Here is a 56,658-nt window from a genome sequence, read left to right on the forward strand (position 1 = left end):
AGCCTACGGCTGAAAACAGTGACGTTTTCAATCGGTCGCCGGGGCATCTCTTCGCACATGGAAATTCGCTAAAATTTGAATCAATTTTTATACTTGTTTTATTCAATATCTATATTTATTTTACGATAAATAAAACCAAATATAACGACAATTAGTGCTTATTTATACTGTTATTATTTGCTTGATATAAAAACATAAATGGCATGATCGCTCCCACATTGACGGGGAGAGGATCAAATGAAAACCGCAACGCTTGTAAAGGCTGCTCTTGTTGGCGCGCTTTACATGTTGCCTGCAGCGGCGCAGGCCAACCCGCAGAGCATGAAGACGGCCGGCCTCACCAGCCAGCCGATCGGCCATTACAATTTCTGTCAGTCGAACCCCGCCGAGTGCAGTCAGCGTTCGGGACGCACACGGCCCATGGAACTGACCAGGAAAGCCTGGCGGCAGATTCTGGAGATCAATCACGCGGTCAACAGTCAGATCGAACCGCGTACGGATATGGAGATCTTCGGCGTCGAGGAACACTGGACCTATCCGCAGTCGGTCGGCGATTGCGAGGATTATGTGCTTCTCAAACGCAGCATGTTGATGCGGGCCGGCTTCAAACCGGCCGACCTCCTGATCACGGTCGTGCGGCAGCCCGACGGCTCCGGCCATGCGGTGCTGACGGTCAGAACCAATCTCGGCGACTACATTCTCGACAACATGCGCGACAAGGTGCTGCTGTGGTCGGATACCGAATACACATTCCTGAAGCGCCAGTCTTCGCGTCATTCCGGACGCTGGACCAAGCTGAAACACAGCCGTCCGACCACGGTCGGCAGTATTCAAAGGAACTGAACACGATCTGTCCGGTTGCCATCGCAACCACGAAATCAATGCGGGGCACGCATAGAGTTAGGCCACGGTCAGTCCCCACCCTTCCCGTCTCAGACCTTGGCCTGGGGAGCCGGCGTCAGCCGGCTCCCTTCCCTTTTCACAAGCATCTATCCATCGATCCGTTCCAGGTCGCGCGCAAAGCGCCGCGCATTCTCGACATAATGTCTCGCTGACCACCGCAGCATCTCGACAGCCTTTTCATCAAGTTCCCGCACCGGTTTCGCCGGCGAGCCAATGACGAGGCTGTTGTCGGGAATCTCCTTGCCTTCGGTGACAAGCGCTCCGGCCCCGATCAGGCAGTTGCTTCCGATCCTGGCACCGTTGAGCACCGTCGCGCCCATGCCGACGAGACTGTTGTTGCCGATGGTACAGCCGTGAAGCATGGCCTTGTGCCCGATCGTGCAGCCCTCGCCGATGGTCAGCGGGAATCCCATATCCGTGTGAAGGACACTGTTTTCCTGGATATTGCTGCCCGCTCCCACGCTGATCGGTTCGGTATCGCCCCGAAGCACGCATCCGAACCAGACACCCACATCCTCGCCAAGAATGACCTTTCCGATCAGGACTGCGGTATCGGCGATCCAGTGAAAACCGTCCGGGACCATTGGCGTGTCAGCTCCGAGCCTGTAAAGCGGCATTGTTTCCTCCGATAGGTGGCCTTATGTGCGACAAAGACAGCAATTGGCTGTTGATGGCTGCTGCCGGTTTACTGCCCCTTAACCATAATCCTGAATGATCGCCAACAGGTGCAATAAACTGCAATCCGCTCACGGCGGCCGGACCTCTATTCATGAACCAAGCAGCCCCGTCAACGTCAATCGACGATCCGAAGCCGCTCATTTCTCCGCGTCTGATACGCAAGATCATGATTTTCGTTGCCATTGCCGGGCTGGCGACGCTGGCATTGAGCATCGCCGGGCGCTGGGTCGGCGAACGCATTGTCATGGGCGGCCACAGCACCGACGATACGCCCGTGCTCTTGAACGTCGGCGAAAATGCACTTGCCCTGCCCGCCAATATGCTCCGCTTCGAAAATCAGCGCAAAAACGGCCGGTACGAGCGTATCGACGCCTATTTCACCTGGCCGGGCATGGAGGGATATTCCCGAACCAACCACCGCAGTTTCAATCAGATCGAAAATGCAGATCAACTGGTCTTTCTGACCCTGTCGGGGCAGACGATGCCGCTCGACATGTCGGCGCGTCTTCAGCCGGTGTACGGACGGCTCACGAAAAAACGTGCGCCGATGGCCGAGACCGGCCTTACGGTCTTGGAGTTCGACGCCGATTCCCGCTACGCCGGTGAACTTCTTTTTGTTGGCGAGCGCGCCGACCAGTTGCCCTTTGTCGTGCGCTGTCTGAAAGGCGATAATCTGCCCGCGGGTTCCCGTTCGTGCATGCGCGATGTCAACATTGCGCCCGGCCTTACCATGACCTACCGCTTCTCGCGCGACCTGCTTCCCGAATGGAGAAAACTTGACCGGGCCATCAATGGATTTGTCGGTCAGGCGCTGAAGGTGGGCGTAAAGCCGGTCTCATCATGAAAAAAGCCGCGTCGGCGCGGCTTTCGGATTGCATGGCTCGAAAAACCGGGGTGAACGGTTCAGTGGTCGTCGAGATCGATGTCCAGGATTGCCATCGAGAAATTGAACGACAGATCGCCATCCTCGTCGTCCCTGAAAAGAACTCCGAGAAACTCATCGCCAATATAGACCTCGGCAGAGTCGTCCTTGCGCGGCCGTGCGCGCACCGCCATGTTGGGATTGAACGTCCGTTTGAAATAGGAATCCAGCTTCCGCAGTTCTTCGGGCTTCAAGGCACTCTCCGTATGATTGTTTCTCGGCCGGCTTTCTGCATGGCAATCAGCCGGCTGTAAAGCCCCGCGGCGTCAATCCACCGAAATGACGCCGCGCAGAGGAACGCTGAAACCGCTCAGTCGTCGCCGAGAATCTGGTCCATCGAGCGGGCCGGTTCCTTGCACCCCGCCTTGCCGACGACCCGGGCAGGCACGCCGGCGACGGTGGTCGATTCTGGCACCGGTTTCAGCACCACCGATCCGGACGCGATACGCGAGCAGCAGCCGATTTCCACATTGCCGAGGATTTTCGCGCCGGCGCCGATCAGCACGCCGTGGCGGACCTTGGGATGCCGGTCGCCGGACTCCTTGCCGGTTCCGCCGAGCGTAACGCCCTGGAGGATCGATACATCGTCCTCGATAACAGCGGTTCCACCCACGACCAGACCGGTCGCATGATCGAGGAAAATGCCCTTGCCCATGCGTACGCCCGGATGGATATCCGTCTGGAAAACCTCAGACGAGCGGCTCTGCAGGTAAAGCGCATAATCTCGACGCCCCTGCTCCCACAGCCAGTGGGCAAGCCGGTGCGCCTGGATGGCATGGAAGCCCTTGAAATACAGCACCGGCTCGATGAACCGGTCGCAGGCCGGGTCACGGTCATAGACGGCCTGCACGTCGACCCGGAGCACGGAACTCCAATCGGGCCAATCCTCAAGCATCTCCTCAAAGGTCTGCCGCAGGAGATTGGTCGGCATATCCGGATGATCGAGGCGTTCGCACACACGATGGATAACCGCATCTTCCAGCGTGCGAAAATTCAGGATTGTCGAATAATGGTAAGTAGCCAGAACGGGATCGTTCTCGGCCGCCTGCAGCGCTTCGGTACGGATGGCATCCCAGATGGGGTCCATCGTTTTGACCTGCTCGGCCGTCAGGGCCTTGCCAGCAACCATGTTTTCATCCTCCGACGATGCCCCATCGGGCTCGATTGATGCCGGGCCAACCAGGCCCTGGTCAAATCTGTTGCGTACGATCTCTATCGCACCGGGAACAACATCCGGTAAAGATAGGCTAGATCGATTCAAATTCAAACGGATATCTTCCTGATGAAATCACGGCATAGTTTCGCGGACGAAACGCTCATGGCGTCAACCGACGATCACACGGGTTTCCTGAGCTTCAATCGTCCGCAACGCAAGAACGCCATCAATTTCGAGATGTGGCACGCGATTCCCAAGGCGCTGGAATGGCTGTGCGCTCAGGGTGATATACGTTGCATTGTCATGCATGGCGAAGGCGGCACGGATTTCTCGGCCGGCGCCGACATTTCGGAATTCGACCGGGTCAGGCAGGACACGGACACCGCCCGGGACTATGAACTGTCGAACGCAACCGCATTTCACGCCGTTCGCGCGTGCCCGATTCCCGTGGTGGCCATGATCAGCGGTGTCTGTTTCGGGGGAGCGTTCGGGCTTGCCACCGCTGCTGACCTGCGCGTCGCCAGCAACGACTCCATCTTTTCGATTCCTGCCGGACGCCTTGGCCTTGCCTATCCGGTCGATGCCATGGGCGATATTGTCGATGCGCTGGGGCCGCAGATGGCTCGTTCCATGCTCTATACCGGCCGGCGCATCACGGCGCGCGAGGCCCAGTCCGCCGGACTGCTTCTGACCGTGTGCGGCCTTGCCGATCTGCGTGAAACCGCATTGGAACTGGCTGAGCGGATATGCACGAACGCGCCGCTCTCCAACCGGGCATCGAAGGCTTCGATCCGCGCCGCCTTGTCCGGCCAGGAACAGGACAGGCTGCTTGCCGAGAAAATCGCAGCATCGACATTCACCAGCGCGGATTACGCGGAGGGCCGGCGCGCCTTTCGCGAAAAACGGCGGCCCGTGTTCTCGGGAAAGTGACGGCTTTTCTTAACCGGCGCCTAGGCCGTCAAGGAACTCCATGATCGCCTGCAGGAAGATGTCGTTGCGGTCTCCGGCAACCATGTGGCCGGCGCCCGAAACATCCGTCAACCTTGCGTGTGGAACCAGCTCCAGAAATTCCTCGGCATGTTCTTCCGATACCAGTTCCGACTGCCGCCCGCGAACCAGCAGCGTCGGAATGGTCAATGCCCGTGTGGCCGCGAACCGGTACTCATCGCTTCTCAGCTTGCCCGAATTGACCGGATGCGGCCCGCTGATGAAGGCCGGATCCCAGTGCCAGCGGTAGCGTCCGTCCTCGCCCAACCGCAGGTTTTTCGACAATCCATCCAGCGATTTCGGCCGGCCACGGTTGGGAAGGTATGCCGCAATCGTATCGGCCGCCTCCTGGAGCGAACCGAAGCCATCCTGCATGCGGTCGGACATGAAGCCCAGAATGCGGTCGACCCCGTCGCGTCGCATGCGCGGCGTGACATCGACCAGAATGAGCGCCGACAGGAGCGATTGCCCCGCTTCATATTGCGCGACCAGCGAAGAGATGCCGCCGAGCGACGCGCCAACGGAAACCGGGCGTTGGCCGCCGAATGTCTCCTGAACCTTCCGGGCCACGGCATCGATGTCGGCCGCATAGTCGTCGAACGCATAGCGCTGGTCGGCAACCCACTCGCTGTCCCCGTGACCGCGAAGATCGACCGCAATTGCCGTATATCCCGCGGCCTGCACGGCCCGGGCGGCATTGTCCCAGGCGTGGCGCGTCTGGCCGCCGCCATGAAAGAAGAGCACAGGTTTCGCGCCGCCGCGATAGATACTCGCATTCAGCCGGTTGCCGTGAGCACCGGAAAATTCGTGCGGCACAACGCTATCCGATGAAACCCGCATCTCGTCCATGTCGGTCGTCAATTCTCGTGCTCCTCGTAAAAACCGATGACGGCTGCCTTGTAGGTCTTGTCACCGACCGCAAGCATGTGATCCCTTCCGGCAATGTCGAAGGCGCGCCCGTCCGGAAGCAGCCGCGCCAGTTTGTCGGCCGAACCGGCAATGGCATCACTGCTGCCGACAGCAACCAGCGCCGGCATTGCAAGTGCGGCCAACTGCTCGGCAGTGACCAGGGTCCGCGATGCCTCGATACAGGCGGCCAATGCGGCCCGGTCGGATTTCGTCTGCTCGGCGAAAGCCCGGAAGGCTCTCCCCGTCTCGTCACTGACGTCATCGATCGATGGCGCGCGCAGCGCTTCGGCAATCGGCCCCCAGTCCCCAACGCCCTCTGTCATTCCGGAACCGAGGCCGCCAAAGACGAGCGTACTGACAAGCTCCGGCGCCTCCAGAGCCAGGAAGGCGCTCAGGCGCGCGCCCATCGAATAGCCCATGACATGCGCACGTTGGATGGCAAGGTGCTCAAGCAACGCCAGTGAATCGGATGCCATCAGCTCAGGCGTATAGTACCTGGGATCATGGAACTTCTCGCTGCCGCCATGGCCCCGATTGTCGAGCGCGATCACGCGATATCCCGCTTTGCTCAACGTACTCACCCAGCCGGTGAAAACCCAGTTTACATGCGCCGTGGACGCAAAACCGTGGATGAGGAGCACCGGATACCCGTCGTGCGGCCCGGCATCGAGATATGCGATGCGCGCACCCTTATTGCTGAAATCGCTCATTGGCAGGCGATCGATGTCCATATCTGCGGCTCCGGCGATGTGTCGATTCAGTGCATTAGGACAATCTTGAACATTTCTCAACATCCGGCGGAATCATTTACCGCATGAGTGCAGGTGCCTCCCCTCCGTTCGATGCTTCCCTCATGCGGTTTTATTGTCGGTTTGATAAGCAAGTACGAACTTATTAAGGTCTTCTTCAGGGAAATCTTGCGCTTGCGTACTTATTCTCTCGACACGAATGACAACCATGCGTATATGTTCCGCGTGGACTATGAGAACTTGGAGCTTTGAGATGGCCGGGCACCCCATCCCGCATTTCCAGAATGATGCCGGGCACCCCGTAATCGAGGTTGGTGTTAAGAGGTTTATGTGTGTCGGGGCTCGCGCGCCGTTCGATCATCCTCACGAATTTCTCGATATGGGCGATGATCAGGAAATAATTTGCCCCTATTGTTCAACGCTTTATCGTTACAATAGCGCACTGGACGCCCATCAGACCCAGCCGGAAGGATGCAATTTCGAGGTCGAGGTCGACTGAAGACGAAATTGACATCCGCCCCCGCGACGCTGGTGTCTTCCCTCCGCATTTGCTACGCTATGCACGCTTGATCGCGCCGAGTATGAGAGGCCACGGCGCATCTCGGACCAATGGGCGCACATAAATAATATGCAACCCAGAATTGCTATCGTCGGTGCCGGCATAGCCGGCCTTTGCGCAGCGCTTGCATTTGCACAGCGCGGCTGCCGTGTTGATGTTGCCGAATTCAGCAATTCCCTCGATGAGGTCGGCGCCGGCATGCAGCTTTCTCCCAATGTCACCCGGCTGCTTGGATCATTGGGAACCGGACGTGAGCTGTCCCGTGTCATGGTCGAGCCGTCGAACCTGTCATTGCTGTCAGGCCTCGACCTTCGCGCACTCAATGCAATTCCCGTCGAACGGATTGCCGCGGCCCGCTGGAACGGACCCTATGGCGTTGTGCACCGGGCCGATCTGCAAGGCCTGCTGGCAGATGCCGCAAAGATGCAGCCGGCGATCCGCCTGTTTCTCGGCAAGAGAATCACGGCCGAAACAGAAGACATGCTTGTCGACCAGTTGACGGAATTGACCGGTGATCCGCCGGATATGGTCATCGGCGCCGATGGTGTGTGGTCCACGATCCGCAAATTCGCACCGGGCGCCAGTCCGGCGACCTTTTCCGGGACAATCGCCTGGCGCGGGCTGCTGGAGCCCGACATATTTGCCGATATCGCCGATCAGGACAATGTCAACGCCTTTCTGGCGCCGCACACCCATCTGGTTACCTATCCGCTCGGCCACCGCGGTCACATCAACGCGGTCGCGGTGACACCCGGCAAGATCAAGGACCGCGACTGGGACAATGTCGGTGATACATCGGTCCTGCTCGACCATTTCAACGGGTGGAGCGATGCCTTGCGAAACGCACTCGCAAGCACATCCTGGCGCTACTGGCCTCTTTTCGAGGTGCGACACACGTGTTTCGTCGCTGGCCGCAGAACGGTGCTGATCGGGGACGCCGCGCATGCAATGACGCCGCACGCCGCCCAGGGCGCGGCCATGGCAATCGAGGATGCCTGCGCGCTGGCCGCCTGCTACGAGGCAGTCGGGGGAAACGCCCGCGATACAATAAGCCGGTTTGACGCGCTCAGGACGCCGCGCGTTGCGAGGGTTCGAAAACGCAGCGATTTCAATAAGTTCGCCTATCATGCAGGCGGTTTTGTCCGCCTTGCGCGAAACGCTGTCCTGGCCGTGCGGTCCGGTGAAAGCCTGGCATCGGATCTCGACTGGCTTTACGGATACGACGCCACCGACCTTTCCCATCCGACCTGAACGAAAAAGGCCGGCAATCCGCGTCTGCTAATGTAGGATCTGGCTCAGGAACAGCTTCGTGCGCTCATGCTGCGGATTGTCGAAGAATTCGCCCGGCTCGTTCTGCTCGACGATCTGCCCCTGGTCCATGAAGATGACCCGGTTGGCCACCTGGCGCGCGAAGCCCATCTCGTGGGTGACGCACAGCATCGTCATGCCTTCCTCGGCGAGACCGACCATGGTGTCGAGCACTTCCTTGATCATTTCCGGATCGAGCGCCGATGTCGGCTCATCGAACAGCATGATGCGCGGGTTCATGCACAGCGAACGCGCGATCGCCACACGCTGCTGCTGTCCGCCCGAGAGCTGTCCCGGAAACTTGTGCGCCTGTTCCGGGATCTTGACGCGCTCAAGAAAGTGCATCGCGATGTCCTCGGCTTCCTTCTTCGGCATCTTGCGCACCCAGATCGGCGCCAGCGTGCAGTTCTCGATAATCGTCAGATGCGGGAACAGGTTGAAGTGCTGGAACACCATGCCGACCTCGCGGCGCACTTCGTCGATCTTCTTCAGATCGTTGGTGAGCTCGATGCCGTCGACGACGATCGTTCCCTTCTGGTGCTCTTCGAGGCGGTTGATGCAACGGATCATCGTCGACTTGCCGGAACCCGACGGGCCGGCAATGACGATGCGCTCGCCACGCATGACCTTGAGATTGATGTCCCGCAAGACGTGGAAATCGCCGTACCACTTGTTCATGTCGGTGATTTCGACCGCGACATCCGTCTCGGAGACGGTCATCTTCGAGCGATCCACCTCGCCGACCTCGTGTACAGACTCTTCAGACATGGCTCTTCCCCTAACTTATGATTTGTGACCGGTATCGAGCCGGCGTTCCATATATGCTGAATAACGCGACATGCCGAAGCAGAAGACGAAATAGACGAATGCCGCAAACATGTAGCCGGAAACCAGTTGCACCGGCGATGCCCAGGTCGGATCGGTGAAGCTCGACTGGATCTGCCCAAGGAAATCGAACAGACCGATGATCAGCACCAGCGTCGTGTCCTTGAACAGGCCGATGAACGTGTTGACGATTCCCGGGATAACAAGGGTCAGCGCCTGCGGCAGGATGATCATGCGCATCATCTGCCCGAAGCCCAGGCCAAGCGCCATGGCGCCCTCATACTGCCCTTTGGGAATAGCCTGCAGACCGCCGCGAACGACTTCAGCCATATAGGCGGCCGAGAACATCGCCACACCGATCAGCGCGCGCAGGAGCTTGTCGAAATGCACACCTTCCGGAAGGAAGAGCGGCAACATCACCGATGACATGAAGAGCACAGTGATCAGCGGCACACCGCGCCAGAACTCGATAAAGATTACCGAGAACAGCTTGACGATCGGCATGTTCGAACGGCGCCCGAGGGCAAGCGCAATTCCAATCGGCAGCGAAACGGCGATACCCGTAATCGCAATCACCAGTGTCACCAGGAGCCCGCCCCAGCGGTCCGTTTCAACCGGTTCCAGTCCGAACGGAACGGCGAACAGGGCTAGGACAACCGCCAGGCCGCCCATGATCCAAAGCACCATCTTGACCATCGGTTCCGGATCGGAGTCCGTTCCCCGCGATACACCGTAGCCGATGGCAAGAACGACGGCCGTGATGATCGCATAATCGACCCAGAAACGGGTGGCCGATGGTTCCATGACAAAGCCCGGCAGCAGGAACCCGGTGTAGTGCAGGTTTCCGCCGGTGAGCAGGATGAAGGATGCCACCGGGAAAACGATGCTCATGAAGATGATGTTTGCCTGCTTGAACGGAACGGACGGAATGAGAAGCGGAGCCAATCCACCGAAGAACATGATGAACACTATGTTCACACGCCACTGCTCATCATCCGGATAGCGCCCATAGATGAACTGGTTGAAATAGGCGTCCACATAGGCCCAGCAACCGCCGAACCAGTCGGGCGCGCGCACGCCTCCCTGCGCCTCCGTGGTGCAGGCCGTCCGGTCCGTTCCGCTCCATATCGCATCGAAGAACGCGAAATTGAGAAGCGGAGGGATCATCAGGTACAGGCCGTACAAGATGATCAGCGTTATGACGGAATCGACCCAGTTCGAAAACAGGTTACCGCGCAGCCACGCAACGATACCGACGGCCCTCGCCGGGGCAGCCGATTGCTCAATCATTTCATTGCGGACAAAGGCGGCAGAGGGATTGTTCGATGTATCAGACATGATCCTACCTCTCCACCAGTGCCATCTTGGCGTTGTACCAGTTCATGAACGCCGCCGTCAGAAGCGACAATGCAAGATAGGTCAGCATGGTCACGCCCAGAATCTCGACTGCCTGCCCCGTCTGGTTGAGCGCCGTACCGGCAAACACCGAAACAAGGTCCGGATAAGCGATCGCCACCGCCAGGGAAGAGTTTTTCGTCAGGTTCAGATACTGACTGGTCAGAGGCGGTATGATTACCCGCATCGCCTGCGGAATAATCACGAGCCGGAGCGTCGGCCCGTGCCTGAGGCCCAGCGCGTGCGCCGCCTCGGTCTGCCCCTTGTTCACGGCCATGATGCCCGCGCGGACGATTTCCGCGATAAAGGCCGCGGTATAGGACGAAAGAGCCAGCAGCATCGCAATGAATTCGGGGATGATCGTCATGCCCCCGCTCGGCCGGAAACCGCCGGCGACGGGATAGTCGAACTCAAGCGGCGTTCCCGTTACCAGGAACACCAGAACCGGCATGCCGAGTATCAGGCCCACGCCCGTCCAGAATACCGGAAACTGCTGCCCGGTCTTGGCTTGCCGCTGACGCGACCATCGCGAAATGAAAATCGTCACGATTATGCCGATCACGAACGCGATTGCGGTGATGAAGAACAGCTCCTGCGGCAGCGGTTTCGGTGCAAACCAGCCGCGATTGTTCAACAGGCCAAGCCATCCGAGATCCCCGCTGTTGCGCGGGTGCGGCAGCAGTCGCAGCACACCGAAATACCATATGAAAATATGCAGGAGCAGCGGAATATTGCGGAAGATTTCAACATAGACCGTCGCCACACCGCGCACGATGAAATTGTGCGACAGCCGCGCGATGCCGATCAGGAAGCCCAGAACGGTGGCCAAAAGAATGCCGATGAAAGCGATCGAGACCGTGTTGAGCAGGCCGACCACATAGACCTTGCCGTAGCTCGATTCAGCTTGACTGTATTCCAGCAAGGACTGGCTGATCGCGAAACCGGCATTGCGTCCGATGAAGCCGAATCCGGAAGCGATATTTTGAGCGGCCAGGTTTGCAAACATGTTCTGAACGCCGACGACGACCAGATAGATAATGACCACCAGCAGCACGATCTGGTAGACCCAGCCGCGTATTTTCGGATCATTAAAGAGCGCAACCTTTGGCTGGCCGACGTCCTGTGAAACGTCCTGCAGAGCCATTTTGAATTCTCCTGCCCGTGTCGCGCGAGACCGACGGCGAGCGAGCTTTATGATTCCCCACGTCCGCCTTGCCGGCGGATCATTTCATTGTTTGAAAAAATCTGCCCGGCGGTTGGTATGACCGCCGGGCAGGAATGCCGTTCGCTTAGCGGATCGGCGGGCCGTACTGCAGGCCGCCCTGGTTCCACTGCGCATTCACGCCGCGCGAAATCGCCAGCGGCGTATCCGGGCCGACATTGCGGTCGAAGGTTTCGCCGTAATTGCCGACTGCCTTGATGATGTTGTAGGCCCAGTCATTGCCGAGACCGATCGCACCACCGAATTCACCCTCGGTGCCAAGCAGGCGCTTGACGGAGGGATTGTCGCTGCTCTTCATCTCGTCGACATTGGCTTGCGTCACACCGAGTTCCTCGGCGTTGAGCATGGCGAAATGCGTCCACTTGATGATGTTCAGCCACTGATCGTCGCCCTGACGGACCACCGGTCCAAGCGGCTCCTTGGAGATGATCTCCGGAAGAACGATATGCGCGCCCGGATCGGTGAGCTTCAGACGCTGTGCATAAAGGCCCGACTGGTCAGTCGTGTAGACGTCGCAGCGACCGGCGTCATAGGCGGCGACGACTTCGTCGGCCTTTTCGAATGCCACCAGCTCATATTCCATGTTGTTGGCACGGAAATAGTCGGCGACGTTCAATTCCGTCGTCGTGCCGGTGTTGGTGCAGATCGATGCGCCCGAAAGCTCAAGCGCCGAATTAACGCCGAGATCCTTGCGCACCATGAAGCCCTGACCGTCATAATAATTAACGACAGAGAAGTTCAGTCCCAGCGCGGTGTCGCGGCTCATTGTCCAAGTCGTGTTTCTGGACAGGACATCCACGTCACCGGACTGCAGCGCGGTAAAGCGTTCCTTGGCCGACAGAGGCGTGAATTTCACCTTTGAAGGATCTCCAAAGATCGCTGCTGCCACGGCGCGGCAGAAATCGACGTCGAGACCGGTCCAATTACCGTCCTGGTCCGGGTTGGAGAATCCGGGCAGACCCTGGCTAACGCCACACTGCACGGAGTCTTTCGACTTTACGTCATCCAGTGTCGCGGCTGATGCGGCTCCCGCAGCGAGGCTCAAAACCGCAGTGCCGGCGATCACCGACAGAATTCTTCTTTTCATTTTACACAAACCTTTTCTTTTGCCCTGTGTGTCGCTCCCAAAAAGCCCGGTAAGAATAAACCTACACAATACGGCGCCTTGCTACCCCAACCGCGCTTTTGACGACGCTATCACATTCCGAAATCGTCGCTGCGGTCAAGTGCCTATGTCCAGAATCCGACATTTCGTGCCCAATTTGGTTAAACCCGCCAACATGATGGCGAGGCAGAACAATTTGTCCGGATGTCAAACCTTGGTGACAATATTGCCCTTTGAAATGCCGCATCCGACGCGTTAAACGGACGTGGCGACGAGCGACAGGCAAAGGACCGATATGACCAGGAAGAAAAGTGATCGTGCAGGCTGGGGCATCAATACCAGGCTGACTCACTCGGGCAACGACCCGCACGACTATTACGGCTTCGTCAACCCGCCGGTTGTCCGAGCATCGACGGTCCTGTTTCCCGACGCCGAGACGATTGAAAATAACAATCAAAAGTACCGTTATGGGACTCATGGAACACCGACAACGGACGCCCTCGCCGACGCCGTCGACGAACTTGAGGGCTCGGCCGGAACAATCATCGTCCCGTCCGGCCTCATGGCGGTCACGGTTCCGCTTCTCGCCTTCCTCGAAGCCGGCGATCACATTTTGGTGGTCGATTCCGTCTATTTTCCCACGCGCCGGTTCTGCGACGGCATGCTGCGCAAGCTGGGCGTGGAGGTCACCTATTATGATCCTTTGATCGGTGCCGGCATCGACGCGCTGATGAAGCCGAACACGAAAGTGGTGTTCACCGAATCACCCGGATCGAACACCATGGAAATCCAGGACATTCCGGCCATAGCGGAGGTCGCGCACCGGCACGGCGCTGTGGTGATGATGGACAATACCTGGGCCACCCCGCTGTACTTCAAGCCGCTCGATTTCGGCGTCGATATCAGCATTCACGCCGCAACCAAATATCCGGCCGGGCATGCCGATGTTCTGCTTGGGCTGGTTTCGGCGAACGACAAGCATTGGAAGAAGCTGGAGGACGCCAAGACCAATCTTGGCGTTTGCGCGGGTCCCGACGACACATACTTGGTGCTGCGCGGTCTGCGCAGCATGGGCGTGCGTCTCGCGCACCACGAAAAGTCCGCTTTGGAGATCGCCCGACAGCTCGAGGGGAGCGAAGGCGTTTCGCAGGTGCTGCACCCCGCTTTGCCGAGTTCCCCGGGGCACGCGATCTGGAAGCGCGATTTCAAGGGCTCCAGTGGCCTGTTCTCGATCGTGCTCGACGGCGGGCCGTCCGGGGAAGTCCAGCGCAAGAAGGCGCACGCTTTCCTCGATGCGCTGCAGATATTCGGTCTCGGCTACTCGTGGGGCGGTTACGAAAGCCTCGCCGTCCAGGTTCGGCTGGAAGACCGAACGATTGCCAAGGGCCCGACGGCTGGCCCCCTCATCCGGCTGCAGATCGGCCTGGAAGATACCAGGGACCTGCTGGCCGATATCGAGCGCGGCCTTGAAGCGGCGAAACGTGTGGCCGGTTAGTTCTTCAAGACACCGCCCGCATCCAGCACGGCCTGCCGGGTGTCGACATCAACCAGCGCGGCGTCGCCGATATCCACATCGATGACCTCAAGCCCGGCGGAAGCGATAATCTGGCGCGCGCCGACGTCGCCCTCCAGGCGCGTGATGGCCTCGAATGTCTCACGCGGGAGAATCACCGGGTTTCCACGCACCTGACCGCTGGCCGCGCGCACCACGACGTTGCCGCCAGCCTGCCTGAAAGCGTCGATCAGCGCATCGAGATGCTGCGATGTGATCGCCGGCATGTCGGCTAGCATCACCAGCACGCCGGTTGCTTCCTGACCGACAGCCGAAACGCCCCGGCGCAGCGAGGAGGCCATGCCTTCGCCGTAGTCGGGATTGTCGATGATCGACAGATCAAGGCCGGCAAGCGCCTCGGCCATGTCAGCGCCGCGAAATCCGGTCACGACATGCACTGCGCTGGCCTTGCTTTTGATCGCGGTCTCGCAGGAGCGGCGTATGAGCGGAACGCCATCGAACTCGGCAAGCAGCTTGTGCGGCGGGGTCTGGGCCTGATCTGCTTCGGCGCCCGGCGCACCCATACGGCTCGCCTGGCCGGCGGCCAGAACGACAATTTCCAAGGGCAGCGCCTCCTCCAGCGTCGGCTTGGATGCAAGCCGTGGCTGCGGCCGGCTCGGAATTTCCTTGAGCAGTCCGCCGACGCCCAAGGCCATGATCTCGTCCGAACCGGGCCGCTCGCCGGCCAGGAGCCGCGCAAGGATCCAGTCGAAACCGTTCTCCTTGGGGCTGCGCGCGCATCCGGGCGCGCCGATCACCGGCACGTCCCCGATATGGGCGAGCACGAGCAGATTGCCCGGATCCACCGGCATGCCGACATGATCGACGACACCGCCCGCCAGCCGGATTCCCGCGGGAATGACATCGTCACCATCGACAATGGCCGACGCCCCGAATGCGATGATCATGTCCGACGCGTCTTTCAGCGTCGAAATCGCTTCACCGACCGCTTCCGGATTGTGAGGAACTCTGATCTCATCGACCAGAGCGCTGTCCGAGGCATTCAGCCGCTCCTGCAGCAGCCGCGCCGTCTTGTCCATCACCGATGTTTTCAACGACGGAAGCTCGGTGGCCAAAAGGCCCACACGCGCGCTTGAAAACGGCCGCACGGACATGGTCCCGGCCAATGCTATGGCGGACGATGCCTGCTCGAGGCTCGTGCCGTCCACTGCGAGCGGAATGATCTTTACGGTCGCCACCATGTCGCCGGCGGCGACTTGCTGATGATCGGCGATCGTTGCCAGCGTTATCGCCGGATCGATCCGGTTGAACCGGTCGACCCTGGACGCATCGGCAAGAAACAGCCCGTTGCATTCGGCAAACAGATTGACCCGGCCTGTCGCGGCGGCCCCTGCCCGCACATGATCGGCGTTGAGCGCCCCGGCAAGGCGCCCTGCCGCCTCGTCCTCGCCAATGTCGCCCGGCTCGAGTTGCGCCGCGATCACCTCTGTGACGCCGGCCGCGCGCAACGCGTCAAGATCCGCGGCGCCGAGCACGCGGCCTTTCTTCAGCCGCAAACCTCCGGCCGACAGCGAATGCGCCAGAATGGCGCCAAGAGCATCGTCCGTCCTGACCGTTCCGAACTTCAACTGGCCGCAACCTGTCGTTTGCGCAGGGCAGCGATCACCTCGGCCAGTATCGCGACGGCGATCTCCGCCGGGCTCGAAGCACCGATATCGAGACCGATCGGCGAAGCGATTCGATCGATCTGCGCCTCCTCCAGGCCAAGCGCCTTCAGCCGCTCCACCCGCTTCGCATGGGTCTTGCGGCTGCCCAACGCACCCACATAGAAACAGCCCGATTCAAGCGCGCTCTTGAGCGGGAAATCGTCAATCTTCGGATCGTGGGTGACCGCGGCAAGTGCCGTGTAGGCATCAAGCGGCGCGCGTTCCAAAGCCTCATCCGGCCACTCGGCCAGCAGTTCGACACTGCCGAACCGTTCCTCGGTGGCAAAAGCCGTGCGCGGATCGATGACCGTCATGTCGAAACCGGCAATGGCAGCCATGGGCGCCAGCGCCTGGGAAATATGCACAGCGCCGACGACGACGAGACGGGCCGGCGGCACGTGAACATTGAGAAAGAGACTGCGGCCATCCGCTTCAACAATCGTGGATTTGCCGCTCCTGAAAGCCCTCTCGGCCGCTTCTTCAAGCCCGCCACCGGCAGGCTCGCCTTCACGTAGGAGGCGACCGCCACCATTCTCAAGATCTGTGATCAGGATCGCGGCCCGCCGCGCCTGGCGCTCGACATTCAGCTGCTGCAGGAGATCTGTGTCCACGCTCTACCCCAGCTTTTCGACAAACACGCGAATGCGCCCGCCGCATGACAGCCCCACTTGCCACGCGGTCTCGTCGGCAACGCCGAATTCAAGCATGCGCGGTTTGCCTTCCGACATCACGTCGACGGCTTCGCTGACGACCGCGCCCTCGACGCAGCCGCCCGAAACCGAGCCATGAAAATTGCCTTCGCTGTCGATGACAAGATGGCTTCCCACCGGTCGCGGCGCAGAGCCCCAGGTTTCCACCACCGTGGCGATCGCCACATCGCGACCCTCGCCCGCCCAGCGCTCCGCGATCGTCAGCGGATCCAGCGGTTCTTGCAGATCATTCATTCCGTTGCTCCCAAAGCTTTAGGCTGTGGTGACCATTTAACTTGTGCGCCGGCGTGTCACACTTGGTTCCTGGCAAGGCGTGAAATGCGCCGCAGTGTGCGCCACTTCAAGCATTTCACAACGATGTCCAGGGACCAAGTGTGCCGCGTCCCAAAGGGATTTGTCCGGATTTGCCCATGACCGGCCCATTCGTCGTCGAATATGCAACAGCATGTCCTTCCTCCTCATAAACCGATCCTGAACAAATCCGGACAAACCGGCACATAAGTTAAATGGTCACCAAAGCCTAAGCTGCATGAGACAGAAAACGCCTCGGATCGGTGGACGCGTCACCCTGCCCTTCCAGGGCGTCGACCAGATCCGACAAGGCCTCTAGATTGTGCACCGGCCTGAACTCGTCAACATGCGGCAGCATAGCACGCACGCCCATGGCGCGCGCCTCGAACCCGTCGAAGCGCAGCAGCGGATTGAGCCAGATCAGCCGCCGGCAGGATTTGTGCAGACGTTCCATCTGGTACGGAAGGTCGCCGACACCTTCCCGTTCCAGCCCGTCACTGATCAGCAGGACAACCGCGCCCTGCGAAAGAACGCGGCGCGACCACAGACGATTGAACTCCGACAGCGTGTCGGCGATCCGCGTTCCTCCGGACCAGTCCTCGACGGCCGCCGCGCATTCCTCAAGCGCCTCGTCCGGATCACGGTAGCGCATCTGCCGGGTAACATTGGTCAGCCGCGTTCCGAAAAGGAAGGTGTGTACGCGCCGCCGCTTTTCGGTGAGCACATGCAAAAAATGCAGGAATATCCGTGTGTACTGGCTCATCGAACCCGAAATATCCGCCAGCACCACGAGCGGCGGGTGCACCATCCTCGGTTCGCGGAACTTCGGCAGGATAAGCGAACCGCCGGTCTTCAGCGAGGCCCGCATCGTTGCCCTCGGATCGACCTTCTGCGGCCGGTGGCTCGGTGTGTAGCGGCGCGTGCGGACCCGGTCGAACGGCAGGATCAGACCGGCCAAAGCCTGCTTTGCCGCGGCGATCTCTTCCGCGGTCATCTGCGCGAAATCCAGCTTGCGCAGAACTTCCCGTCCTGAACTTGTGAACCGCGCATCGACCTCGATTTCCGGTTCATCCTGTTCCGGCCGGCGCTCATCCTTTTGCTGCAGCGCCTGGCTTGCACGGGTTTGACCCGCGCGCTGCTTTTCTTTCTCGCGGCGTTCCAGCGCCACCGGCGAGAACATCGCGATCATCTTTTCGATCAGATGGCGCGAGCGCCAGAAAAGACGAAAAGCCTCATCAAAGACCGCATGGTCCTCATGCCGGTTAACGAAGACCGAATGAAGCGTCCAGTAGAAATCCTCGCGCGAACCGATACCGGTGATCCTGACAGCCTCCACCGCCTCCGTCACGGCGGCCGGGCCGACACGCATGCCGGCGCGCCGCAAGGCCCGGGCAAAATAGACGATATTGTCCGCCAGCCTTCCGTCCGGTTTCGCTTTGCCTGTTTCGCTCATGCTGCTCAGCCGGCCCTCCGTTACACCATAGCCTAGACGGCGGCGAGTTCGGACTTGACTTCCTCCAGCAGTTTCCTGCCTTCGCCTTCCTCGATGCGCGCGATGTCGTCCTGATATTTCAACAGCGTGCCGATCGTGTCGGAAACCATTTCGGGATCGAGCCCCACACTGTCCAATTCCGTCAGCGCTGTTGCCCAGTCGATGGTCTCGGCAATACCGGGATTCTTGAAAAGGTCGAGCCTGCGCAGCTTTTGCACATAACCGACAAGTTCTTCAGACAAGGCGGCATTGCAGCCAGGCACCTTGCGCCGCACGATCTCGAGCTCGGCCTCGGCCGTCGGGTAATCGACCCAGTGATAGAGGCACCGGCGCTTCAGCGCGTCGTGAATCTCGCGGGTCCGGTTTGTCGTGATGATCACGATGGGCGGTTCGTCGGCCTTGACCACCCCGATCTCCGGGATCGATACCTGATACTCGGACAAAAGCTCCAGCAGATAGGCTTCGAATGCCTCGTCCGTACGGTCGAGTTCGTCGATTAGGAAAATCGGCGCGCCGCCCTCCTTTGCCGACAGTGCCTGCAGAACCGGGCGGCGAATCAGGTAGTCATCGGAAAAGATATTGCGCTCGATGGCCGACCGTTCGGTCTCGCCGGTTGCTTCCGACAGACGGATTTCCAGCATTTGCGCCGGATAATTCCACTCGTAGACGGCAGTCGAAATGTCGAGCCCTTCGTAACATTGAAGCCGGATCAGCGGCCGGTTCAGCCCCTGCGCCAGGACCTTGGCGATCTCGGTCTTGCCGACGCCCGCCTCTCCCTCAAGCAGGAGTGGCCGTTGCATCCTCAGACTGAGGAAAAGCACGGTCGCAAGGGCACGGCTGGCAACATAGTTCTGGCGGTCCATCAGTTCGAGCATTTCATCGATGGAGCCTGGAACGGGTTTCGGCTTTTTGGTCAAGACATAATCCTCGATGTCACTACCGGATCCGGGCTTGCATAAGCCTCACAGCCTCCGCCATTGCCGGTCCAGAAAAAGGAGCGAAGACTGCAGTTCGCCGAGACGCAATCCGACAACCTCGCCGAACAGCACCATATGGGTCGCCATGATCTTGTGATCGGAAAGATTGCAGTCAAACACCGCCATGGCATCGGTCAATGTCGGACTTCCGGTCGATATCGTGTCCCATTGCGCCATCGCGAAGCGTTCGTCGGCGTTTTTATGATCAAAACCGGCAAAGGCCGCTGCCATTGGCTGATGCTGCGCGGCGAGCGTATTGAGAGCAAAACGCTTGCTTTCCAGGAAGATTGCATTGTTCGGATTGGACTTGTTGAGGCAAACGAGCACAATGGGCGGATCATCCGATACCGAACAGGCGGCCGTCACCGTGACACCGCGCCGCACGCCGCCATGCTCCGTGGTGACCAGCTGCACATGCCCCGCGTAGTGGGCCATGGCATTTCTATAATCCTCGGACAGGACCGTCCTTCGTTCCAGCACGCATTGTCTCCAGTGGTATCTGCGCATCGACCGGCGTGATCGCAATACATAGACACATCTGTGTATATTGGAACCATTTTGCGGAATTTCTCCCAAATTTCACCGGGTTCCGCTTCGCCGGCGGGTCCGGTGCCCACCGGAGCGGCAAAACTGCAATCTTCGACTTGGTCGCAGTTTCCTGATCTGGTATCGCTGTGACAATGCCCGACTTCGATCAAGCGAAAGGAATCCGATGAGGCTGGCTCGACTGCCCTTACTTGCCGCGCTCTTCATCGCGGGTTTCCATTCCAGTGTTGCCGGCGCAATTGCCGAGGAAGCGGACAACAGCCTGCGGGTCGGCGTTTTCGTGCCGACGGAAGGCAATTTCGCCATACTCGGTGAGCAAATCATCAACGGAATCAAAGTCCTGAAGGAAAATTCGGGGCTCGCAATCGCTGAAGTCCTGGAGGAGCCGGACACCTGCGATGTCGAAGGCGGCCAGGATGCGGCAAGCGCCTTTGCCGAAGCCGGGGTGGATGCGGTCATCGGGTTCCTTTGCATGGAAAGCCTTGCCGCAGCGCTGCCCATCCTGTCAGCGTCCGATATTCCGTCGATTTCACTTGGTGTGCGTTCTGCCATCATCGCCGAAGACGCCAATCGCAGTGACTGGCTCTTCTACCGGCTGGCGCCGCGCGATGACGACGAAGCCAAGATGATCACCCGTGTGATATCGACGGATTGGCTCGGCAAACCGCTGGCGCTGGTCGAAGATGGAACCATCTATGGCCGGGAGTTAATGGAATCCGTTCGACTGATGCTTGAAGAAATCGGCATAAGCCCAATTTTTGTAGATAATTTCAGGCCTTCGCAGGATCGGCAATTCGGGCTGGTGCGGCGATTGCAGAAATCCGGCGCAACCCACATATTCATAGGCGGAGACCGTCAGGACGCGGCGACGATCGCCCGCGACAGCGCCGAGGCCGGCCTCGGCCTGGTTTTCCTGGGCGGCGATGCGCTGAACGCGGCCGAGGGAGAGCCGCCGCTGGCAGACGGTTTCCTGGCAGTCACATTGCCGGAACCGCGGTTCCTGCCGAGCGCGACGCGAGCCGTCAAGCAGTTCGACGATGCCGAGATCAGCATCAGCGGCTACAGCATCCCGGCCTATGCGGCCGGCCAGATCCTGCTCGCGGCGAAACGGGCGGCAGCGGCAACGCAAGCACCTCTCGCGGATTATCTCACCGGACGGGAATTCTTCACGGCGCTCGGATCGATCCAGTTCGACGATTTCGGCGAGCGCAGGGACAACCCCTTCGAACTGATGGTCTGGCATGAGGGTACGTTCGCTCCCGCCGATCTTTCCAGCGAGGTCCGTTCCGGTAATGGCGAGGAAACCACGCAATGACAAAGACCGGCCCGCGCAACCTCATCACGGACGTCGGTGGGCTTCTTGTCGGCAACGCGCAGGATGCCAGACTCAAATCCGGTGTCACGGCAATCGTCTGCCAGGATGACGCCGTTGCCTCGGTTCAGGTTCTGGGCGGTGCGCCCGGCACACGCGATACCGACCTGCTGGAGCCGCACAACACGGTCGAGCGTGTCAATGCGATCGCGCTGTCGGGTGGCTCGGCTTTCGGTCTCGACGCGGCGTCCGGGGTACAGGCCGCACTGCGCGAGAAAGGCGTCGGTTTTCAGATAGGCGACGCCGTGATCCCGATCGTGCCCGGCGCCATCCTGTTCGACATGATCAATGGCGGCGACAAGAACTGGGGTCTCTATCCTCCCTACCGGGAACTCGGATATGAGGCGACCCTTGCGGCCGGTCCGGATTTCGACACAGGCACGGCCGGCGCCGGCGCCGGGGCGACCACCGCCGAACTGAAAGGCGGCCTTGGTTCAGCTTCCACGGTCCTCGACAACGGCGTGACCGTCGGGGCACTGGTCGCCGTCAATTCCGTCGGAACCGTCAATATGGCCGGTGGCGCCCATTTCTGGGCGGCGCCCTTTGAAATCGCCGATGAGTTCGGCGGCCTCGGACTGCCCTCGCCTCTGCCCGAAAGCACCGCTGATCTGCGCATCAAGTTCCGCGAACGGCAAACGCTCGAGGGCGCCAACACCACCATCTCCGTGATCGCCACGGATGCGGTTCTGACCAAGGCGGAAGCCAAACGCCTCGCCGTGGCCGCGCATGACGGATACGCCCGGGCGATCTGGCCGGCCCACACGCCCTATGACGGCGATCTGATCTTCTGCCTCGCCACCGGGACCAGCGGCAAGAAGCTCGATGTCGACGGGTTTCTCGATCTGTGCGCAATGGCGGCCGCCACCATGTCCCGGGCCATTGCGCGGGGCATCTATGATGCGAGCCCGGAACCGGGCGATCTTTGGCCGACCTGGCGGGAAAAACACGGGAATCGCGACTGATACCCACAACTGTGCGAAACAGTTCACGCCAGATTGTCCGGAACCGCCGAAAATGGTAACTGCGCAGCAATTGCATGACCACCGGAGCCGTCAATGAGCCGCCCGATCACCATCGCACCGTCCATTCTCGCCGCAGACTTTTCCAAACTCGGCCAGGAGGTGCGCGAGGTTACGGAAGCCGGCGCCGACTGGATCCATCTGGATGTCATGGACGGCCATTTCGTGCCGAATATCTCCTATGGTCCGGACGTCATAAAATCGCTCAGAAAACACTGCGACCTGATCTTCGACTGCCACTTGATGATTGCGCCCTGCGATCCCTATGTCGAAGCGTTTGCGAAGGCCGGTTGTGACATCATCACGGTCCATGCGGAAGCCGGACCGCATCTGCACCGGTCGCTTCAGGCCATAAAGGCGCTCGGAAAAAAAGCCGGCGTTTCGCTGAACCCGGCCACGCCGGAAGATGTTATCGAATATGTTCTCGACGAACTCGACCTCATACTGATCATGAGCGTCAATCCCGGTTTCGGCGGCCAGAAATTCATTCCGGCCGTCCTGGAGAAGGCCCGCCGCATCAAACAAATGATCGGCGACCGGCCAATCGACCTCGAAATCGACGGCGGGGTAACAGCCGAAACCGCGCCCGCGGCGGCGGCGGCCGGCATCAACGTACTGGTGGCTGGGTCCGCGGTATTCAAAGGCGGCACGCCGCAGGCCTACGCAACCAACATCACGACCATCCGCAACGCCGCGCAATCCGCACAATAAGGGCGTGGCATCCGTCATCGCGACCTGCACCCACAACACCAGCCGATGACAGCAAACGCGAACACACGCACCGGACACAGTCTTTTCCAACCGCATCGCCTGCTGGCAGGGTCCGTATTGTGGGGCGCCGCCATGGCCCTTTCGCTCTATGGCGGGCTTGAGCTGTCGATCGAACGGCTCACCGCCAACCGAAACGCGCTGATATCGCTTTACTTCGCCGGCGGGCTGATCGCCTTTGCCCCCGCCGTCCGGACGGCGCGCCTGATTGCCGGGAAGCGGCCGCCCGAGGCGCGTTTCTCAGCGGCCTTTCTTTGCCTCGGCATCGCCACCATCGCCGTGACCGCGGGCCTCTATGCCGTCATCTACAGGCTCTTCTTCGCGCAATGGGTGGGTGAATTCCCGTCAACGTTCTGGGCCTACCAGTTCGCATTCACCTTTGCCACAGGGCTCTATCAGTTTGCCGTCATCGGTCTGAGGAACTATTTTCCGCTCGGCCCGCTCGTCCTCGTCGCCGCGAGCCTCTGGCTCGCCAAAAGCATGCGTTGAGATCGCTGAATTTATCTGCTAGCAGGCTGCCAGGCAGCGCCCTCCCCGGACCCAACCACTTTGTGAGTAGCATTCATGATCCCTCGATATTCCAGACCTGAAATGACATCCATCTGGTCGCCGGAATCGAAATTTCGTATCTGGTTCGAGATCGAGGCGCATGCATGCGATGCGCTAGCGGAGCTGGGCGTCATCCCGAAATCCGCTGCCGAGACGATCTGGGAAAAGGGCGGAAAGGCGGAATTCGATGTGTCGCGTATCGATGAAATCGAAGCGGTCACCAAGCATGACGTGATCGCCTTCCTGACACATCTTGCCGAGATCGTCGGTCCCGATGCACGCTTCGTCCATCAGGGCATGACCTCCTCGGACGTGCTCGACACATGTTTCAACGTCCAACTCGTCAAGGCGACGGACATCCTGCTCGCCGACATGGACAAGCTGCTGGAAGCGTTGAAGAAACGTGCGATCGAACACAAGGACACGATCACCATCGGCCGCAGCCACGGCATCCACGCCGAACCAACGACATTCGGCGCCAAGCTGGCCCTTGCCTACGCTGAATTCGAACGCTGCCGCGACCGTTTGAAGGCGGCCCGCTCTGAAATCGCAACCTGCGCGATCTCCGGCGCGGTGGGAACATTCGCCAATATCGATCCGCGCGTGGAAGAACATGTCGCCAAATCGATGGGGCTGACGGCCGAACCCGTTTCGACGCAGGTCATACCGCGCGACCGGCACGCCATGTATTTCGCGACCCTTGCGGTGATCGCCTCCTCGGTCGAGCGGTTGGCCGTCGAAATCCGTCACCTGCAACGCACGGAGGTCCTGGAGGCCGAGGAGTATTTCTCGCCCGGCCAGAAGGGTTCGTCCGCCATGCCGCACAAGCGCAACCCGGTTCTGACCGAGAACCTGACGGGCCTCGCCCGCATGGTTCGCTCCTATGCCATGCCGGCGATGGAAAATGTCGCCCTTTGGCATGAGCGCGACATTTCCCACTCATCTGTCGAACGCATGATCGGGCCGGACGCCACCGTCACGCTCGACTTCGCGTTGGCGCGGCTGACCGGCGTTGTCGAAAAACTCGTCGTCTATCCCGAAAACATGATGGCAAACCTGAACAAATTCAGGGGCCTGGTTCATTCGCAAAGGGTGCTGCTTGCCCTCACCCAGGCCGGTGTCAGCCGCGAAGACGCCTATCGCCTCGTCCAGCGCAACGCGATGAAAGTGTGGGAGGACGGGAAGGATTTCCTGGAAGAACTGCTTGCCGACGATGAGGTCCGCAATGCGCTTTCGGAGGAGGAAATCCGGGAAAAATTCGACCTCGGCTACCATACCAAACATATCGACACCATATTCGCCCGTGTCTTCGGCACCGAAGACTGAAAACCCTTTTTCCTTTCATGGGTGAAGAATGAAAGCCTCCGACGCCGACATACTGATCGTTCCCGGCTACAAGAATTCGGGCCCGGATCACTGGCAGAGCCGCTGGCAGGCCAAACTGTCGACGGCGCGCCGGGTCGAGCAGCAGTCCTGGGCGAAACCCGAACGCACGGAATGGACGGCAAATATCGCGGCAGCGGTCAATGAAGCGACCAAGCCGGTTGTCATCGTCGCACACTCGCTGGGTTCGGCGGCGACGGTTCAGGCAGTATCCGAATTCGACAGGGCCGTCGCCGGCGCGTTGTTGGTTGCCCCGCCGGATGTCGCCAATCCGAAGATCCGCCCGAAACATCTGATGACCTTCGGCCCCTATTCGCGCGATCCGCTGCCCTTCCCGTCCCTTGTCATCGCCAGCCGCGACGATCCCTATAGCAGCTACGAGAGCGCGGACGATATCGCCCACGCCTGGGGTGCGCTGTTCATGGATGCCGGCAAGGCCGGCCATATCAATGCAGAATCGGGATTTGGTCCGTGGCCGGAGGGCCTGATGGTATTTGCCCGCTTCCTGAGCAAACTCGAACCTTAAAGGACGTTCGGCCCCGCCCTTTAACAGGCGGAGCCGGGATAGCCTACTCGGTAAGGACCTGCTGCATGGCCTCCTGCATGAACTCGTCCATGCGGCGGCGAAGCTGGTGGTCCGATTGCTCAACGCCGGCCTCGTCGAAGTCGCGGCGCACCTTGCGGAAGACATCATCGTCGCCGGCCTCTTCGAAATCGGCGACAATGACTTCCTTGGCATAGGCTTCGGCATCCTCGCCTTCCTTGCCAAGAAGCTCCGCGGCCCACAGGCCCAGCATCTTGTTACGGCGTGCTTCCGCCTTGAAGCGCAGTTGCTCGTCGTGTGCGAATTTGTTTTCGTAGGCTTCGCTGCGATCGTCCATGCCGCTCATGTTCAGTTCTCCTGGACATCAAGTTACTCGGTGCTGGTTTCCTTATACCAAAGGAACCATGTCTCTAATATGTGTAAACCAAAAGCCCGGGAAAAGATCAATCGCCGCACGTCAATGAACTGTAATATCATGGGCTTCGCGTAGCGATACGCCCGGACGGCGGCCAATGCCCTGTATAAGCCTAAGAATCCGCCGTCAGGGCAATTGTGATATGCCCGAGATTCAGATAGAGGATAGCCGAATTTCACGCTAATTGTCGCAGCTTGCAAAAAACTGCTGCAGGAACAGAGAAAACCATGAACCGTCGTCGCCGAATCTATGAAGGCAAGGCCAAAATCCTTTACGAGGGCCCGGAGCCGGGCACGCTGATCCAGTTCTTCAAGGATGATGCCACCGCGTTCAACAGCAAGAAACACGATGTTGTCGAGGGCAAGGGCGTTCTCAACAACCGGATTTCGGAGTTTCTGTTCGAGCACCTCAACCGCATCGGCATCCCGACGCATTTCATCCGCCGGGTGAACATGCGCGAGCAACTGATCAAGGAAGTGGAGATCATCCCCCTGGAGGTCGTGGTTCGCAATGTGGCGGCCGGCTCGCTTTCCAAACGTCTCGGTCTCGACGAAGGCACTGTGCTGCCGCGTTCCATCATCGAGTTCTACTACAAGGCCGATGCGCTGGACGATCCGATGGTCTCCGAGGAACACATCACAGCCTTCGGCTGGGCGAGCCCCCAGGAGATCGATGACATCATGGCGCTGGCCATTCGCGTCAACGACTTCCTGTCCGGCCTGTTTCTGGGCGTCGGCATTCAACTCGTCGATTTCAAGATCGAGTGCGGACGCCTGTTCGAAGGCGACATGATGCGCATTGTCGTCGCGGATGAAATCTCGCCCGACAGTTGCCGTCTTTGGGACGTCGAGACTAAGGACAAGCTGGACAAGGACCGTTACCGGCGCGATCTCGGCGGCCTTGTCGAGGCCTATCAGGAAGTCGCCCGGCGGCTCGGCATCGTCAACAAGAACGAGCCGCCCCGGGGGACCGGGCCGGTGCTCGTCAAATAGCAGCCGCAGCAATACGAGGAAGATGCCGTGATCAAGGCGCGTGTCACCGTCACACTGAAAAACGGGGTGCTCGACCCGCAGGGCAAGGCCATCGAGGGCGCGCTCGGATCGCTTGGCTTTGAAGATGTCGGCCAAGTGCGGCAGGGAAAGGTGTTCGATCTCGAACTGGACTCAGCCGATCCCGGCACGGCGAAACAGCAGATCACCGCGATGTGCGAGAAGCTGCTCGCCAATACCGTGATCGAAGACTACGCGGTAGAACTTCTCTAAAGGTCTGTCCTGACAGCCCACAATTCCGGGAAGAACGTGCGGTCAAGCGCGGTTTTCAGGAAACCGACGCCTGAAGAACCGCCGGTTCCCTTCTTGTAGCCGATAATGCGCTCCACCGTTTTCATGTGCCGGAAACGCCACTGCTGGAAACGGTCCTCCACATCGACCAGTTCCTCGGCAAGCTCGTACAATTCGAAATGGCGCTCCGGCTCGCGGTAAACGGTGAGCCAGATCTCGCGCAGTGCCTCATTGTGCTGGTGGGTCTTGGAAAAATCGCGTTCAAGAAGCTCTTTCGGCACATCGAATCCGGCGCGGGCAACCAGTGCGATCGCCTCGTCATAAATGCTCGGGCCGTCAAACGCTTCGCGCAGCCGCGCATGGATCTCCGGACGGTGCTTGTGCGGCACCAGCATGCGCTCGTCCTTGGCGCCGAGCAGGATCTCGACCAGGCGATACTGGTAGGACTGGAATCCGGAGGCCTGCCCCAACTGGTCGCGGAAGGTCATGTAATCCGACGGTGTCATCGTCGAGAGCACGTCCCACGCCGTCACCAACTGCTCCTGGATGGCAGAGACCCGCGCCAGCGCCTTGAAGGCGATACCAGCCTTGTCCTCGCGCAGGTTTCGCATGGCGAATTCCAGTTCGTGGATGATGAGGCGCAGCCACAATTCCTGAACGTGGTGGAGGATGATGAAGAGTGTCTCGTCCTGCTTGTCGCTGAGCGGTTTCTGCGCCGACAACAGCGTATCGAGTTGCAGATAATCGCCATAGGACATGCGTCCCTCGAAATCGAGGGAAATGCCGCTTTCGACACGACTCTTGTGGTCCGCCAATTCGCCCTCCATGGGTGGTCGGCATGATCCCGGCGAACCGGCAACGATGCCTTCAGGAAAATATTTTAAGCCTAAAATATTTATACGACACGCGGCACTGGATAGCAAGGCATCGGCTATCGCAATTTGAGGGCATATGCGCTACAAGGCGGGCCATATTCGACACACACCGCACCCTGTCCTGCCATCACCGTACTGGAAACATGAAATCAGCAGTTCTCCTCCTCCCCGGCCTTAACCGCGACCGGGACATGATTGCGGCTTTGACAAAGATTTCGGGCGAACCGCCGGTGACCGTCTGGCAGACGGAAACGGAGATTCCCGATGTCGACCTGATCGTCATTCCGGGCGGGTTTTCCTATGGCGACTATCTGCGGTGCGGTGCGATTGCGGCGCGCATGCCGGTCATGGAAGCGGTACGCCGGAAGGCACAGGCCGGCACACGAATCCTTGGCGTCTGCAATGGCTTCCAGATTCTCGTCGAGGCCGGCCTCCTGCCGGGCGCCCTGATGCGCAACGCCTCGCTCAAATTCGTCTGCCGCGAGGTGCGCCTGGAAGTCGTGAACGCGAACACCGTTTTCACCGGCCGCTACCGCCAGGGCGATATCATCCGCTGTCCGGTCGCCCATCACGACGGAAACTATTTTGCGGCGCGAGACGACCTCGCAAAGCTTGAAGACAACGGCCAGGTGGTTTTCCGCTATGCGGAAGGCACCAACCCGAACGGCTCGATCAACGACATCGCCGGCATCATCAATGAGGCGGGCAATGTCCTTGGAATGATGCCCCATCCCGAGAATCTCATCGAGGCCGCCCATGGCGGCACGGACGGCGAGGCCCTTTTTGCCGCCGCGCTCGAGATCGCCGCATGAGTTCCTTGAGGTCAGCCGCCGCATTGCCCGTGCTCGCAGCGCTTCTGACGGCCTGCCAGACCAGTGGCCCCGGAAACCTGACGGTCAAATCCCCGGACGCCGCCTTGCCAGCCATGGAACGCATTGCCGTTGCCGCCAGCAATTGCTGGTTCAAATCGCGAGACCGCGGGTTTCGGGGATATCGCCTGGCGCCGGAACTCAATTCCTTTTCCGGCCGCCCGCGCATTCTCATCGTTCCCGCCAGCCGGCCGCAGGACCGGCCGCTCGCCGTTGTCGAGGGCCAGGGCAGCCCCGCGACGATCAGCGCCTACGGACCGCTTATGTCCGACCCCGTCGGCAGCCGCATCGCCGCCGATGTACGGCGCTGGAGCGGTGGCAACAACGCCTGCACCTCCTGATGTCGAATCGATAACGCCAGTCAAAATGACCATCCCCAACGAAATACAGATCACCCCGGACCTCATCGAAGCGCATGGTCTCAAACCGGACGAGTATGAGCGCATTCTGGAGCTGATCGGCCGCGAGCCGACCTTTACCGAACTCGGCATATTTTCCGCCATGTGGAACGAGCATTGCTCGTACAAATCCTCGAAGAAATGGCTGCGCACCCTGCCGACGGACGGCCCGCAGGTCATCCAGGGTCCGGGCGAGAACGCCGGTGTTGTCGATATCGGCGATGGTCAGTGCGTGGTCTTCAAGATGGAGAGCCACAACCACCCCTCCTATATCGAACCCTATCAGGGCGCGGCGACCGGCGTCGGCGGCATCCTGCGCGACGTCTTCACCATGGGTGCGCGGCCGATCGCCACCATGAACGCTCTGCGTTTCGGCGAGCCGGATCACCCCAAGACCCATCATCTGGTGGCCGGCGTCGTCGCCGGCGTCGGCGGCTACGGAAACTCCTTCGGCGTGCCGACGGTCGGCGGCGAAGTCGAGTTCGACGCACGCTACAATGGCAACTGTCTCGTCAACGCCTTTGCCGCGGGCCTCGCGGATACCGATGCGATCTTCTACTCAGAGGCCAAGGGCGTCGGGCTGCCGGTCGTCTATCTCGGCGCCAAGACCGGCCGTGACGGTGTGGGCGGCGCGACCATGGCGTCGGCGGAGTTCGACGAATCGATCGAAGAGAAGCGCCCGACCGTCCAGGTCGGCGATCCGTTCACCGAAAAATGCCTGCTGGAAGCATGCCTGGAACTGATGCAGACCGGCGCCGTCATCGCCATCCAGGATATGGGCGCAGCGGGCCTGACCTGTTCGGCCGTGGAAATGGGCGCAAAGGGCAGCCTCGGCGTTGAACTCGACCTCGACAAGGTGCCGGTTCGCGAAGAGAACATGAGCGCCTACGAAATGATGCTGTCGGAAAGCCAGGAGCGCATGCTCATGGTCCTGCGTCCCGAAAAGGAAGCCGAGGCCGAGGCCATCTTCCACAAATGGGGGCTGGATTTCGCCATTGTCGGCAAGACGACGGACGATCTGCGCTTCCGCATCGTCCATCAGGGCGATGAGGTCGCCAATCTTCCGATCAAGGAACTCGGCGACGAGGCACCCGAATATGACCGCCCCTGGCGCGAAACCGGGCTCTATTCGCCGCTTCCGGCCGATCAGATCGACGAACCGGAGGACTACGGTGCAGCCCTGCTGTCGCTCGTCGGCTCGGCCAACAATGCGTCGCGGCGCTGGGTCTTTGAGCAATACGATACGCTGATCCAGGGCAACAGCCTGCAAATCCCCGGCGGCGACGCCGGTGTCGTGCGCGTCGACGGTCATCCGTCCAAGGCGCTCGCCTTTTCCTCCGATGTGACACCGCGCTATTGCGAGGCCGATCCATTCGAGGGCGGAAAACAGGCCGTGGCCGAGTGCTGGCGCAACCTGACCGCCACCGGCGCGGAACCGCTGGCTGCCACCGACAACCTCAATTTCGGCAATCCCGAGCGCCCGGAAATCATGGGCCAGCTCGTCAAGGCCATCGAAGGCATCGGCGAGGCCTGCTCGATGCTCGGCTTTCCGATCGTCTCGGGCAATGTGTCGCTCTACAACGAGACCAATGGCGAAGCGATCCTGCCGACCCCGACCATCGCCGGTGTCGGGCTCATCTCGGACTGGTCGAAAATGGCGACGATTGGCGGCGCGAATGACGGCGATGTCGTCATCCTGCTGGGCGGTGACGGAACGCATCTCGGACAATCGGCCTATATGCGCGATTGCCTTGGCCAGGCTGATGGCCCGCCGCCGGCGGTCGATCTCTACGTGGAGCGGCGCAACGGCAAGGTCGTGCGATCGGCTATCCGCAACGGTCAGTTCACCGCCTGCCATGACATTTCCGACGGCGGCCTGGCGCTCTGCCTGGCCGAAATGGCGATTGCCAGCGGCAAAGGCATGAAACTGGATATCGACAGCGAGATCGGGCCGGCACACGCACAGCTCTTCGGTGAAGACCAGGCCCGTTACGTGGTGACGGTTTCGTCCGAACTTGCCAATTTCATCTGCATCAACGCCGAGGGCGCCGGAGTTCCGTTCCGCCGGCTGGGCACTGTCGGCGGCGACCGATTGACGATGGGCGACCTGCTTTCCATATCAGTAGAGGAATTGCGCACCGCCCATGAATCGTGGTTTCCTGACTATATGGACGGAACGGCCGCGCAGGCAGGTGAAGGCTGACCGAGCGAAGCGAGAAAACAACAAATACGGGGAGAATGCCATGCCGATGAGCGCCGGAGATATCGAAGAGATGATCAAGACCGCCATTCCGGATGCGCAGGTGACGATCCGTGACCTTGCCGGAGACGGCGACCACTATGCCGCCGAGGTGGTGTCCGAGAGCTTTCGCGGCAAGACCAGGGTGCAACAGCACCAGATGGTCTACAAGGCACTGCAGGGCAATATGGGCGATGCCCTGCACGCCCTCGCACTGCAGACCAGCGCGCCCGAGTGAGCCGGTGAACGCCTCCTGAACAACCCGTTCGAATTTGGTTCAGGCGGTCTTTCCTAGTGTGGCGACGCTCCCGTTGAAGGGGGCGACAACACCAAGGAGAGACAAAATGAAATTCGCCAATCCGACCGTCCTTGCAATCGCAGCCGCCGTCTCCGTCGCTTCGCTTTCCGCCGCCAATGCCGACGGTCCCCGCCGCGCCGGCATGGCCGCCGCCGGCCCGATGAAGATCCAGTCGAACGCGCAGCCCGCCGCCAAGCCGTTCGACAACACGGCCTATGCCTGGACGGCCGCCTGCTACGCGGAATTCGGCCCTGATGCCAAATATCCGGATGCCGCCCTGCTGGACAAATGTCTGAACTTCTGAGTTCGGCAAGATATCCTTCAAAGAACCGCGGCATGTCCGCGGTTTTTTGTTGTTCTCAGGTATGATCGCCCGCTGTCACCGATTTACCTGGGCTCGATCCGCCCGGGGGCTGGAAATCCGCCGCTGTCGGAGTTATTTACGGGCCTAGGCAACCTCCGGGCCTTTTCCCCGGTAGAGACAAGGAACAACCCATGACAGCCATCAACGAATTCATCGACAACGAGGTCAAGAACGCCGACGTCGTGCTTTTCATGAAAGGCACGCCTGCCTTTCCGCAGTGCGGTTTCTCGGGCCAGGTGGTCCAGATCCTCGATTACCTCGGTGTCGAATACAAGGGCATCAACGTGCTCGCCGATGACGATCTTCGCCAGGGCATCAAGGATTATTCCAACTGGCCGACCATCCCGCAGCTCTATGTCAAGGGCGAGTTCGTCGGCGGCTGCGACATCATCCGCGAAATGTTCCAGGCCGAAGAGCTTCAGGGGCACCTGACCGAGAAGGGTATCACGGTCAAAGGCGCCGCCTGATGCGCAACTGGAACGTTTATCTTTCCGGCGAGATCCATACCGACTGGCGCGAACAAATCGAGGCCGGCGTAAAATCGGCTGGCCTGCCGGTCAGCTTCAGCGCGCCGGTGACGCACCATGAAGCCTCCGACGATTGCGGCGTCACGATCCTCGGCGAGGAACCGGACAAGTTCTGGCACGACTACAAGGGCGCCAGCGTCAACGCGATCCGGACACGCACGCTGATCGGCGACGCCGATGTCGTTGTTGTCCGCTTCGGCGACAAATACAAACAGTGGAACGCTGCCTTCGATGCCGGCTACGCCGCAGCGCTGGGCAAACCGCTGATCGTCATGCATGGTCCCGACCATCAGCATGCGCTGAAGGAAGTCGACGCGGCGGCATTCGCCGTGGTCGAAACGCCCGATCAGATCGTCCACATCCTCGACTACGTGATCAACGGCAACCTCGCCGGCTATACCGGCTAGCACCGCTTCCTTTAAGGCCGCCGGCAGATCGCGTTCGTCGGCGGCGCTGTATTTCTACCGTATTGCCAATCGCACGAATTCACGATAGGCCAGATACGCGGGCCGTCAGGATTTCAGCCCTGAATTGCATTTACCGCCTGGCCGACCCGAGCAAACGACATCCGTTTGACCACCAGGCGGATAGCACCGGCCCTCCCGCGGCCATAAGACGTGCAGAACCAAAGGCAGCAAGATGGACACGAGAAGCGAGCCCCAACCGGGCCGACAATCGTCTGATGCGACATTCGGCATGGAACGGGTCGAGCGGGCCGGCGTCGGCTTTCTCGAATTCATTGTCCTGCTCGCCGCGCTCAGTTCGATTGTTGCCCTGTCGATCGATATCATGCTGCCGGCACTGCCGCTGATCGGCGAAAGTTTCGCAATTACCGACGAAAATGACAGGCAGGCGGTGATAACCGTCTTCATGCTCGGATTCGGTGTCGCTCAAATCCTCTTCGGACCGGTTTCCGACCGTTTCGGGCGCAAGATCGTCCTGATTCCGGCAATCCTGCTTTATGCCGTCGCGGCCGTTGCCGACGCGTTTGCCGGCAGTTTCACGACACTGCTGCTGCTTAGGCTGGCGCAGGGCATCTGCGCGGCAGCCGTGCGCATCATCGTCAACGCCATGGTGCGGGACTGCTTCGGCGGGCGCGACATGGCGCGGGTCATGTCCTACACCTTCACCGTTTTCATGATCGTGCCGATCGTCGCGCCGGCCATCGGTCAGGCCATTGTCGGCGTCGCATCCTGGCAGTGGATCTTCGTCTTTCTGGGCGTTGCCGGCCTGGGCCTTGCGGTCTGGAGCGGCCTGCGCATCCGCGAAACGCTTCCGGAGGAAGAGCGCCTGCCGCTGTCCTTCGCGGCGATCGGCAATGCTTTCCGCGAGGTGATCTCCAACCGGCTCGCCATGGGCTACACGCTGGCCTCGACGCTCTGTTTCGGCGGGCTGTTCGCTTTCGTCGTCTCGGCGCAGCAAATCTTTCAGTCGGTCTACGACCTCGGCCATTGGTTTGCCTTCGCTTTCGCTCTGAACGCCGGCATCATGGCCGTGCTGAATTTCACCAACGGCTCCCTGGTGCGCCGGGTCGGCATGCGGCTGATCTCGCACAGCGCCCTCATCGCGTTTGCTGCGCTCGGCACGCTCCTGCTCATCATATGCCTTTTCGGAACGCCACCCTTCCTGCTGGCCTATCTGATACTTGCCGCGATCGCCGGCGCATTCGGACTGGTGCCACCCAATTTCAACGCGCTCGCCATGGAGCCGCTTGGCCATATCGCCGGAACGGCATCGTCGGTGATGGGCGTGATCAGCTTCACCGGCGGCGCGGTGCTCGGCGCTCTCGTCGGACAGGCATTCGACGGCACGCTCATACCGCTCGCGGCAGGCTATGCGGTGTTTGGCTGGACGGCTTTCGGTATCATCGTATGGACCGAAAAGGGCCGGCTTTTCGTCCGCGCTGAAGCCTCAGCTTAGACTACATCCCGAATATCTCACGGCGGATCAGCGCCCAGCTCTCCGGGTCAGTTGTGGTGATCAGGCCACCATCGGTCTTGCCCGGCCGGTAAGGCGACCCATCGAGACACGCCGTATACCCGCCCGCCTCGGCATGGATCAGCACGCCGGCGAGGTGATCCCAAGGCATCAGGTTCTGGGCACTGATGAAGTGCACCCTGCCCGTCGCGGCGAGCCGGTACTCCCAGGCCGAGCAGCGAAAGGCGAAGGACATGCCGATTTTCGACATCGCTCCGGCGACGCGGCCGCGGAGCGGCTCGTCCAGGAAACCCCAGGACACCGTACCCACCATCTGGTCGAGCGGAACGGGCTCCGACACGCGCGCGACCTGCTCGGCCCCGTTTTCGCCGACAATGCGGCTGCCTGCGCCGGCAACGCCGATCGTCGTCTCGCCGCTTACCGGATAGTGGATCATGCCGGCAATGCACGCACCGCCGGCCACAACCGCAAGGATGGTTCCGAAAGCCGGCATGCCGGACGCGAAATTGAACGTCCCGTCGATCGGGTCGATGACAAATGCCAGTTCCGCATCCGCCAGTCCGTTCATGATGGCGGGGTTGTCGGCCACCGCCTCCTCACCGACGATCAGGGCACCCGGATAGCGCTCCGACAGTGCGGCCGCTATGTGAACCTCCGCCGCCGTATCCGCCTCGGTCACCACATCCCATGGCGCCTGTTTCTGCTTGATCTCGGCACCGCCGATACCGGCAAAGCGCGGCATGATCTCTTCTTCGCCGGCCCGCCTCAAGAGAGCGGTCAGCGCTGGAATGTCCGAGTCCGAAAATGTCATTTGGTCTTTTCAGCCTGTTCGTCGAGACCGAGAAAATCGAAGATCTTCCGGTCGAGCAGATGTGACGGGCGCACATTTGTGAGTGCGCGGATCATCGTCTCCTTGCGTCCCGGCATGCGCCGCTCGATATCGGCGATCATCACCTTCATGGCATTGCGCTGCAGGCCGTCCTGCGATCCGCAAAGGTCGCAGGGGATGATCGGGAACGCCATGGAATCGGCGAATTTCGCCAGGTCATCCTCGGCGCAATAGGCGAGCGGTCGCAGCACCAACACATCGCCCTCGTCATTGAGCAGCTTCGGCGGCATGGCCGCCAGGCGTCCGCCATGAAAAAGGTTCATGAAGAACGTCTCGAGGATATCCTCGCGGTGATGGCCGAGGACCAGCGCATCGCAATCTTCCTCGCGCGCAATGCGGTAAAGATGACCGCGCCGCAGCCGCGAGCACAGCGAACAATAGGTGCTGTTCTCCGAAAGCTTGTCGGTAACGATCGAATAGGTGTCCTGATATTCGATCCGGTGGGCAACGCCGTTACGCTCCAGGAATTCCGGCAGGATATGTTTGGGGAAATTCGGCTGCCCCTGGTCGAGATTGCAGGCGATGAGGTCGACCGGCAGGAGGCCGCGCCACTTCAGGTCGAGCAAAAGCGCCAGCAGCCCGTAGGAATCCTTGCCGCCCGACAGCGCCACCAGCCAGCGTTGCGTCCGGCCGGATGCAACCATGCCGAAATCATCGATGGCCTGGCGCATCTGCCGCAGCAGGCGCTTGCGCAACTTGTTGAAGCCCACCGTGGACGGAACGTCCCGGAACATCGGATGGCAGGCATCGCCGGGCTGTTCTTCAGCCGCATCCGTGCGATCGGACCTCTTCAGACTTGTATCGTGGACATTCATGTCGGCTTTCCGGTGATGTGCTGCATTCCTAACCCGATACAAGGATCATGAAAACAAAAAAGCCGCCGGTTTGCGCCGGCGGCTTCCTGTCTGAACAACGCGCTTGCGTTTAGCGCGAATAGAATTCGACGACGAGGTTCGGTTCCATGTGCACCGGATAAGGCACATCCGACAGCGTCGGGATGCGCACATAGGTCGCGACCATCTTGTTGTGATCGGCTTCGATATATTCCGGAACGTCGCGCTCGGCGAGCTGCGTGGCTTCCAGGACCAGCACCATCTGCTTGGATTTTTCGCGCACCTCGATCACATCGCCCGGCTTGCAGCGATAGGACGGGATATTGGTGCGGACGCCGTTCACCATGACATGGCCGTGGTTGACGAACTGGCGTGCCGCGAAGATCGTCGGCACGAACTTGGCGCGGTAGACGACCGCGTCGAGGCGCGATTCCAGAAGACCGATCAGGTTCTCCGGCGTATCGCCCTTGCGGCGGTTGGCTTCCTCGTAGATCTTGCGGAACTGTTTTTCACGGATATCGCCGTAGTAGCCTTTCAGCTTCTGCTTTGCGCGCAGCTGCACGCCGAAGTCGGAAAGCTTGCCCTTGCGGCGCTGGCCGTGCTGGCCGGGGCCGTATTCGCGGCGGTTGACCGGGGACTTCGGGCGGCCCCAGATGTTTTCGCCCATACGGCGGTCGAGTTTGTACTTGGAAGATTCGCGCTTGCTCATCGCATTCCCTTTCAATCGGTTTCGCCGGTTTGTTCCCAAACCGGTGGAAGGAAACGCGCCCTCCTCTGCCGGCTGTTTTTGCCGACTGACAGAATGGCCTGCTTGGCATGCGGCCATTCACGGGACACGTATTGAAAACCAGGCGTTTCCGCCCGGCGACGGCGCGGATGTATGACAATAGGATCGCCTTGTCAATGGCGCATCGGCGCAAGCGTCAGCCCGAAGCCGTTCAACAGCCGCCTGACGGCGAAATCGGGCTCGTCGGATGTGAAGACCGCAACATCCGGCTCGTCCGAAACGACATGCTGCGGCGCCAGCAGCGAATGCGCCCGCTTGGCGATTGCCTCGGCCGGATCCAGCCAGTCCACCGGCCACGGCGCCAGGCGTCGGAACTGGTTGGCGAGAAACGGATAATGGGTGCAGGCAAGCACAACAATGTCGGTCTTGCGCGCCTCCTGCTCGACAAAACAGGGTTCGATCTCGGCATGGATGAGATCCTGCTTGACCGGATCGCCGCGAATATAGGCCTCGGCGAGCCCCGCCAGATATTCAGAGCCCACCAGGCGCACATGGCATTGCGCGGCGAAGGACTGGATGAGATCGCGCGTATAGGCCCGCCGAACTGTTCCGGGGGTCGCCAGCACGCTCACCAGCCCCGACCGTGTTCGCTCCGCCGCCGGTTTGATGGCCGGCACGGTGCCGACAAAAGGCATGTCCGGATAGGCGGCCCGCAGCGCTTCAAGCACCAGTGTCGACGCGGTATTGCAGGCAATGACGCACAGCTGCGGCTGATGTTCCGAAAGCAATGTCCCGAACAGGTTTACGATACGGTCCGTGAGATCGCCCTCGCCCCATACGCCATAGGGAAACCCGTCATCGTCCGCGACATAGACGAAACGCCGCTCCGGCATCAGCACCCGCGCTTCCCTCAGGACAGTCAGCCCCCCGATCCCGGAATCGAACAGCAGGACCGGCCCGCGGCTCAACGCTCCAGCTCCTCGCCTGCACCGGCATCACAACTGTCCCGATCAACCGACCTGCTGCCTTTGGGCGCCTGTCGGCTGAAACGGTCCAGCGAGCGAATGACGCCGCGCAGCAATCGGATTTCGGGCTTGAAAAAGCCCTGCCTGCTCAGCACGGCACGCAGATTGTCGACCATCTTCGGCTTCTTGTCCGGCGGACGGAAATAACCCCGCGCCTCCAGCGCATCTTCAAGGTGATCGAACAGGCCCTGAAGATCGGCCTTGTTGGCCGGCTGCATTTCCGAGTGGGTGAACGGTGTCTGCGGGCCGTCTTCCAGCCCGGTCTTCATCCATTCATAGGACATCAGCAGGACGGCCTGGGCAATATTCAGCGACGCGAATGCCGGATTGACGGGATAGGTGACGATCTCGTCGGCCAGACCGACTTCCTCATTGTTCAGGCCCCAGCGCTCGCGGCCGAACAGGACGCCGCATTTCTCGCCGATACCGATGCGGCGGTGCAAGGTCGCGGCGGCCTCGACCGGCCCGCGCACCGGCTTGAACCCGTCGCGCGCGCGCGCCGTCGTCGCAAAGACAAAATTGAGATCCGCGATCGCCTCTTCCAGCGTTGCGAACACCGCCGCGCCGTCGATCACGTGATCCGCCTTGCTGGCGGCGGCGCGCGCCGTCTCGCTCGGCCAGCCGTCGCGCGGATTGACCAGGCGCAGCTCCGAAAGGCCGAAATTCGCCATCGCCCGCGCTACCATGCCGATATTCTCGCCGAGTTGCGGCTCGACAAGAATCACGGCCGGTCCGCCGGTCATCAGTTCCCTTTGTCTGTCCGTTCCTGCCATCAACCGTTCCGGCTTGTTCTGTTGTGTTTCGCGTAACTGACATATCCCGATGGCGCAAGAAAGGCCTTATCGGCGCAATCACGGCCTCCGTTCGAGCCGGGCAAGCCACTGCCCGGCGATTTGCGAAACCTGCTGCGGGCGCTCATGCAGGATCCAGTGTCCGGTACCGGGAACCTTCTCGATGGTCAGATCGGCCGCAAAGCGGTCGAGACCTTCAAGGCAGCTCGGCCGCAGCGCCTCGTCCGCATCGCCCCAAACAACCAGATGCGGGACCTCCACGCGCAACGCTTCCGCCGGAATAGCATAGACCGGAACACGCCCTTCCAGTTCGGAGACAGGCTGTTCGACTGGCGGCACCAGCACCGGCGAGGACCGGTACCAGTTGAGCATTGCCCGCATCGTTCCCTCGCCGCTCCAGGCAGCACGGTAATCGGCCTTGACTGCCTCACTCATCCAGCCGGCGGCGGAAAAGCCGGAAATCATGTTCATGGTCCGCGCGAAATCGTTCTCGCACATGACCGCCTCGGCGCGGTCGCTGCGCAGGAAGGTCATGTACTGGCTGGCCGCCCGCTGCTGCGGATCCTCGATGATCGCTTTCTGAAAACAATGGGGATGCACGCCGTTCGCAACGATCAACGCGCTCAGGCGTTCCGGGCGGCTGAAGGCAAAGGAATAGGCCACCGCCGATCCCCAGTCATGGCCGAAAAGAGCGAATGGTGTATCGGGCGACAGATGATCGGCGAGCGCCGCCATGTCGGCGACCAGGTGGCGCGTCTGGTAAGCGTCCTCACCTTCGGGTTTGAACGATTTGCCGAAACCGCGCTGGTCCGGTGCCACCACATGGTGTGTTTGCGCCAGGAACGGCATGATGTCGCGCCAGCCGCCCCAATATTCCGGAAAGCCGTGCAGGCACAGCATCAGCGGTTTTGACGCATCACCGGCCGATACATAATGGATGTGCCGGATGTCATCCTCGAACGTGGCCGACCTGAACTCCATATGCGCTTCTCCCGCTTTTCCAGCGCACTGATAGCACAATCGGCACCGCCGGGTAGCTCCTAATACAAATTGAGGAGCGACCGCGCCTTTGCCTTCCGGCACCACAATGGTATAGGAGCCGCGAACAACACGGTTTTCCCGTGGTCGGGGTCTTTATTTCTTCAGTAACGAGGCTTTTCTAATGGCAAAAATCAAGGTCGAAAACCCGGTCGTCGAGCTCGACGGCGACGAGATGACCAGGATCATCTGGCAGTTCATCAAGGACAAGCTGATCCATCCCTATCTGGACATCGACCTGAAATATTACGACCTCGGTATCGAAAGCCGCGACGCGACCGATGACCAGATCACCGTCGACGCGGCCAACGCCATCAAGCAATACGGCGTCGGCGTCAAATGCGCGACCATCACGCCGGACGAGGCCCGCGTCGAGGAATTCAACCTCAAGAGCATGTGGCGCTCGCCCAACGGAACGATCCGCAACATTCTCGGCGGCGTCATCTTCCGCGAACCGATCATCTGCAAGAACGTGCCGCGCCTCGTGCCCGGCTGGACGCGGCCCGTCATCGTCGGCCGTCATGCCTTCGGCGACCAGTACCGCGCCACCGATTTCAAGTTCCCCGGCAAGGGCAAGCTGTTCATGAAGTTCGTCGGCGAAGACGGCAAGGAACAGGAATACGAGATTTTCGACGCGCCCGGCGCCGGCATCGCGATGGGCATGTACAACCTCGACAAGTCCATCGAGGATTTCGCCCGCGCGTCCCTGAATTACGGCCTGCAACGCAAGGTGCCGGTCTATCTTTCCACCAAGAACACGATCCTCAAGGTCTATGACGGCCGCTTCAAGGACATCTTCCAGGCTATCTACGAGGCCGAGTTCGAAGACGCCTTCAAGGAAGCGGGCATCACCTATGAGCACCGCCTGATCGACGACATGGTCGCGGCCAACCTGAAATGGTCAGGCGGCTATGTCTGGGCCTGTAAGAATTATGACGGCGACGTCCAGTCCGACACCGTGGCACAGGGTTTCGGCTCGCTCGGCCTGATGACCTCGGTGCTGATGACGCCGGACGGCAAGACCGTCGAGGCCGAAGCCGCGCACGGCACGGTGACCCGTCACTACCGCCAGCATCAGAAGGGCGAGGAAACATCGACCAACTCGATCGCCTCGATCTTCGCCTGGACGCGTGGCCTCAGCCACCGGGCCAAGCTTGACGACAATGCCGAGCTTGCCCGCTTTGCCAGGACGCTCGAAGAGGTCTGCGTCGCCACCGTCGAGGGCGGTCACATGACCAAGGACCTGGCGCTGCTCATCGGCCCGGACCAGCCCTGGCTGTCCACCATCGGCTTCCTCGACAAGGTCGACGAGAACCTGCAGAAGGCCATGTCTGCCTGACGGCCGGACCGGATCGGAAAACGGGATTGACCCCGCCGCTTGCGGCGGGGTTTTGTTTGCCGGTTGCTACCGGTTCGCCTCGACGCTGACGCCCAGAAGATCGGGCACCATCTGCGGCGCAGTCATGACGCTCGCGGCGACCTGCGATACGGGAATGGAACGTCCCGGCGCGATAGACAGGCTCAGATTGCGTGGATCGTCGAAGAACGCTTCCGCGGCTTCCATCACCATGTTGCTGAAGTCTTCATTGTCGATGATCGCCAGACCCTGCCTGAGCTGCTCCAGAAGCAGTTCTGTCATCAGTTCCTCACTGACATCCGATTCTTCGGCCATCAGGGCAAGCGCGGTCTCGACGCCACCTTCATTGACGAGCTCCAGCTCGAACGACTTGATGTTCAAGGTCGCGATCAGCGCCTGATACTGCTCCGGATTTTCCAGAACAGTCCGCGTCAGCCCGCCGAGCCGGGCGCTGGCGCGCACCTTTCCGACCTGGCCCAGTTCGACCACGAGGTTTTCGATGATCAGGTCTTCCGTGTCTTCATCCCAGCGCATCCTGATCTTTTCGGTCAGGCGCAACACGTCGATGCCGGCCGCCTCCAGGACATCGATGGCCTCCTGGTCATCGAGGGCGGCAACGGGCAGTTCCAGGCCTTCGGTCGACAGTTCGACCGATGTCGGGATCGGCGGCACGACGGTCTTCAAATCCACGTGGAAACGGTCGAGACTGACATCGCCCTCAGGAACGACGCCGCTGAGCGCGAAGCCGGCGATTTCAGCGGCGATCGAGCGCGGCATGAAGATGCGCGATACCACGAGCGGATCGGGTTCATCCATATTGTCGAGTTCGGATGCGAATTCCTTCATCGGCCCGTATGGCGCGAACTCGATATCGCCGAAGAAGAACCTGCCGAGCGAGAAAGCCCCTTCGGTTCCGAGGTCGAGATCGACCGAGGAAATTGAGAACTCCTCAAGCCCGTCCGAACTCAGATTCGCGATGACAACCTCGCCTATACCGCCGGACCCCGTGATTCCGGGATCGACATCGAACCCGAATGTGATCCCATCGGCGAAGGCGCGCCCCAGCGAAAACGACCGGTAGAGATCGATCACGGCGAGAACGATGGTCGATGCTTCCGGTTCCTCTCCGGACGTGGCGAGACGGTCCAGCAGCGCCAGAATGTCGGTTTCCGGCACCCTCAATTTGACATTCTCATAGCCACTCAAATCGACGGCTGCGTCATAATACGGGCTTTCGACCCGGTAGCCATTGTTCGACATTGAATCGATGAAGGGCTGATAGCCGTCCGCTCCCCGTGACTGAGGATCGAAAAGCGCAAGCAAAGCCGTGTAGTCCAGCCCGGTCATCGACGTGCTCGCAATCGTCGTAGTCTCGGTGTAGGTCTCGCCGTCTTCGCTCGGAACCGTCGTTTCCTGGCTGACCTGACCGGTGCTGTATTCCGCCATCCGGCCGTCACGCATGCCTCTGACGACCAGATCCTCCACGACCGACGACACTTTCGCGCCGTCCATGCTGTCGCCGCCGCTGAAGTCGAAGGTCAGCCGGCCGACCCGCTCTTCGGCAAAGGATGTTTCCTTGATCGTTCGAAGCAGCGGGAGCCAGCGGCTGAACGGCCGCTGCGGGTCGTCGGCCAGTTTCGGCAGCGCCGGCCATGTGCCTTCAATCAATTCAAACCCGTCCATGCGCGACTCCAGGACGATGTCGTCGTCTTCATCCTCGGGATCGAGACGCACGGTAAAGAGGCTGCCATCGGCAATCGTCATCTTGTCGACGCTGAACAGATTGCCTTCGGCAGTCATGTTCGTGCTGACGACTTCCGAACTTTTCCAGGAAAAATCGATCTGCAAGGACGCATCGTCGCCATCGTCATCGGAATCGGGAAACGACAATGCCGTCTGAAAGGTGATGTCCAGACCGTTGACCGTCAGCGTATCGCCGCTGGTATGTGCCGTATCATAGGTGACGGTCGCGCCGAGGTCGCGATAGTTCTGCAGCCAGGCGTCGAAGGCCGCCTGGCCGGATTGCTGGGCAAAGGACGGTGTCGCCGTCGCAATCAGAATGCCGATGGACCAAGCCACTTTGTTGTTCATGATATGCCGCTCCCTGGTGGTTACATCCAAAATCTACAGGCATCACATGTGACACCACAACCGCACCGTTTTTTGACGGCGCGAAGATACGCTTCATCGCGATACGCGACGATGAGTAAATAACTGATTCAATTGAATAATACGCCGCTAGCCGGCAATGGCCCCGGCGACCGCCTCAACCGCCGCTTCGGCCTTGCCCGCATCGGGCCCGCCGGCCTGCGCCATATCCGGCCGGCCGCCGCCGCCCTTGCCGCCGAGCGCGGCGGAAGCCACACGCACCAGATCGACCGCGCTGTAGCGTTCGGTCAGATCATTCGTGACACCGACCACGGCGCTGGCCTTGCCGTCTTCCGACACGCCTATGAGCGTGACGACGCCCGAGCCGATGCTGTTCTTGGCTTCATCGACAAGACCCTTGAGGTCGCGCGGCGCCACACCCGTGACCGTTTTGCCGAGAAACCTGATGCCGCCGATCTCGCGTGTTTCATCGGCTTCCTTTGCGCTTCCGCCGCCAAGCGCCAGCTGCTTCTTGAGGTCGGAAATCTCGCGTTCGAGCTTGCGGCGCTCGTCAACGAGCGCCTCGACCCGTGAAACGACCTCGGAAGGCTGGACGCGCAGCGATGACGCCAGCGACCGGACCCGTCCGTCCTGTTCCGTCAGGAACTTGCGCGCGGCCTCGCCGGTCAAAGCCTCGAGACGCCGGACGCCCGCCGCGACGGCACTCTCGCCAACCACGCGCACCAGGCCGATGTCGCCGGTGGCGCCGACATGGGTGCCGCCGCAGAGCTCGACCGAATAGGTCTTGTCCGTCTTGTCGCCATGCAGGCCGGTGCCCATGGAAACAACCCGGACTTCGTCGCCATATTTCTCGCCGAACAGCGCCATGGCGCCTTCGGCAATCGCATCGTCCACCGCCATCAACCGCGTCGACACGGGGCTGTTCTGCAGCACGATCTCATTGGCCATGTCCTCTACGGCGGTGATCTCCGCTTCGCTCATCGGCTTCGGATGCGAGATATCGAAGCGCAGCCGGTCGGGCGCGACAAGCGATCCCTTCTGGGTGACATGGGTGCCCAGAACCTCACGCAGCGCCTCGTGCAGCAGGTGCGTCGCCGAATGGTTGGCCCGCAAATGGCTGCGCCGTTCGTGATCGACGCTCAGCACCACCTCGGCACCCTTCTTCAGCGTTCCTTCCTCGACGACAGCCTGGTGCACGAAGAGCCCATCGGCTTTCTTCTGGGTATCCGTTACCCGCAGCGAAACACCATCGGCGGAAATGATCCCCGTATCGCCGACCTGGCCGCCGGACTCTCCGTAAAACGGTGTCTGGTTGACGATCACCTGAACCGTGTCGCCCTTGGAAGCCTCACCAACCTCCGCGCCGTCGCGCACGATGGCCTCGACGACGCCTTCGGCCTGTTCCGTGTCGTAACCAAGGAAATCGGTTGCGCCGAGCCGGTCGCGCAGCTCCAGCCAAATGGTCTCTGTCGCCGCCTCGCCTGAGCCGGCCCAGTTGGCCCGCGCCTCGGCCTTCTGCCGCTCCATGGCGGAATTGAAACCCGCATCGTCAACCGTGATGCCACGCTGGCGCAGCGCATCCTGCGTCAGATCCAGCGGAAATCCATAGGTGTCGTAGAGTTTGAACGCGGTTTCACCGCTCAGCTCGTCGCCTTCGCCGAGATCGGCGCTGGCTTCCGCGAGCAGGTTGAGGCCGCGCTCCAGCGTCTTGCGGAAACGCGTCTCCTCCAGTTTCAAAGTCTCCGAGATCAGGGCCTCGGCCCGAACCAGTTCCGGATAGGCATGGCCCATCTGCCCGACCAGCGCCGGAAGCAGCTTCCACATCAGCGGCTCGCGCGCGCCAAGAAGCTCCGCGTGACGCATGGCGCGGCGCATGATGCGCCGAAGCACATAGCCCCTGCCCTCATTGGACGGCAGCACGCCGTCGGCGATCAGGAAAGCCGATGAGCGCAGATGGTCGGCGATCACCCGGTGGCTCGCCTGCGCCTTGCCCTCCGCGGCGACACCGGTCAGTTCGACGGACGCGCCGATCAGCGCCTGGAAGAGATCGATGTCGTAATTGTCATGCTTGCCCTGCAGGACAGCCGCGATGCGCTCCAGCCCCATGCCGGTATCGATCGAGGGCCGTGGCAGGTCGATGCGCTCGTCCCTGGTCACCTGCTCATATTGCATGAAGACGAGATTCCAGATCTCGATGAAACGGTCGCCATCCTCGTCCGGCGATCCGGGCGGGCCGCCCGGAATATGATCGCCGTGATCGTAGAAAATCTCCGAGCACGGGCCGCACGGACCGGTGTCGCCCATCGCCCAGAAATTGTCATGGGTCGGGATGCGGATGATGCGGTCCTCCGGCAGGCCGGCGATCTTCTTCCAAAGATCGAAGGCCTCGTCATCGGTATGGTAGACCGTCACCAGCAGGCGGTTCTTGTCGAGCCCGAACTCATCGGTGATCAGCTTCCAGGCAAGCTCGATGGCAAGATCCTTGAAATAGTCGCCGAAGGAGAAATTGCCGAGCATCTCGAAAAAGGTGTGATGGCGGGCCGTATAGCCGACATTGTCGAGATCGTTGTGCTTGCCGCCGGCGCGCACGCATTTCTGCGCCGTCACGGCGCGCGTATAGGGCCGGTGTTCAAGGCCGGTGAAGACGTTCTTGAACTGCACCATGCCGGCATTGACAAACATCAGCGTCGGATCGTTGCGCGGCACCAGCGGGCTCGAGGAAACGATCTCGTGCCCGTTCGTGCCGAAATAGTCGAGAAATGCCGAACGGATCTCGTTTACGCCATTCATGGAACGCCCTTTGACAACAACTTCATGCGGGGCCCGCGGCAAAGGCGGGCAATCCGTTCGGCTTTTATCCGCCCGGTGCGGGACTGTCCAGCCGAAGCATGGGTCGTTCGCCAATTCCGTCTTCGCAAAGAAAACGGCCGGCGGCACCATCCGTGCCGCCGGCCGTCTCAAGCCACTTTTACGGAAGTCTAGCCTTCTGCTGCATCCGGTTCACCGTCGTCCTCGGGTTCCGGATGGCCTTCCTCCAGCAACTGCTCGGCGATGAGCCCGGCATTCTGGCGCAGCGCCAATTCGATTTCCTGCGCGGCCTGCGGATTTTCCTTCAGGAAAAGCTTGGCGTTCTCGCGGCCCTGCCCGAGGCGCTGGCTGTTATAGGAGAACCACGCGCCGGACTTCTCGACAATGCCAGCCTTGACGCCGAGATCGATCAGTTCGCCGGTCTTGGAAACGCCCTCGCCATACATGATGTCGAATTCCACCTGTTTGAAGGGCGGCGCCATCTTGTTCTTGACCACCTTGATGCGGGTCTGGTTGCCAACCACCTCGTCGCGGTCCTTGACCGAACCGATGCGGCGGATGTCGAGACGCACGGAGGAATAGAACTTCAGCGCATTGCCGCCGGTCGTCGTTTCGGGCGAGCCGAACATGACGCCGATCTTCATGCGGATCTGGTTGATGAAGATGACCATGCAGTTGGAGCGCGAGATCGACGCCGTCAGCTTGCGCAGCGCCTGGCTCATCAGCCGCGCCTGCATGCCGGGCAGCGAATCGCCCATCTCGCCCTCGATTTCCGCGCGCGGCGTCAACGCCGCGACCGAGTCGATCACCAGAACGTCGATGGCGCCGGAGCGTACCAGCGTGTCGGTGATCTCAAGCGCCTGCTCGCCGGTGTCGGGCTGCGAAATCAGAAGGTTTTCCAGATCGACACCCAGCTTGCGCGCATAGACCGGATCGAGCGCGTGCTCGGCGTCGATGAAGCCGCAGATGCCGCCCTTCTTCTGGGCCTCAGCGACCGTGTGGAGCGCCATGGTGGTCTTGCCGGAGCTTTCCGGCCCGTAAATCTCGATGATGCGTCCCTTCGGCAGGCCGCCGACGCCAAGCGCGATGTCCAGCCCCAGCGATCCGGTCGGAACGGTCTCGATCTCGACGACCTGGTCCTTGGAGCCGAGCTTCATGATTGAGCCCTTGCCGAAGGCCCGCTCGATCTGAGAGAGCGCCGCGTCGAGTGCCTTGCTTTTGTCCACCGAATTTTCCTCTACAAGCCGCAAAGAGTTCTGAGCCATTCCGTCCACCTTTAGGTTATATACGCATCACTGGCAATGAAAGCCGCACTGAAAAAATGTACTGCATTTGTTCTCATTTTGCAACAGCGATCTAAGCAATTGAATATTATATATTATTATAAGAGTGTTCTCACTTTGTCTTGAATGAATGGGTTCGTACATATCCCCTTGAAACATGTAGCTGTGATTCCCATATTGGGAGTATGAGCAACAATCCCAAACTCCCGACGATTCGCCAGTTCCTCGAACGGTTCCCCGATGATGACGCGTGCTTGGAACATCTCATGCGGACCCGCTACGGAGAGCGCTTAACTTGCGCCAAGTGCGGCAAGGATGCTCGCTATTACCGCGTGAAGTCACGCCGCTCCTATGAATGTGAGCACTGCGGCAATCAGGTCTACCCGACAGCCGGAACGCCTTTCGAGAACACCCGCACGTCCCTGCGCGACTGGTTCCATGTCATGTTCTTGTTCTGCGCGTCCCGCAACGGCGTATCCGCCAAGGAAGTGCAGCGGACAATCGGCGTCACCTACAAGACCGCATGGCGCATGTGCAACCTCATCCGCCAGTACATGGGCTATGTCGATGGCGACAACATCCTTGGCGGTCCTGACGGCGGTGTCGTTGAAGCCGACAAGGCTTTCTATGGTGGCCGTGACAAGCGCGGTCACGACGACAAGAGCGTTGCTCTCGGTGCCACCGAACGCGGCGGCGAAACCGTCACGCGAGTTATTCCCTCACGTCGTTCAAAGCACGTCATGCCTGCACTGCTGAACTGGGTTAAGCCCGGATCGCGCATTGCAACCGACGAAGCGCCTGTCTTTAAGGAACTGGCAGAACACGGCCATATGCACGGCACAGTGAACCATCGCGATGGCGAATATGTTCGCGGCAACGTTCACACAAATACGATTGAAGCCTTTTGGGGCCACGTTAAGCACTCAATGAAAGGCACTTATGTCAGCGTTTCTCCGAAGTGGTTGCAGACTTACCTTTGGGAGTTCGAGTTCCGGCAGAACCTTCGGAAGAACCCGCACTTGATGCTTGAGCTTCTTTTGCAGGCTTTTCCAAGGCCGGTTTCGAAACCATCGCCTCAAGAAGACGGTCAAAGCGTTGCTTAGAGTCCGGCATCCCTAGTTTGCCGGCCCCACCACGATGTGCCACAAACTTTTATCTCCCTGTTTAAATTCAGAAATACGAATATCGTTTGTTGGGGGATTAAAAAAGGAGTGCCAGGTAGGTGAGCTTGGGTCCATTTCATAGCCGTTTCCCGCAAGAAAGTCGTGAATTTCGCGGGCAAAATTGTTGGATTCCGTATCTCCATTCATTCCTAAAACCCGAATAGGTCGATCTTTCGGGAGTTCTCGCAATAGGCCATCCTTCATGGCTTGAGGCATTACCCGCTGACGCTTCTCGTTTATGTTTACCGTATGTGCGGTGATACCACCGCTTTGGTGATGGCTTGTGACATTTTGATTGATTATTTGGCCCCTACGCTCTTCTGGCATTAGCCTGACCTTCCTCGATTCGGATGCAAAGTATCTTGATTTGATCCGAGGATACCAACCATATGCCAATATCGCGAGTCCAACGATTGCCAGCACCAAATAAGGATTGATGCCGCCAAATACCTCAATCCATTCGTTGAGATTCTTTATTGCGTCATTTGGGGAATTTTCAGCCAAGAAAACCATCCCCGCCATAAGGACGCTTAAAATAGTTGTTGCTAGCTCCCGTAAGCTCATATGACTTCTTTACCACGATATCCGGGCAATACGATTCGTGGTTGAATCTAGCAGAATGCATGTTACATGTCTTTAGGGGATACATCCGAACGGGTTATGGCCGCCACCTGCAAAACACGTCTGATGATGCCGAAAATCTTTCCGGCCGGATTCGATTCGCGTTCGGCCCGCCGCTACCGGCAGCGGTGGAAATGAGCGGCGTTTTTATGTCAGACTGTGCCAAGGGTGATCTTTGCATTGAGCGGAGGGGTTCAAGCCGATGCGCACGCATGTCCTGGTGATTCTTGCCGCTTGCCTGACGATACTTCTCGGGCAAGGTTCCGCGAGCGCGCAGGAGCCCTCGGAGGAGCTGCTGAATGAGTTGCGGACCATGTCGCTGCAGATGCAGGAGGTGAGTGCGCGCTACAGCCGCAAGCTCGTTCAGGTCGGCGGCGCGTCCGCCACGATCAATGCAGGCCGCACGGGCAGCCTGAACCTCGGCGAGCTTGCACCCGGCCACTACCAGTTGGCAGTCGCCTGCGCCAAGTGCGGCGGCCTGTCGGCGGAACTCGTTGATGCAGATGGCACAATCATCGAGGCGAAACCCAACGACTTTGCGGCGACCTTCTTCATCTTTGACCTGCAGGCAAAGGGGCAGAGAATCATTCGCATAACGCCAAGGGACTGCGCGGCATTGTCCTGCGAATACGGCGCCGTGCTCTATCGTGACACACCCGCAAATTAGAGGCCCGTTTTCGCGTTTGAATTGCCCGGCGCCTTGCGTTAAGCCATCGGCCTGAGGTGCGGCAAAACCGCCGGCACATAAAGGCAATGCAAATGGCTCGGATCATCGTCCTCGGTGGGGCGCATATCGACCGCCGCGCGACCATCGATGGCGCGACGGTTCCCGGCGCAAGCAATCCGGGCCGCTGGCGCGAGGAGCCCGGCGGCGGCGGCTTCAACGCGGCACGCAGCCTGGCGCGCCTCGGTCACGAGGTGGCGATGGTTTCGGTGCGTGGCGGAGACCGCGCCGGCGAGGCCGTCGGCACGGCCATGGAAACCGTCGGCGTGGAGGACATGGCCCAGGTCTTCCTCGACCGGGCGACGCCGAGCTACACGGCCATTCTGGAAAATGACGGCAACCTCCTCGTCGCCGTCGCCGACATGGATCTCTACGACCGTTTCGTCTACCGGCAGCTATCGCGCAAATCGATCAGGCAGGCGATCGCCGACGCGAACCTCGTCCTGTGCGACGCGAACCTTCCGGCCGGCACGATCGGGGCGCTGGCGCAGATGACCGGGATGAACGGAAAGCCGCTTTGCGCAATCGCCATTTCGCCGCCCAAGGTCGAACGCCTGGAGCCGGCATTCGGCGGCCTTTCAATGATTTTCATGAACGCTGCGGAGGCCGCGGTTTTGTGCGGCCAAGACACACCGCCGGACAAATGGCCCGGCAAACTGCGTGAACGCGGCATAGCGCGCGGCGCGATTTCGCGCGGTGAAGGTCCGGTGCTCGGTTTCGACGGAACGGATGTCTTTCAGATCACGCCGCCCCGGATCGAAAGCGTCGTGGATGTGACCGGCGCCGGAGACACGCTGGCCGCCGCCGCCATCCATGCGACCTTGAATGGCAACGCTTTCCGCGCTGCCCTGCGCTACGGTGTGGCCGCCGCCGGATTGGCCGTTCAGTCGGCCGATGCCGCACCGCCTGAACTCAACATCGAGACGGTCGAGGCGGCGCTGAAGCACGTGCCGCAGGCCGAGCCGTTTCCATAGGGCGCCAATACCGGTAAGGACGATTGATGAACAAGCCCCCCTTCCCTCTGAGTTATTCCGACGAGGTTCGTGCAGCCCTCGACGCCGGCAAGCCTGTGGTCGCGCTGGAATCGACGATCATAACCCACGGCATGCCCTGGCCCGGCAATCTGGAAATGGCGCGCGGCGTCGAAGATGTCGTGCGCTCGCAGGGCACTGTTCCCGCGACAATCGCGGTCATCGACGGCACCCTCAATATCGGCCTTGAGGACGCGGCGCTGGAAGCCCTCGCCCGAACACCGGACGCACTCAAGGTGTCGCGCGCCGATCTCGCCTTTGCGGTCGCCATGGGCAGAACGGGTGCGACGACCGTCGCCGCAACGATGATCGCGGCGCAGATCGCCGGCATAAGGGTGTTTGCGACCGGCGGCATCGGCGGCGTTCATCATGGCGCTGAAACGGACTTCGACATTTCCGCCGACCTCGACGAACTGGCAAGGACATCGGTTATCGTCGTTTGCGCCGGCGCCAAGGCGATCCTCGACATCCCGAAAACGCTGGAGGTTCTGGAAACCAAGGGCGTTCCGGTCGTCACATTCGGTGCCGACGAGCTGCCGGCCTTCTGGTCGCGGCGCTCCGGTCTGGAAAGCCCGCTGCGCCTCGACGATCCGGCGGACATAGCCAGGTTCCAGAACACCCGCGCCGCCATGGACATTTCCGGCGGCATGCTGGTTGCCAATCCCGTTCCGCAGGAAGACGAGATCCCGCGCGAGGAAATGGACATCTACATCCGCCGTGCACTGGACAAGGCGGCCGATGACGGCATTTCCGGCAAATCGGTCACGCCATTCCTGCTTGCGGAAATCCTGGCAATGACCGATGGCCGCAGCCTTGAAACCAATATTGCGCTGGTGCGCAACAACGCCCTGATGGCGGCCCGTATCGCCGCCGCGCTCAATGAAAAAGGCGCCGGATGATCCGGCGCCTCCAGTTCTTTCGCATATTGCGCCTTAGCTGAGCGGAACGATCTGGATTTCCACGCGGCGGTTCTGCGCGCGCCCGGCCTCCGTCGCATTGCTTGCAATCGGGCGCTCTTCGCCGAAGCCGACGACATACATGCGCCGCTGATCGATGCCCTGAGCCGACAGGTAGGACGAGACCGATTGCGCCCGGCGCTGCGACAGATCCAGATTGTACTGGGCCGTGCCGGTCGAATCCGTATAGCCGTAAACGTCGATAAGCGTCTGATTGTATTTCGACAGGACGATCGCAACGGAATTCAGCGTCTGGAAGAAGCTCGGATCGATCTGTGCCTGATTGAGCGCGAATGTGACGTTCGAGGGCATGTTGAGCACAAGGTTGTTGCCGTTGCGGCTGACCGAGACACCGGTGCCCTGGAGCTGCGCGCGCAGCTCGGCTTCCTGGCGATCCATGTAATTGCCGATCGCACCGCCAGCGAGCAGTCCGATGCCGGCACCCACAAGCGCGTTGCGCCGGTCATTGCCGCCAGCCAGCAAGCCGAGGCCTGCGCCGGCCGCCGCGCCGAGCGCCGCACCCGTCGCCGTCCGCGTCGGGCGCGGATCGCCTGTATATGGATCGGTCGTCATGCAACCCGCCAAAAAGACGCCTGCCACCGTTGCGGCTGCGATTTTCTTGTACATTTAGCTTCCCCCGTTGAAGGTGAATGAGAATTTGCAGTGGCTTCAATATCAATATTGCGGCGCCATTGTGTTCGATGCGATTGCCGATAGATGGGTACGCCCGAGCGTATGTTCCATGGCGGCCCCGGCGGAAATCGAATCATTATCCGACAGTTAGCCGTATTTTATGCGGACCGCCAATATCGGCATGGGGACAACGTAGCCCGCTCTTCCCGCCAAGTGTGCCTAGCTGTCGATGACCTCCTTGACCGCCGTCGCGAGCTGTTTCAGCGAGAACGGCTTCGGCAGGAAGCCGAATTGCGCGTTTTCCGGCAGGTTCTTGGCAAAGGCGTCCTCGGCATATCCGGAGACGAAGATGAACTTCATGTCGGGATATTCCTTGCGCAATTCGCGCAGCAGCGTCGGGCCGTCCATCTCCGGCATGACGACATCCGAGACGACGATGTCGACATCGCCGTCGAGTTCCTTGATGACGTCCAGCGCCTCGACGCCGGACCCGGCCTCGTGCACCGTATAGCCGCGCGTTTCCAGCATGCGCTTGCCGCCGCGCCGCACGGCCTCCTCGTCCTCGACCAGGAGAACCGTTGCCGAACCGGTCAGATCGGTCGGCTCCTTCTGGCCGCCCGACCCGTTGGCACCGCCCGCGCCCGCTTCCTGCTTGTCCTCGGCGGAATCGGATGCCGCCTCTTCTTCCGTCTCGATGTGGCGCGGCAGGTAGATGCGGAATGTCGAGCCCTTGCCGACCTCGGATTCGGGATAAATATAGCCGCCGGACTGCTTGATGATCCCGTAAACCATCGACAATCCAAGACCGGTTCCCTTGCCCACATCCTTCGTCGTGAAAAACGGTTCGAAAATCTTGTCGAGCAGATCCGGCGCGATGCCGGTTCCCTCGTCCTCGATGGCGATCATCACATAGTCGCCGACTTCCATGCCGCGATTGTTGAGCGCCGCGACTTCGCCGCTCTCGACATTGGCCGTGCCGATCCTGATCGTGCCGCCTTCCGGCATGGCGTCGCGTGCATTCACGGCAAGATTGATGATCACCTGCTCGAACTGCCCGAGATCCGTTTTGACCGGCCACAGATCCTTGCCGTAGTCGATGTCGAGTTTCACATGCGTGCCGGTCAGCCTGTCGACAAGCATGCGCAGGTCGCCGATGACGTCTGTCATCGACAGGACGGTCGGGCGCATCGTCTGCTTGCGCGAGAAGGCCAGCAACTGGCGCACCAGGACCGCGGCGCGGTTGGCGTTGCGCTTGATCTCCATGAGATCGGCAAAGCTGGAGTCCGACGGACGCAGCGACAAGAGCAGGTGGTCGGCCGAAAGCAGGATGGCCGTCAGCACATTGTTGAAGTCGTGCGCGATGCCGCCGGCCAGCGTTCCCACGGCATTCATCTTTTGCGTTTCGGCCATCTGCGCTTCGAGCGCTTTTTGTTCCGTCGTCTCCACCGCATAGACGATAGCGGTTTCCTTGCTGTCTCCGTCATCGATCACGGCGGTCACGTAAAAACGGATGAACCGTTCCCCGTCGGCGGCATGGCGCGTATCGACTGGCTGGATATCGCCCTTGCCCTCGGCCGCCGCCTCGAGCGCCGAGGCAAACAGCTTCCTGTCCGCCTCGTGCACAACGGTCTCGAACCGCGTGCCTTTTTCGAGATCGTCACGCGACACCGCGCCGGAGAACATTTTCAGGAAAGGCGCATTGGTGCGAACGATCTTGCCGCCGCCATCCACAGAGGCGATGGCCATCGGCGTGTTGTTGAAGAAGCGCGTGAAGCGCATTTCCGCCGCCGCTTCGCTCGGGCCGCTGGCCTCCCCGCCCCGCAGCAGAACGATCGTGCGGCTTTCGCCGGGCGCTCCGTCGCGCGGCGCGCTGACCCGGTGTACGAGCCGCACCGGCATGCTCTTGCCGTCGCGGCGCAGCATGTCCAGATCCAGCGTCGCCGTGCGATCGAGACCGGGCGCCGCCTCGACCGATTCGATCAGCGCCATGCCCTCGCCGGCGATGAGATCGTTGAGCGCGATGGAGCCCGGCGTGAACTGAGTAAGGTCCAGGCCGATCCAGTCGGCGAGCGTAGCGTTGATATAGACGATCGCGCCATCGTGGCCCGTCGACATGAAACCGGCCGGCGCGTGATCCAGATAATCGATCGCGTGCTGCAGCTCTCGGAAGAATTTCTCCTGGTCCTCGCGCTCCGCCGAAATGTCGGATAGCTGCCAGGCGTGAAGCTGTTCGCCGGCATCGCCGATGTCGAGAAGCCGCGCGCGCAGCCGGTACCAGCGTGGTCCCTCGGCTTGGGCCTTTGTTCCACCAAGGCCTTTCAGCAGGCGAAACTCCTCCTGACCCTCCTTGCCTTCGCGCACCTGGTTGGTCAGCCGGTAGACGGCCTCGGCCGCCTGGTTGTCGCTGGACATGATGGCTTCGATGGAATGCACATCGGCGGGGCTGTTTGCACCGATCAGATCGGCATAGGTCCGGTTGGCATAGACCACCCGGCCCTTCTTGTCCGTGACGACGGTGCCTTCGGGGTGGCCGTCGATGAATATGCGCGACAGCACGTCGCCGCCGCCGCGCGGCATGATCTGCACGAAACCGATCACCGTCGAGACCAGATAGAAAATGCCGATCATGGCCAGCATGCCGAGCAGCCCGAGACCGAGATTGGTGTTGACGCGTCCCTCCAGATAGATGAACGCCACCGCTGCACCGACGAGAACAATGGCGAGAACGGTCAGGCGAACCACGGTTCCGGGCTTGGAATGCCGGTCTATGATCGGCGTCGGGTAGTCTCCCGACTGGCTGTCTCGCGCCATTACCGTCCTCTTGAAGCGAGCCTGATTCCCTTGGGCTACATTAGCCCGTTTGGACCACATTCGTTAACACATTGAAAGAGCAAGCGGGTTTTGCGCCCTGCCTATGCACTGCAAAAAACGCCTTGGCCCCGGATAAATCGCGCAATGCGGGCAAAACCATCGCAAAAACGGTGTGCAAACTGTGTGTTGTTTGAATTTCGCCGGCCCTGAGCTTGCAAGCGCCACAATCGGTCTCTACGCTTCATGCCAGTTGGGTATTCCGACTCGTACAAGTGATGCGAGTGGATAGGGCATTGAAATAAAGTAGAATTATCATGGGCGATGCGCTTTTCAGCACGGACGGCATGTCCCTTTACTCCATGCTTGCGGTGGGCTTGGTTATCCTTGTCGCCATCGGTCTTCTCGTCTGGAACCTGCGACGGCGCGGACATATGGCCTTCATTCGCGGCGGGAATTCCCGTCAGCCGCGGCTTGCGGTGCTTGACGCAACGGCGGTGGATGCGCGCCGCAGGCTCGTTCTGGTGCGCCGCGACAATGTCGAACACCTGATCATGATCGGCGGACCGAGCGATATCGTGGTCGAGCGCGGCATCAACCGTGCTGCCATGCGCGCTGCCCAGCAGGACGCGACGGCGCAGCAACCGGCCAAGCCGGCGCAACGCCCGCAACAGCAAAAGGCGCCGCCTCCGCAAAAACCGGCTGAGCCTATTGCCACCGAACCGTTGAACATCCCGGCGGCAAAGCCGACTGACAAGCCGCAGGAACAGCCAAAGGCTGAGACCGCGGCGGCGAAAAGCGCTCCGGAGCCGGAAACACAGAAGAAACCGGAGCAGAAAACCGAACAAAAAGCCGAAATCTCAGCAAAGCCATTGGTTGAACCAAAGCCGGCAGCAGAGGCGAAGCCCGTGGCACCCGAAAAGCCGGCACCGGAACTCGCAGCGGTCGCCGTTTCGGCGGCGGTTGCGGATGCCGCCGCAAACCCGGCGGACAAGGCGGACACAAAACCCGATATGTCGGCCGCGCCCGACATCAGGGAAGAACCGAAACCTCTGATCAAAGCGGAAAAAC

At 60.6% G+C, this 56,658-nt stretch carries 57 protein-coding genes (1 of these 57 only partly in view); 28 read left to right on the forward strand and 29 right to left on the reverse strand.

Annotation, left to right across the window (positions count from 1 at the left end; genetic code table 11):
• The first annotated feature begins 237 nt into the window (after nt 1–237).
• Nucleotides 238–843: a transglutaminase-like cysteine peptidase gene (locus OOZ53_RS22715; RefSeq protein WP_271092048.1), complete on the forward strand. Its 606-nt coding sequence runs from the start codon at nt 238–240 to the stop codon at nt 841–843.
• 146 nt (nt 844–989) lie between these two features.
• Here OOZ53_RS22715 and OOZ53_RS22720 read toward each other — a convergent pair whose 3' ends face one another.
• Nucleotides 990–1,520, reverse strand: a complete 531-nt coding sequence (locus tag OOZ53_RS22720; RefSeq protein WP_271092049.1) for a gamma carbonic anhydrase family protein — start codon at nt 1,518–1,520, stop codon at nt 990–992.
• A 152-nt stretch (nt 1,521–1,672) separates the two neighbouring features.
• Between OOZ53_RS22720 and OOZ53_RS22725 the strand changes: the two genes are divergently transcribed.
• Entirely contained in the window at nt 1,673–2,425 is a 753-nt protein-coding gene (locus OOZ53_RS22725; RefSeq protein WP_271092050.1) for a hypothetical protein, read from the forward strand.
• 59 nt (nt 2,426–2,484) lie between these two features.
• Here OOZ53_RS22725 and OOZ53_RS22730 read toward each other — a convergent pair whose 3' ends face one another.
• Both OOZ53_RS22730 and cysE read right to left on the reverse strand, forming a co-directional pair.
• A complete protein-coding gene (locus OOZ53_RS22730; protein WP_271092051.1) occupies nt 2,485–2,697 on the reverse strand; it encodes a DUF3126 family protein in 213 nt (70 codons plus the stop codon).
• A gap of 116 nt (nt 2,698–2,813) precedes the next feature.
• Nucleotides 2,814–3,632, reverse strand: a complete 819-nt coding sequence (cysE, locus tag OOZ53_RS22735) for a serine O-acetyltransferase (protein WP_271092052.1) — start codon at nt 3,630–3,632, stop codon at nt 2,814–2,816.
• 153 nt (nt 3,633–3,785) lie between these two features.
• Here cysE and OOZ53_RS22740 point away from each other — a divergent pair, with 153 nt between their 5' ends.
• Nucleotides 3,786–4,589: an enoyl-CoA hydratase-related protein gene (locus tag OOZ53_RS22740; protein ID WP_271092053.1), complete on the forward strand. Its 804-nt coding sequence runs from the start codon at nt 3,786–3,788 to the stop codon at nt 4,587–4,589.
• 9 nt (nt 4,590–4,598) lie between these two features.
• On the opposite strand, the gene OOZ53_RS22745 is transcribed toward OOZ53_RS22740, so the two are convergent.
• The gene (locus tag OOZ53_RS22745; RefSeq protein WP_271092054.1) at nt 4,599–5,507 is read right to left on the reverse strand and encodes an alpha/beta fold hydrolase; all 909 of its coding nucleotides are present in this window, start codon (nt 5,505–5,507) and stop codon (nt 4,599–4,601) included.
• Entirely contained in the window at nt 5,504–6,286 is a 783-nt protein-coding gene (locus tag OOZ53_RS22750) for an alpha/beta fold hydrolase (RefSeq protein ID WP_271092055.1), read from the reverse strand. Before OOZ53_RS22750 ends, OOZ53_RS22745 begins: the two co-directional genes overlap by 4 nt.
• Before the next feature lie 271 nt (nt 6,287–6,557).
• On the opposite strand from OOZ53_RS22750, the gene OOZ53_RS22755 reads away from it, so the two are divergent.
• Nucleotides 6,558–6,803, forward strand: a complete 246-nt coding sequence (locus tag OOZ53_RS22755) for a zinc-finger domain-containing protein (protein WP_271092056.1) — start codon at nt 6,558–6,560, stop codon at nt 6,801–6,803.
• A 129-nt stretch (nt 6,804–6,932) separates the two neighbouring features.
• The gene (locus OOZ53_RS22760) at nt 6,933–8,114 is read left to right on the forward strand and encodes an FAD-dependent monooxygenase (RefSeq protein ID WP_271092057.1); all 1,182 of its coding nucleotides are present in this window, start codon (nt 6,933–6,935) and stop codon (nt 8,112–8,114) included.
• 27 nt (nt 8,115–8,141) lie between these two features.
• Here the strand turns inward: OOZ53_RS22760 and OOZ53_RS22765 are convergent, their stop codons facing one another.
• From OOZ53_RS22765 to OOZ53_RS22780, 4 genes are all read right to left on the reverse strand, one after another.
• Nucleotides 8,142–8,939 carry an amino acid ABC transporter ATP-binding protein gene (locus tag OOZ53_RS22765; RefSeq protein WP_271092058.1) on the reverse strand — a complete coding sequence of 266 codons (798 nt, stop codon included), beginning with the start codon at nt 8,937–8,939 and terminating at the stop codon, nt 8,142–8,144.
• Between the two features lie 15 nt (nt 8,940–8,954).
• Nucleotides 8,955–10,334, reverse strand: a complete 1,380-nt coding sequence (locus tag OOZ53_RS22770; protein ID WP_271092059.1) for an amino acid ABC transporter permease — start codon at nt 10,332–10,334, stop codon at nt 8,955–8,957.
• A 4-nt stretch (nt 10,335–10,338) separates the two neighbouring features.
• A complete protein-coding gene (locus OOZ53_RS22775; RefSeq protein ID WP_271092060.1) occupies nt 10,339–11,535 on the reverse strand; it encodes an amino acid ABC transporter permease in 1,197 nt (398 codons plus the stop codon).
• Nucleotides 11,536–11,680: 145 nt separating this feature from the next.
• Nucleotides 11,681–12,700: an amino acid ABC transporter substrate-binding protein gene (locus tag OOZ53_RS22780; RefSeq protein WP_271092061.1), complete on the reverse strand. Its 1,020-nt coding sequence runs from the start codon at nt 12,698–12,700 to the stop codon at nt 11,681–11,683.
• A gap of 313 nt (nt 12,701–13,013) precedes the next feature.
• Between OOZ53_RS22780 and OOZ53_RS22785 the strand changes: the two genes are divergently transcribed.
• On the forward strand, nt 13,014–14,213 hold the full coding sequence (locus OOZ53_RS22785) for a cystathionine beta-lyase (protein ID WP_271092062.1): 1,200 nt from the start codon (nt 13,014–13,016) through the stop codon (nt 14,211–14,213).
• Here OOZ53_RS22785 and OOZ53_RS22790 read toward each other — a convergent pair.
• The 6 genes from OOZ53_RS22790 to OOZ53_RS22815 form a co-directional block, all read right to left on the reverse strand.
• The gene (locus OOZ53_RS22790) at nt 14,210–15,859 is read right to left on the reverse strand and encodes a molybdopterin-binding/glycosyltransferase family 2 protein (RefSeq protein ID WP_271092063.1); all 1,650 of its coding nucleotides are present in this window, start codon (nt 15,857–15,859) and stop codon (nt 14,210–14,212) included. The two genes, OOZ53_RS22785 and OOZ53_RS22790, sit on opposite strands and share 4 nt — an antisense overlap.
• On the reverse strand, nt 15,856–16,548 hold the full coding sequence (locus OOZ53_RS22795; protein WP_271092064.1) for an XdhC family protein: 693 nt from the start codon (nt 16,546–16,548) through the stop codon (nt 15,856–15,858). Before OOZ53_RS22795 ends, OOZ53_RS22790 begins: the two co-directional genes overlap by 4 nt.
• Nucleotides 16,549–16,551: 3 nt before the next feature.
• The gene (locus OOZ53_RS22800; RefSeq protein WP_271092065.1) at nt 16,552–16,881 is read right to left on the reverse strand and encodes an XdhC family protein; all 330 of its coding nucleotides are present in this window, start codon (nt 16,879–16,881) and stop codon (nt 16,552–16,554) included.
• Nucleotides 16,882–17,167: 286 nt separating this feature from the next.
• Nucleotides 17,168–18,391, reverse strand: coding sequence for a vWA domain-containing protein (locus OOZ53_RS22805; protein WP_271092066.1), 1,224 nt, complete (start codon nt 18,389–18,391; stop codon nt 17,168–17,170).
• 32 nt (nt 18,392–18,423) lie between these two features.
• Nucleotides 18,424–19,305 (reverse strand): AAA family ATPase, encoded by an 882-nt coding sequence (locus tag OOZ53_RS22810; protein ID WP_271092129.1) that lies wholly within the window; start codon nt 19,303–19,305, stop codon nt 18,424–18,426.
• Between the two features lie 87 nt (nt 19,306–19,392).
• Nucleotides 19,393–19,887, reverse strand: a complete 495-nt coding sequence (locus OOZ53_RS22815; protein ID WP_333780607.1) for a flavin reductase — start codon at nt 19,885–19,887, stop codon at nt 19,393–19,395.
• 232 nt (nt 19,888–20,119) lie between these two features.
• Between OOZ53_RS22815 and OOZ53_RS22820 the strand changes: the two genes are divergently transcribed.
• From OOZ53_RS22820 to OOZ53_RS22845, 6 genes are all read left to right on the forward strand, one after another.
• Complete coding sequence (locus tag OOZ53_RS22820; RefSeq protein WP_271092067.1) at nt 20,120–21,268, forward strand: branched-chain amino acid ABC transporter substrate-binding protein; 1,149 nt, start codon at nt 20,120–20,122, stop codon at nt 21,266–21,268.
• Nucleotides 21,265–22,287, forward strand: a complete 1,023-nt coding sequence (locus tag OOZ53_RS22825; protein WP_271092068.1) for a P1 family peptidase — start codon at nt 21,265–21,267, stop codon at nt 22,285–22,287. The genes OOZ53_RS22820 and OOZ53_RS22825 overlap by 4 nt, the downstream gene beginning before the upstream one ends.
• A gap of 93 nt (nt 22,288–22,380) precedes the next feature.
• Nucleotides 22,381–23,055 (forward strand): ribulose-phosphate 3-epimerase, encoded by a 675-nt coding sequence (gene rpe, locus OOZ53_RS22830; protein WP_271092069.1) that lies wholly within the window; start codon nt 22,381–22,383, stop codon nt 23,053–23,055.
• 45 nt (nt 23,056–23,100) lie between these two features.
• Complete coding sequence (locus OOZ53_RS22835) at nt 23,101–23,601, forward strand: hypothetical protein (protein ID WP_271092070.1); 501 nt, start codon at nt 23,101–23,103, stop codon at nt 23,599–23,601.
• Between the two features lie 75 nt (nt 23,602–23,676).
• Nucleotides 23,677–24,987: an adenylosuccinate lyase gene (gene purB / locus OOZ53_RS22840; RefSeq protein ID WP_271092071.1), complete on the forward strand. Its 1,311-nt coding sequence runs from the start codon at nt 23,677–23,679 to the stop codon at nt 24,985–24,987.
• A 28-nt stretch (nt 24,988–25,015) separates the two neighbouring features.
• Complete coding sequence (locus tag OOZ53_RS22845) at nt 25,016–25,570, forward strand: RBBP9/YdeN family alpha/beta hydrolase (RefSeq protein WP_271092072.1); 555 nt, start codon at nt 25,016–25,018, stop codon at nt 25,568–25,570.
• Nucleotides 25,571–25,613: 43 nt separating this feature from the next.
• Here OOZ53_RS22845 and OOZ53_RS22850 read toward each other — a convergent pair whose 3' ends face one another.
• Complete coding sequence (locus tag OOZ53_RS22850; RefSeq protein ID WP_271092073.1) at nt 25,614–25,934, reverse strand: DUF1476 domain-containing protein; 321 nt, start codon at nt 25,932–25,934, stop codon at nt 25,614–25,616.
• A 296-nt stretch (nt 25,935–26,230) separates the two neighbouring features.
• Between OOZ53_RS22850 and purC the strand changes: the two genes are divergently transcribed.
• Both purC and purS read left to right on the forward strand, forming a co-directional pair.
• On the forward strand, nt 26,231–26,995 hold the full coding sequence (gene purC / locus OOZ53_RS22855) for a phosphoribosylaminoimidazolesuccinocarboxamide synthase (protein ID WP_271092074.1): 765 nt from the start codon (nt 26,231–26,233) through the stop codon (nt 26,993–26,995).
• A gap of 27 nt (nt 26,996–27,022) precedes the next feature.
• Nucleotides 27,023–27,265 carry a phosphoribosylformylglycinamidine synthase subunit PurS gene (gene purS, locus OOZ53_RS22860; RefSeq protein ID WP_271092075.1) on the forward strand — a complete coding sequence of 81 codons (243 nt, stop codon included), beginning with the start codon at nt 27,023–27,025 and terminating at the stop codon, nt 27,263–27,265.
• Here the strand turns inward: purS and kynA are convergent.
• Nucleotides 27,262–28,098, reverse strand: coding sequence for a tryptophan 2,3-dioxygenase (gene kynA / locus OOZ53_RS22865; RefSeq protein ID WP_271092076.1), 837 nt, complete (start codon nt 28,096–28,098; stop codon nt 27,262–27,264). The two genes, purS and kynA, sit on opposite strands and share 4 nt — an antisense overlap.
• A gap of 203 nt (nt 28,099–28,301) precedes the next feature.
• On the opposite strand from kynA, the gene purQ reads away from it, so the two are divergent.
• The 8 genes from purQ (at nt 28,302) to OOZ53_RS22905 (ending at nt 34,773) form a co-directional block, all read left to right on the forward strand.
• Nucleotides 28,302–28,970 (forward strand): phosphoribosylformylglycinamidine synthase subunit PurQ, encoded by a 669-nt coding sequence (gene purQ / locus OOZ53_RS22870; protein ID WP_271092078.1) that lies wholly within the window; start codon nt 28,302–28,304, stop codon nt 28,968–28,970.
• Nucleotides 28,967–29,368 (forward strand): hypothetical protein, encoded by a 402-nt coding sequence (locus OOZ53_RS22875; protein ID WP_271092079.1) that lies wholly within the window; start codon nt 28,967–28,969, stop codon nt 29,366–29,368. Before purQ ends, OOZ53_RS22875 begins: the two co-directional genes overlap by 4 nt.
• Before the next feature lie 25 nt (nt 29,369–29,393).
• Nucleotides 29,394–31,628 carry a phosphoribosylformylglycinamidine synthase subunit PurL gene (gene purL, locus OOZ53_RS22880; protein ID WP_271092080.1) on the forward strand — a complete coding sequence of 745 codons (2,235 nt, stop codon included), beginning with the start codon at nt 29,394–29,396 and terminating at the stop codon, nt 31,626–31,628.
• Between the two features lie 40 nt (nt 31,629–31,668).
• Entirely contained in the window at nt 31,669–31,902 is a 234-nt protein-coding gene (locus OOZ53_RS22885) for a BolA family protein (protein ID WP_271092081.1), read from the forward strand.
• Between the two features lie 106 nt (nt 31,903–32,008).
• Entirely contained in the window at nt 32,009–32,266 is a 258-nt protein-coding gene (locus tag OOZ53_RS22890; RefSeq protein ID WP_271092082.1) for a hypothetical protein, read from the forward strand.
• A 191-nt stretch (nt 32,267–32,457) separates the two neighbouring features.
• A complete protein-coding gene (grxD, locus tag OOZ53_RS22895; RefSeq protein WP_271092083.1) occupies nt 32,458–32,793 on the forward strand; it encodes a Grx4 family monothiol glutaredoxin in 336 nt (111 codons plus the stop codon).
• Nucleotides 32,793–33,260 (forward strand): YtoQ family protein, encoded by a 468-nt coding sequence (locus OOZ53_RS22900; RefSeq protein ID WP_271092084.1) that lies wholly within the window; start codon nt 32,793–32,795, stop codon nt 33,258–33,260. The genes grxD and OOZ53_RS22900 overlap by 1 nt, the downstream gene beginning before the upstream one ends.
• 289 nt (nt 33,261–33,549) lie before the next feature.
• Complete coding sequence (locus OOZ53_RS22905; RefSeq protein WP_425499221.1) at nt 33,550–34,773, forward strand: multidrug effflux MFS transporter; 1,224 nt, start codon at nt 33,550–33,552, stop codon at nt 34,771–34,773.
• A gap of 1 nt (nt 34,774) precedes the next feature.
• Here OOZ53_RS22905 and OOZ53_RS22910 read toward each other — a convergent pair whose 3' ends face one another.
• From OOZ53_RS22910 to OOZ53_RS22935, 6 genes are all read right to left on the reverse strand, one after another.
• The gene (locus tag OOZ53_RS22910; RefSeq protein ID WP_271092086.1) at nt 34,775–35,602 is read right to left on the reverse strand and encodes an inositol monophosphatase family protein; all 828 of its coding nucleotides are present in this window, start codon (nt 35,600–35,602) and stop codon (nt 34,775–34,777) included.
• Nucleotides 35,599–36,414 (reverse strand): tRNA 2-thiocytidine(32) synthetase TtcA, encoded by an 816-nt coding sequence (gene ttcA, locus OOZ53_RS22915; protein WP_271092132.1) that lies wholly within the window; start codon nt 36,412–36,414, stop codon nt 35,599–35,601. Before ttcA ends, OOZ53_RS22910 begins: the two co-directional genes overlap by 4 nt.
• Nucleotides 36,415–36,604: 190 nt before the next feature.
• Nucleotides 36,605–37,222, reverse strand: coding sequence for a 30S ribosomal protein S4 (rpsD, locus tag OOZ53_RS22920; RefSeq protein ID WP_271092087.1), 618 nt, complete (start codon nt 37,220–37,222; stop codon nt 36,605–36,607).
• Nucleotides 37,223–37,413: 191 nt separating this feature from the next.
• Entirely contained in the window at nt 37,414–38,208 is a 795-nt protein-coding gene (murI, locus tag OOZ53_RS22925; RefSeq protein WP_271092088.1) for a glutamate racemase, read from the reverse strand.
• Complete coding sequence (locus OOZ53_RS22930) at nt 38,205–39,038, reverse strand: RNA methyltransferase (RefSeq protein ID WP_271092089.1); 834 nt, start codon at nt 39,036–39,038, stop codon at nt 38,205–38,207. The genes murI and OOZ53_RS22930 overlap by 4 nt, the downstream gene beginning before the upstream one ends.
• Before the next feature lie 78 nt (nt 39,039–39,116).
• Entirely contained in the window at nt 39,117–40,037 is a 921-nt protein-coding gene (locus tag OOZ53_RS22935; RefSeq protein ID WP_271092090.1) for an alpha/beta fold hydrolase, read from the reverse strand.
• 181 nt (nt 40,038–40,218) lie between these two features.
• Here OOZ53_RS22935 and OOZ53_RS22940 point away from each other — a divergent pair, with 181 nt between their 5' ends.
• Nucleotides 40,219–41,433, forward strand: a complete 1,215-nt coding sequence (locus tag OOZ53_RS22940; RefSeq protein WP_271092091.1) for an NADP-dependent isocitrate dehydrogenase — start codon at nt 40,219–40,221, stop codon at nt 41,431–41,433.
• A 66-nt stretch (nt 41,434–41,499) separates the two neighbouring features.
• On the opposite strand, the gene OOZ53_RS22945 is transcribed toward OOZ53_RS22940, so the two are convergent.
• The 3 genes from OOZ53_RS22945 to recA all read right to left on the reverse strand — a co-directional run bounded on the left by OOZ53_RS22945 (nt 41,500) and on the right by recA (nt 47,633).
• The gene (locus tag OOZ53_RS22945; protein ID WP_271092092.1) at nt 41,500–43,542 is read right to left on the reverse strand and encodes a hypothetical protein; all 2,043 of its coding nucleotides are present in this window, start codon (nt 43,540–43,542) and stop codon (nt 41,500–41,502) included.
• Between the two features lie 147 nt (nt 43,543–43,689).
• Nucleotides 43,690–46,350 carry an alanine--tRNA ligase gene (gene alaS / locus OOZ53_RS22950; RefSeq protein ID WP_271092093.1) on the reverse strand — a complete coding sequence of 887 codons (2,661 nt, stop codon included), beginning with the start codon at nt 46,348–46,350 and terminating at the stop codon, nt 43,690–43,692.
• A gap of 188 nt (nt 46,351–46,538) precedes the next feature.
• Nucleotides 46,539–47,633: a recombinase RecA gene (gene recA / locus OOZ53_RS22955; RefSeq protein ID WP_271092094.1), complete on the reverse strand. Its 1,095-nt coding sequence runs from the start codon at nt 47,631–47,633 to the stop codon at nt 46,539–46,541.
• A gap of 203 nt (nt 47,634–47,836) precedes the next feature.
• On the opposite strand from recA, the gene OOZ53_RS22960 reads away from it, so the two are divergent.
• Entirely contained in the window at nt 47,837–48,754 is a 918-nt protein-coding gene (locus OOZ53_RS22960) for an IS1595 family transposase (protein ID WP_271092095.1), read from the forward strand.
• A 12-nt stretch (nt 48,755–48,766) separates the two neighbouring features.
• Here OOZ53_RS22960 and OOZ53_RS22965 read toward each other — a convergent pair whose 3' ends face one another.
• A complete protein-coding gene (locus tag OOZ53_RS22965; protein ID WP_271092096.1) occupies nt 48,767–49,318 on the reverse strand; it encodes a hypothetical protein in 552 nt (183 codons plus the stop codon).
• A 319-nt stretch (nt 49,319–49,637) separates the two neighbouring features.
• Between OOZ53_RS22965 and OOZ53_RS22970 the strand changes: the two genes are divergently transcribed.
• The 3 genes from OOZ53_RS22970 (at nt 49,638) to OOZ53_RS22980 (ending at nt 52,089) form a co-directional block, all read left to right on the forward strand.
• Nucleotides 49,638–50,102: a hypothetical protein gene (locus OOZ53_RS22970; protein ID WP_271092097.1), complete on the forward strand. Its 465-nt coding sequence runs from the start codon at nt 49,638–49,640 to the stop codon at nt 50,100–50,102.
• 92 nt (nt 50,103–50,194) lie between these two features.
• The gene (locus OOZ53_RS22975) at nt 50,195–51,133 is read left to right on the forward strand and encodes a carbohydrate kinase family protein (RefSeq protein ID WP_271092098.1); all 939 of its coding nucleotides are present in this window, start codon (nt 50,195–50,197) and stop codon (nt 51,131–51,133) included.
• A gap of 26 nt (nt 51,134–51,159) precedes the next feature.
• Nucleotides 51,160–52,089 carry a pseudouridine-5'-phosphate glycosidase gene (locus OOZ53_RS22980; protein WP_271092099.1) on the forward strand — a complete coding sequence of 310 codons (930 nt, stop codon included), beginning with the start codon at nt 51,160–51,162 and terminating at the stop codon, nt 52,087–52,089.
• 33 nt (nt 52,090–52,122) lie between these two features.
• Here OOZ53_RS22980 and OOZ53_RS22985 read toward each other — a convergent pair whose 3' ends face one another.
• Both OOZ53_RS22985 and cckA read right to left on the reverse strand, forming a co-directional pair.
• A complete protein-coding gene (locus OOZ53_RS22985; protein ID WP_271092100.1) occupies nt 52,123–52,773 on the reverse strand; it encodes a YiaD family glycine zipper/OmpA-like lipoprotein in 651 nt (216 codons plus the stop codon).
• Nucleotides 52,774–52,998: 225 nt separating this feature from the next.
• Nucleotides 52,999–55,590: a cell cycle histidine kinase CckA gene (gene cckA / locus OOZ53_RS22990; RefSeq protein WP_271092101.1), complete on the reverse strand. Its 2,592-nt coding sequence runs from the start codon at nt 55,588–55,590 to the stop codon at nt 52,999–53,001.
• 314 nt (nt 55,591–55,904) lie between these two features.
• Between cckA and OOZ53_RS22995 the strand changes: the two genes are divergently transcribed.
• Nucleotides 55,905–56,658 carry the 5' portion of a flagellar biosynthetic protein FliO gene (locus OOZ53_RS22995; RefSeq protein ID WP_271092102.1) on the forward strand. It continues 437 nt past the right edge of the window, so only the first 754 of its 1,191 coding nucleotides appear in the window; its start codon is at nt 55,905–55,907; the stop codon falls past the right edge of the window.

It is taken from the genome of Allohoeflea poritis, assembly GCF_027889715.1.
GTDB classification, from domain to species: Bacteria; Pseudomonadota; Alphaproteobacteria; order Rhizobiales; family Rhizobiaceae; genus Hoeflea_A; species Hoeflea_A poritis.

Coding starts and splice junctions, on each gene's coding strand:
- OOZ53_RS22715 (WP_271092048.1), top strand. CDS start 238: ATGAAAACCGCAACGCTTGTAAAGGCTGCTCTTGTTGGCGCGCTTTAC.
- OOZ53_RS22720 (WP_271092049.1), bottom strand. CDS start 1,520: ATGCCGCTTTACAGGCTCGGAGCTGACACGCCAATGGTCCCGGACGGT.
- OOZ53_RS22725 (WP_271092050.1), top strand. CDS start 1,673: ATGAACCAAGCAGCCCCGTCAACGTCAATCGACGATCCGAAGCCGCTC.
- cysE (WP_271092052.1), bottom strand. CDS start 3,632: ATGGTTGCTGGCAAGGCCCTGACGGCCGAGCAGGTCAAAACGATGGAC.
- OOZ53_RS22740 (WP_271092053.1), top strand. CDS start 3,786: ATGAAATCACGGCATAGTTTCGCGGACGAAACGCTCATGGCGTCAACC.
- OOZ53_RS22750 (WP_271092055.1), bottom strand. CDS start 6,286: ATGGACATCGATCGCCTGCCAATGAGCGATTTCAGCAATAAGGGTGCG.
- OOZ53_RS22755 (WP_271092056.1), top strand. CDS start 6,558: ATGGCCGGGCACCCCATCCCGCATTTCCAGAATGATGCCGGGCACCCC.
- OOZ53_RS22760 (WP_271092057.1), top strand. CDS start 6,933: ATGCAACCCAGAATTGCTATCGTCGGTGCCGGCATAGCCGGCCTTTGC.
- OOZ53_RS22765 (WP_271092058.1), bottom strand. CDS start 8,939: ATGTCTGAAGAGTCTGTACACGAGGTCGGCGAGGTGGATCGCTCGAAG.
- OOZ53_RS22770 (WP_271092059.1), bottom strand. CDS start 10,334: ATGTCTGATACATCGAACAATCCCTCTGCCGCCTTTGTCCGCAATGAA.
- OOZ53_RS22775 (WP_271092060.1), bottom strand. CDS start 11,535: ATGGCTCTGCAGGACGTTTCACAGGACGTCGGCCAGCCAAAGGTTGCG.
- OOZ53_RS22780 (WP_271092061.1), bottom strand. CDS start 12,700: ATGAAAAGAAGAATTCTGTCGGTGATCGCCGGCACTGCGGTTTTGAGC.
- OOZ53_RS22785 (WP_271092062.1), top strand. CDS start 13,014: ATGACCAGGAAGAAAAGTGATCGTGCAGGCTGGGGCATCAATACCAGG.
- OOZ53_RS22800 (WP_271092065.1), bottom strand. CDS start 16,881: ATGAATGATCTGCAAGAACCGCTGGATCCGCTGACGATCGCGGAGCGC.
- OOZ53_RS22805 (WP_271092066.1), bottom strand. CDS start 18,391: ATGAGCGAAACAGGCAAAGCGAAACCGGACGGAAGGCTGGCGGACAAT.
- OOZ53_RS22810 (WP_271092129.1), bottom strand. CDS start 19,305: ATGCTCGAACTGATGGACCGCCAGAACTATGTTGCCAGCCGTGCCCTT.
- OOZ53_RS22820 (WP_271092067.1), top strand. CDS start 20,120: ATGAGGCTGGCTCGACTGCCCTTACTTGCCGCGCTCTTCATCGCGGGT.
- OOZ53_RS22825 (WP_271092068.1), top strand. CDS start 21,265: ATGACAAAGACCGGCCCGCGCAACCTCATCACGGACGTCGGTGGGCTT.
- rpe (WP_271092069.1), top strand. CDS start 22,381: ATGAGCCGCCCGATCACCATCGCACCGTCCATTCTCGCCGCAGACTTT.
- OOZ53_RS22835 (WP_271092070.1), top strand. CDS start 23,101: ATGACAGCAAACGCGAACACACGCACCGGACACAGTCTTTTCCAACCG.
- purB (WP_271092071.1), top strand. CDS start 23,677: ATGATCCCTCGATATTCCAGACCTGAAATGACATCCATCTGGTCGCCG.
- OOZ53_RS22845 (WP_271092072.1), top strand. CDS start 25,016: ATGAAAGCCTCCGACGCCGACATACTGATCGTTCCCGGCTACAAGAAT.
- OOZ53_RS22850 (WP_271092073.1), bottom strand. CDS start 25,934: ATGAGCGGCATGGACGATCGCAGCGAAGCCTACGAAAACAAATTCGCA.
- purC (WP_271092074.1), top strand. CDS start 26,231: ATGAACCGTCGTCGCCGAATCTATGAAGGCAAGGCCAAAATCCTTTAC.
- purQ (WP_271092078.1), top strand. CDS start 28,302: ATGAAATCAGCAGTTCTCCTCCTCCCCGGCCTTAACCGCGACCGGGAC.
- OOZ53_RS22875 (WP_271092079.1), top strand. CDS start 28,967: ATGAGTTCCTTGAGGTCAGCCGCCGCATTGCCCGTGCTCGCAGCGCTT.
- purL (WP_271092080.1), top strand. CDS start 29,394: ATGACCATCCCCAACGAAATACAGATCACCCCGGACCTCATCGAAGCG.
- OOZ53_RS22885 (WP_271092081.1), top strand. CDS start 31,669: ATGCCGATGAGCGCCGGAGATATCGAAGAGATGATCAAGACCGCCATT.
- OOZ53_RS22890 (WP_271092082.1), top strand. CDS start 32,009: ATGAAATTCGCCAATCCGACCGTCCTTGCAATCGCAGCCGCCGTCTCC.
- grxD (WP_271092083.1), top strand. CDS start 32,458: ATGACAGCCATCAACGAATTCATCGACAACGAGGTCAAGAACGCCGAC.
- OOZ53_RS22900 (WP_271092084.1), top strand. CDS start 32,793: ATGCGCAACTGGAACGTTTATCTTTCCGGCGAGATCCATACCGACTGG.
- OOZ53_RS22905 (WP_425499221.1), top strand. CDS start 33,550: ATGGAACGGGTCGAGCGGGCCGGCGTCGGCTTTCTCGAATTCATTGTC.
- OOZ53_RS22910 (WP_271092086.1), bottom strand. CDS start 35,602: ATGACATTTTCGGACTCGGACATTCCAGCGCTGACCGCTCTCTTGAGG.
- ttcA (WP_271092132.1), bottom strand. CDS start 36,414: ATGTTCCGGGACGTTCCGTCCACGGTGGGCTTCAACAAGTTGCGCAAG.
- rpsD (WP_271092087.1), bottom strand. CDS start 37,222: ATGAGCAAGCGCGAATCTTCCAAGTACAAACTCGACCGCCGTATGGGC.
- OOZ53_RS22930 (WP_271092089.1), bottom strand. CDS start 39,038: ATGGCAGGAACGGACAGACAAAGGGAACTGATGACCGGCGGACCGGCC.
- OOZ53_RS22935 (WP_271092090.1), bottom strand. CDS start 40,037: ATGGAGTTCAGGTCGGCCACGTTCGAGGATGACATCCGGCACATCCAT.
- OOZ53_RS22940 (WP_271092091.1), top strand. CDS start 40,219: ATGGCAAAAATCAAGGTCGAAAACCCGGTCGTCGAGCTCGACGGCGAC.
- OOZ53_RS22945 (WP_271092092.1), bottom strand. CDS start 43,542: ATGAACAACAAAGTGGCTTGGTCCATCGGCATTCTGATTGCGACGGCG.
- alaS (WP_271092093.1), bottom strand. CDS start 46,350: ATGAATGGCGTAAACGAGATCCGTTCGGCATTTCTCGACTATTTCGGC.
- recA (WP_271092094.1), bottom strand. CDS start 47,633: ATGGCTCAGAACTCTTTGCGGCTTGTAGAGGAAAATTCGGTGGACAAA.
- OOZ53_RS22960 (WP_271092095.1), top strand. CDS start 47,837: ATGAGCAACAATCCCAAACTCCCGACGATTCGCCAGTTCCTCGAACGG.
- OOZ53_RS22970 (WP_271092097.1), top strand. CDS start 49,638: ATGCGCACGCATGTCCTGGTGATTCTTGCCGCTTGCCTGACGATACTT.
- OOZ53_RS22975 (WP_271092098.1), top strand. CDS start 50,195: ATGGCTCGGATCATCGTCCTCGGTGGGGCGCATATCGACCGCCGCGCG.
- OOZ53_RS22980 (WP_271092099.1), top strand. CDS start 51,160: ATGAACAAGCCCCCCTTCCCTCTGAGTTATTCCGACGAGGTTCGTGCA.
- OOZ53_RS22985 (WP_271092100.1), bottom strand. CDS start 52,773: ATGTACAAGAAAATCGCAGCCGCAACGGTGGCAGGCGTCTTTTTGGCG.
- cckA (WP_271092101.1), bottom strand. CDS start 55,590: ATGGCGCGAGACAGCCAGTCGGGAGACTACCCGACGCCGATCATAGAC.